The sequence below is a fragment of the Rhodococcus sp. BL-253-APC-6A1W genome (assembly GCF_012843405.1).
Classification (GTDB): domain Bacteria; phylum Actinomycetota; class Actinomycetes; order Mycobacteriales; family Mycobacteriaceae; genus Rhodococcus.
Genome location: NZ_JABAFB010000005.1, coordinates 287,041 through 343,978, shown reverse-complemented (window position 1 = coordinate 343,978; position 56,938 = coordinate 287,041). Strand labels below are relative to the sequence as shown.

59 protein-coding genes and 1 pseudogene (2 of these 60 running past the window's edge) are annotated in these 56,938 nt (G+C 66.3%); 25 read left to right on the top strand and 35 right to left on the bottom strand.

Features of this window, described 5'->3' with window-relative positions:
- Positions 1–1,199, top strand: partial view of a PucR family transcriptional regulator gene (locus HF877_RS10080; protein WP_346765104.1) — the 3' portion only. The gene continues 310 nt to the left of window position 1, outside the view; 1,199 of the gene's 1,509 nt are visible here — the last part of the coding sequence; the start codon falls outside the window, past its left edge; the stop codon is at positions 1,197–1,199.
- Here HF877_RS10080 and idi read toward each other — a convergent pair.
- From idi to HF877_RS10035, 9 genes are all read right to left on the bottom strand, one after another.
- The gene (gene idi / locus HF877_RS10075; RefSeq protein WP_169621009.1) at positions 1,196–1,804 is read right to left on the bottom strand and encodes an isopentenyl-diphosphate Delta-isomerase; all 609 of its coding nucleotides are present in this window, start codon (positions 1,802–1,804) and stop codon (positions 1,196–1,198) included. The two genes, HF877_RS10080 and idi, sit on opposite strands and share 4 nt — an antisense overlap.
- Complete coding sequence (locus HF877_RS10070) at positions 1,792–2,826, bottom strand: phytoene/squalene synthase family protein (protein ID WP_169621008.1); 1,035 nt, start codon at positions 2,824–2,826, stop codon at positions 1,792–1,794. The genes idi and HF877_RS10070 overlap by 13 nt, the downstream gene beginning before the upstream one ends.
- Positions 2,819–4,456, bottom strand: coding sequence for a phytoene desaturase family protein (crtI, locus tag HF877_RS10065; protein ID WP_169621007.1), 1,638 nt, complete (start codon positions 4,454–4,456; stop codon positions 2,819–2,821). The genes HF877_RS10070 and crtI overlap by 8 nt, the downstream gene beginning before the upstream one ends.
- A 97-nt stretch (positions 4,457–4,553) precedes the next feature.
- On the bottom strand, positions 4,554–5,372 hold the full coding sequence (locus HF877_RS10060) for a carotenoid biosynthesis protein (protein ID WP_169621006.1): 819 nt from the start codon (positions 5,370–5,372) through the stop codon (positions 4,554–4,556).
- 94 nt (positions 5,373–5,466) lie between these two features.
- Positions 5,467–5,637 (bottom strand): hypothetical protein, encoded by a 171-nt coding sequence (locus HF877_RS10055; RefSeq protein WP_169621005.1) that lies wholly within the window; start codon positions 5,635–5,637, stop codon positions 5,467–5,469.
- Between the two features lie 306 nt (positions 5,638–5,943).
- Complete coding sequence (pucL, locus tag HF877_RS10050; protein ID WP_169621004.1) at positions 5,944–6,864, bottom strand: factor-independent urate hydroxylase; 921 nt, start codon at positions 6,862–6,864, stop codon at positions 5,944–5,946.
- 3 nt (positions 6,865–6,867) lie between these two features.
- Entirely contained in the window at positions 6,868–7,188 is a 321-nt protein-coding gene (uraH, locus tag HF877_RS10045; RefSeq protein WP_169621003.1) for a hydroxyisourate hydrolase, read from the bottom strand.
- Positions 7,185–7,706, bottom strand: coding sequence for a 2-oxo-4-hydroxy-4-carboxy-5-ureidoimidazoline decarboxylase (gene uraD, locus HF877_RS10040; RefSeq protein ID WP_169621002.1), 522 nt, complete (start codon positions 7,704–7,706; stop codon positions 7,185–7,187). Before uraD ends, uraH begins: the two co-directional genes overlap by 4 nt.
- A 150-nt stretch (positions 7,707–7,856) precedes the next feature.
- A complete protein-coding gene (locus tag HF877_RS10035; protein ID WP_169621001.1) occupies positions 7,857–8,783 on the bottom strand; it encodes a LysR family transcriptional regulator in 927 nt (308 codons plus the stop codon).
- A 254-nt stretch (positions 8,784–9,037) separates the two neighbouring features.
- Here HF877_RS10035 and HF877_RS10030 point away from each other — a divergent pair, with 254 nt between their 5' ends.
- The 6 genes from HF877_RS10030 (at position 9,038) to HF877_RS10005 (ending at position 15,612) form a co-directional block, all read left to right on the top strand.
- Positions 9,038–11,515, top strand: a complete 2,478-nt coding sequence (locus tag HF877_RS10030; protein WP_240952205.1) for an ATP-binding protein — start codon at positions 9,038–9,040, stop codon at positions 11,513–11,515.
- Between the two features lie 196 nt (positions 11,516–11,711).
- Positions 11,712–12,623, top strand: a complete 912-nt coding sequence (locus HF877_RS10025) for an ABC transporter substrate-binding protein (protein ID WP_169621000.1) — start codon at positions 11,712–11,714, stop codon at positions 12,621–12,623.
- 14 nt (positions 12,624–12,637) lie between these two features.
- Positions 12,638–13,744, top strand: a complete 1,107-nt coding sequence (locus HF877_RS10020) for an ATP-binding cassette domain-containing protein (protein ID WP_169620999.1) — start codon at positions 12,638–12,640, stop codon at positions 13,742–13,744.
- On the top strand, positions 13,741–14,385 hold the full coding sequence (locus tag HF877_RS10015; RefSeq protein WP_169620998.1) for an ABC transporter permease: 645 nt from the start codon (positions 13,741–13,743) through the stop codon (positions 14,383–14,385). The genes HF877_RS10020 and HF877_RS10015 overlap by 4 nt, the downstream gene beginning before the upstream one ends.
- Positions 14,382–15,056 carry an ABC transporter permease gene (locus HF877_RS10010; protein WP_296550336.1) on the top strand — a complete coding sequence of 225 codons (675 nt, stop codon included), beginning with the start codon at positions 14,382–14,384 and terminating at the stop codon, positions 15,054–15,056. Before HF877_RS10015 ends, HF877_RS10010 begins: the two co-directional genes overlap by 4 nt.
- A 130-nt stretch (positions 15,057–15,186) precedes the next feature.
- Complete coding sequence (locus HF877_RS10005; RefSeq protein WP_169620996.1) at positions 15,187–15,612, top strand: hypothetical protein; 426 nt, start codon at positions 15,187–15,189, stop codon at positions 15,610–15,612.
- 517 nt (positions 15,613–16,129) lie between these two features.
- Here HF877_RS10005 and HF877_RS10000 read toward each other — a convergent pair.
- Together HF877_RS10000 and HF877_RS09995 are read right to left on the bottom strand one after the other, a co-directional pair.
- The gene (locus HF877_RS10000; protein ID WP_169620995.1) at positions 16,130–16,987 is read right to left on the bottom strand and encodes an alpha/beta hydrolase; all 858 of its coding nucleotides are present in this window, start codon (positions 16,985–16,987) and stop codon (positions 16,130–16,132) included.
- A 212-nt stretch (positions 16,988–17,199) separates the two neighbouring features.
- The gene (locus HF877_RS09995; protein ID WP_169620994.1) at positions 17,200–18,489 is read right to left on the bottom strand and encodes a glutaminase; all 1,290 of its coding nucleotides are present in this window, start codon (positions 18,487–18,489) and stop codon (positions 17,200–17,202) included.
- Positions 18,490–18,686: 197 nt separating this feature from the next.
- On the opposite strand from HF877_RS09995, the gene HF877_RS09990 reads away from it, so the two are divergent.
- Together HF877_RS09990 and HF877_RS09985 are read left to right on the top strand one after the other, a co-directional pair.
- Positions 18,687–19,118, top strand: a complete 432-nt coding sequence (locus HF877_RS09990; RefSeq protein ID WP_169620993.1) for a YciI family protein — start codon at positions 18,687–18,689, stop codon at positions 19,116–19,118.
- A 5-nt stretch (positions 19,119–19,123) separates the two neighbouring features.
- Positions 19,124–20,410, top strand: coding sequence for an RNA polymerase sigma factor (locus tag HF877_RS09985; protein ID WP_169621087.1), 1,287 nt, complete (start codon positions 19,124–19,126; stop codon positions 20,408–20,410).
- Positions 20,411–20,414: 4 nt separating this feature from the next.
- On the opposite strand, the gene HF877_RS09980 is transcribed toward HF877_RS09985, so the two are convergent.
- From HF877_RS09980 to kdpF, 7 genes are all read right to left on the bottom strand, one after another.
- Positions 20,415–21,269, bottom strand: a complete 855-nt coding sequence (locus HF877_RS09980; protein WP_169621086.1) for an LLM class F420-dependent oxidoreductase — start codon at positions 21,267–21,269, stop codon at positions 20,415–20,417.
- Positions 21,270–21,422: 153 nt separating this feature from the next.
- The gene (locus HF877_RS09975) at positions 21,423–22,103 is read right to left on the bottom strand and encodes a response regulator (protein ID WP_169620992.1); all 681 of its coding nucleotides are present in this window, start codon (positions 22,101–22,103) and stop codon (positions 21,423–21,425) included.
- Positions 22,100–24,643: a sensor histidine kinase KdpD gene (locus tag HF877_RS09970; RefSeq protein ID WP_169620991.1), complete on the bottom strand. Its 2,544-nt coding sequence runs from the start codon at positions 24,641–24,643 to the stop codon at positions 22,100–22,102. Before HF877_RS09970 ends, HF877_RS09975 begins: the two co-directional genes overlap by 4 nt.
- Before the next feature lie 7 nt (positions 24,644–24,650).
- The gene (locus tag HF877_RS09965) at positions 24,651–25,310 is read right to left on the bottom strand and encodes a potassium-transporting ATPase subunit C (RefSeq protein WP_169620990.1); all 660 of its coding nucleotides are present in this window, start codon (positions 25,308–25,310) and stop codon (positions 24,651–24,653) included.
- Between the two features lie 5 nt (positions 25,311–25,315).
- Positions 25,316–27,415: a potassium-transporting ATPase subunit KdpB gene (gene kdpB / locus HF877_RS09960; RefSeq protein ID WP_169620989.1), complete on the bottom strand. Its 2,100-nt coding sequence runs from the start codon at positions 27,413–27,415 to the stop codon at positions 25,316–25,318.
- Between the two features lie 55 nt (positions 27,416–27,470).
- Positions 27,471–29,171 (bottom strand): potassium-transporting ATPase subunit KdpA, encoded by a 1,701-nt coding sequence (kdpA, locus tag HF877_RS09955; RefSeq protein WP_169620988.1) that lies wholly within the window; start codon positions 29,169–29,171, stop codon positions 27,471–27,473.
- 7 nt (positions 29,172–29,178) lie between these two features.
- Complete coding sequence (kdpF, locus tag HF877_RS09950; protein ID WP_169620987.1) at positions 29,179–29,277, bottom strand: K(+)-transporting ATPase subunit F; 99 nt, start codon at positions 29,275–29,277, stop codon at positions 29,179–29,181.
- Between the two features lie 295 nt (positions 29,278–29,572).
- Here kdpF and HF877_RS09945 point away from each other — a divergent pair, with 295 nt between their 5' ends.
- On the top strand, positions 29,573–30,334 hold the full coding sequence (locus HF877_RS09945) for a class I SAM-dependent methyltransferase (RefSeq protein ID WP_169620986.1): 762 nt from the start codon (positions 29,573–29,575) through the stop codon (positions 30,332–30,334).
- Here HF877_RS09945 and HF877_RS09940 read toward each other — a convergent pair whose 3' ends face one another.
- Entirely contained in the window at positions 30,335–30,754 is a 420-nt protein-coding gene (locus HF877_RS09940; RefSeq protein WP_169620985.1) for a VOC family protein, read from the bottom strand. It abuts the gene before it with no gap.
- Complete coding sequence (locus HF877_RS09935) at positions 30,751–31,035, bottom strand: metalloregulator ArsR/SmtB family transcription factor (protein ID WP_169620984.1); 285 nt, start codon at positions 31,033–31,035, stop codon at positions 30,751–30,753. The genes HF877_RS09940 and HF877_RS09935 overlap by 4 nt, the downstream gene beginning before the upstream one ends.
- Before the next feature lie 94 nt (positions 31,036–31,129).
- On the opposite strand from HF877_RS09935, the gene HF877_RS09930 reads away from it, so the two are divergent.
- Entirely contained in the window at positions 31,130–31,582 is a 453-nt protein-coding gene (locus HF877_RS09930) for a PPOX class F420-dependent oxidoreductase (protein WP_169620983.1), read from the top strand.
- Between the two features lie 25 nt (positions 31,583–31,607).
- Here the strand turns inward: HF877_RS09930 and HF877_RS09925 are convergent, their stop codons facing one another.
- The 3 genes from HF877_RS09925 to HF877_RS09915 all read right to left on the bottom strand — a co-directional run bounded on the left by HF877_RS09925 (position 31,608) and on the right by HF877_RS09915 (position 34,540).
- Positions 31,608–32,945, bottom strand: a complete 1,338-nt coding sequence (locus HF877_RS09925; RefSeq protein WP_169620982.1) for a cyclopropane-fatty-acyl-phospholipid synthase family protein — start codon at positions 32,943–32,945, stop codon at positions 31,608–31,610.
- A 62-nt stretch (positions 32,946–33,007) separates the two neighbouring features.
- Positions 33,008–34,033, bottom strand: a complete 1,026-nt coding sequence (gene zapE / locus HF877_RS09920) for a cell division protein ZapE (RefSeq protein WP_346765103.1) — start codon at positions 34,031–34,033, stop codon at positions 33,008–33,010.
- A gap of 84 nt (positions 34,034–34,117) precedes the next feature.
- Positions 34,118–34,540: a low molecular weight phosphatase family protein gene (locus HF877_RS09915; RefSeq protein WP_169620981.1), complete on the bottom strand. Its 423-nt coding sequence runs from the start codon at positions 34,538–34,540 to the stop codon at positions 34,118–34,120.
- A 64-nt stretch (positions 34,541–34,604) separates the two neighbouring features.
- On the opposite strand from HF877_RS09915, the gene HF877_RS09910 reads away from it, so the two are divergent.
- On the top strand, positions 34,605–35,006 hold the full coding sequence (locus HF877_RS09910; protein WP_169620980.1) for a metalloregulator ArsR/SmtB family transcription factor: 402 nt from the start codon (positions 34,605–34,607) through the stop codon (positions 35,004–35,006).
- Between the two features lie 35 nt (positions 35,007–35,041).
- The gene (arsB, locus tag HF877_RS09905; RefSeq protein WP_169621084.1) at positions 35,042–36,082 is read left to right on the top strand and encodes an ACR3 family arsenite efflux transporter; all 1,041 of its coding nucleotides are present in this window, start codon (positions 35,042–35,044) and stop codon (positions 36,080–36,082) included.
- 69 nt (positions 36,083–36,151) lie between these two features.
- On the opposite strand, the gene HF877_RS09900 is transcribed toward arsB, so the two are convergent.
- Positions 36,152–36,658 (bottom strand): ArsI/CadI family heavy metal resistance metalloenzyme, encoded by a 507-nt coding sequence (locus tag HF877_RS09900; protein ID WP_169620979.1) that lies wholly within the window; start codon positions 36,656–36,658, stop codon positions 36,152–36,154.
- Between the two features lie 95 nt (positions 36,659–36,753).
- Here HF877_RS09900 and HF877_RS09895 point away from each other — a divergent pair, with 95 nt between their 5' ends.
- Positions 36,754–37,113 carry an Rv2640c family ArsR-like transcriptional regulator gene (locus HF877_RS09895; protein WP_169620978.1) on the top strand — a complete coding sequence of 120 codons (360 nt, stop codon included), beginning with the start codon at positions 36,754–36,756 and terminating at the stop codon, positions 37,111–37,113.
- Between the two features lie 20 nt (positions 37,114–37,133).
- On the opposite strand, the gene HF877_RS21515 is transcribed toward HF877_RS09895, so the two are convergent.
- Positions 37,134–37,268, bottom strand: a complete 135-nt coding sequence (locus tag HF877_RS21515) for a hypothetical protein (RefSeq protein WP_277350460.1) — start codon at positions 37,266–37,268, stop codon at positions 37,134–37,136.
- Between the two features lie 361 nt (positions 37,269–37,629).
- On the opposite strand from HF877_RS21515, the gene HF877_RS09890 reads away from it, so the two are divergent.
- The 4 genes and pseudogenes from HF877_RS09890 to HF877_RS09875 form a co-directional block, all read left to right on the top strand.
- Entirely contained in the window at positions 37,630–38,553 is a 924-nt protein-coding gene (locus HF877_RS09890) for a lactate dehydrogenase (RefSeq protein WP_169620977.1), read from the top strand.
- A gap of 200 nt (positions 38,554–38,753) precedes the next feature.
- Entirely contained in the window at positions 38,754–39,587 is an 834-nt protein-coding gene (locus HF877_RS09885) for a DUF3626 domain-containing protein (RefSeq protein WP_346765102.1), read from the top strand.
- 84 nt (positions 39,588–39,671) lie between these two features.
- The gene (locus HF877_RS09880; RefSeq protein WP_169620975.1) at positions 39,672–39,989 is read left to right on the top strand and encodes an NIPSNAP family protein; all 318 of its coding nucleotides are present in this window, start codon (positions 39,672–39,674) and stop codon (positions 39,987–39,989) included.
- 31 nt (positions 39,990–40,020) lie between these two features.
- A pseudogene (locus tag HF877_RS09875) lies at positions 40,021–40,380 on the top strand (acetamidase); the annotation flags it as partial.
- A gap of 97 nt (positions 40,381–40,477) precedes the next feature.
- On the opposite strand, the gene HF877_RS09870 reads toward HF877_RS09875, so the two are convergent.
- Positions 40,478–41,347: a LysR family transcriptional regulator gene (locus tag HF877_RS09870; RefSeq protein WP_169620974.1), complete on the bottom strand. Its 870-nt coding sequence runs from the start codon at positions 41,345–41,347 to the stop codon at positions 40,478–40,480.
- Between the two features lie 89 nt (positions 41,348–41,436).
- On the opposite strand from HF877_RS09870, the gene HF877_RS09865 reads away from it, so the two are divergent.
- Together HF877_RS09865 and HF877_RS09860 are read left to right on the top strand one after the other, a co-directional pair.
- A complete protein-coding gene (locus tag HF877_RS09865) occupies positions 41,437–42,153 on the top strand; it encodes an SDR family oxidoreductase (RefSeq protein WP_169620973.1) in 717 nt (238 codons plus the stop codon).
- A gap of 233 nt (positions 42,154–42,386) precedes the next feature.
- Positions 42,387–43,001, top strand: a complete 615-nt coding sequence (locus tag HF877_RS09860; RefSeq protein WP_169620972.1) for a hypothetical protein — start codon at positions 42,387–42,389, stop codon at positions 42,999–43,001.
- Between the two features lie 114 nt (positions 43,002–43,115).
- Here HF877_RS09860 and dnaB read toward each other — a convergent pair whose 3' ends face one another.
- The 5 genes from dnaB to rpsF all read right to left on the bottom strand — a co-directional run bounded on the left by dnaB (position 43,116) and on the right by rpsF (position 47,467).
- Positions 43,116–45,320, bottom strand: a complete 2,205-nt coding sequence (gene dnaB, locus HF877_RS09855; RefSeq protein WP_206036882.1) for a replicative DNA helicase — start codon at positions 45,318–45,320, stop codon at positions 43,116–43,118.
- Between the two features lie 515 nt (positions 45,321–45,835).
- Positions 45,836–46,291, bottom strand: a complete 456-nt coding sequence (gene rplI / locus HF877_RS09850; RefSeq protein WP_169620971.1) for a 50S ribosomal protein L9 — start codon at positions 46,289–46,291, stop codon at positions 45,836–45,838.
- A gap of 17 nt (positions 46,292–46,308) precedes the next feature.
- On the bottom strand, positions 46,309–46,551 hold the full coding sequence (rpsR, locus tag HF877_RS09845; protein ID WP_169620970.1) for a 30S ribosomal protein S18: 243 nt from the start codon (positions 46,549–46,551) through the stop codon (positions 46,309–46,311).
- Between the two features lie 42 nt (positions 46,552–46,593).
- Positions 46,594–47,115 carry a single-stranded DNA-binding protein gene (locus tag HF877_RS09840; protein ID WP_169620969.1) on the bottom strand — a complete coding sequence of 174 codons (522 nt, stop codon included), beginning with the start codon at positions 47,113–47,115 and terminating at the stop codon, positions 46,594–46,596.
- 64 nt (positions 47,116–47,179) lie between these two features.
- On the bottom strand, positions 47,180–47,467 hold the full coding sequence (gene rpsF, locus HF877_RS09835; protein ID WP_072700991.1) for a 30S ribosomal protein S6: 288 nt from the start codon (positions 47,465–47,467) through the stop codon (positions 47,180–47,182).
- Between the two features lie 154 nt (positions 47,468–47,621).
- Here rpsF and HF877_RS09830 point away from each other — a divergent pair, with 154 nt between their 5' ends.
- The 4 genes from HF877_RS09830 to HF877_RS09815 are packed head-to-tail and all read left to right on the top strand — an operon-like array spanning position 47,622 to position 50,593.
- A complete protein-coding gene (locus HF877_RS09830) occupies positions 47,622–48,962 on the top strand; it encodes a glycosyltransferase 87 family protein (protein WP_169620968.1) in 1,341 nt (446 codons plus the stop codon).
- On the top strand, positions 48,959–49,546 hold the full coding sequence (locus HF877_RS09825; protein ID WP_169620967.1) for a GNAT family protein: 588 nt from the start codon (positions 48,959–48,961) through the stop codon (positions 49,544–49,546). The genes HF877_RS09830 and HF877_RS09825 overlap by 4 nt, the downstream gene beginning before the upstream one ends.
- Positions 49,547–49,577: 31 nt before the next feature.
- Complete coding sequence (locus HF877_RS09820) at positions 49,578–50,168, top strand: dihydrofolate reductase family protein (protein WP_169620966.1); 591 nt, start codon at positions 49,578–49,580, stop codon at positions 50,166–50,168.
- Complete coding sequence (locus HF877_RS09815) at positions 50,165–50,593, top strand: DUF2752 domain-containing protein (protein ID WP_169620965.1); 429 nt, start codon at positions 50,165–50,167, stop codon at positions 50,591–50,593. The genes HF877_RS09820 and HF877_RS09815 overlap by 4 nt, the downstream gene beginning before the upstream one ends.
- A gap of 24 nt (positions 50,594–50,617) precedes the next feature.
- On the opposite strand, the gene HF877_RS09810 is transcribed toward HF877_RS09815, so the two are convergent.
- The 4 genes from HF877_RS09810 to HF877_RS09795 form a co-directional block, all read right to left on the bottom strand.
- Positions 50,618–51,100, bottom strand: coding sequence for an RNA polymerase subunit sigma-24 (locus tag HF877_RS09810; RefSeq protein WP_169620964.1), 483 nt, complete (start codon positions 51,098–51,100; stop codon positions 50,618–50,620).
- A 26-nt stretch (positions 51,101–51,126) separates the two neighbouring features.
- A complete protein-coding gene (locus HF877_RS09805; protein WP_169620963.1) occupies positions 51,127–52,719 on the bottom strand; it encodes a glycosyltransferase family 87 protein in 1,593 nt (530 codons plus the stop codon).
- A gap of 9 nt (positions 52,720–52,728) precedes the next feature.
- Positions 52,729–54,981: a transglycosylase domain-containing protein gene (locus HF877_RS09800; RefSeq protein WP_296550393.1), complete on the bottom strand. Its 2,253-nt coding sequence runs from the start codon at positions 54,979–54,981 to the stop codon at positions 52,729–52,731.
- Between the two features lie 801 nt (positions 54,982–55,782).
- Entirely contained in the window at positions 55,783–56,205 is a 423-nt protein-coding gene (locus tag HF877_RS09795) for a DUF5318 domain-containing protein (RefSeq protein ID WP_169620962.1), read from the bottom strand.
- A 242-nt stretch (positions 56,206–56,447) separates the two neighbouring features.
- On the opposite strand from HF877_RS09795, the gene HF877_RS09790 reads away from it, so the two are divergent.
- Positions 56,448–56,938, top strand: the 5' portion of a protein-coding gene (locus tag HF877_RS09790) for a PadR family transcriptional regulator (RefSeq protein ID WP_169620961.1). Its footprint extends 67 nt past the window's final position; only the first 491 of its 558 coding nucleotides appear in the window; its start codon is at positions 56,448–56,450; its stop codon lies beyond the right edge, outside the window.

Here is a 56,938-nt window from a genome sequence, read left to right as displayed (position 1 = left end):
CGGTCCCCGCGGACGTGCCGTTCAGCCGGATCATCGAGCGGATGACCGCACGCATGTCCGGCGCGCGCATGGACCGTCTGCAGAACGGACTCGCGCGGCAGCGGCGGTTGCTCGAAGCGGTCGCCGACGGTCGCAGCATCGGCGACCTGCTCGACCGCACCGCCCAGGAATTCGGGGCGCAGGCGTGGCTGCTCACCGCCACCGGAGTGCCTCTCGCCGGCGCGGCACCCCTCGACGACGACATCGTGGACCGGCTCGTCGCGGCGGCCTTGTCCGCCGAGCGGCTTCCCCACGCGACCGCCGACTACACGGTGCTCTCCGTGGGCGGTGGCCTTCGCGACCGCACATCCTGCTGGCTGCTGGTGGTACGGCACACGGGCGACGCGCGCGCGGACTGCCTCGAGGCGTTCCGGGAACTCGCCACGGTGGCGGCACTCGACCGGGTTCGCCGAGACGAACGCCGGCGCACCGCCTGGGACGCCGGAGACAGTTCCGGGCTGGTGTCCACTGCGGCAGCAACATTCGATTCGGGACGTCCACTTGTCGCGGTGGTCGCGCGCCGGGTGTCCCACGACGACCGGGCCGCTGCGGCCACCGCCGAACGGCTACGGGCGCTTCGCGACTCGCTCTGCGACGCACTGCCGGGGTGCGTGAGCGCGCTGGACGGGGACCGGGTCGTCCTGACCGTCGCCGGTGACGCCGACGAGGTTCACTCAGTGCTTCGTCGGCGGCTCGCCCGAGTCGTCCCGGCGCTCGAGCGCACGCGATTGCGGGTGGGCACGAGCGCCACGTGCACGCTCGGATCGCTGGCGGGTGCCGTCGCCACCGCCACCGCGCTCGCCACGGACGACGGTGACATTCGCGAACCGGTGTCCGTGCGCACGGCAGCAATGGACTCGGCGGCGGAGTTGTTCTCCGCGGTACCGGACAGGTTGCGTCACGATTTCGCTCAACGCATCCTCGGGCCGGTGCTCGATCACGACCTGTCGACCGATAGCGGGCTTCTCTCCACCCTCGAGGTGTTCCTCGCATGCAGTGGCTCGTGGCGACGCACCGCAGAACGAATCCACGTGCACCTCAACACGGTCCGGTACCGAATCGGCAAGGTGGAGAAGCTCACCGGGCGAGATCTGTCCCAGATCGATGACAGGCTCGACGTATACCTGGCGCTCCGGATGCTGCAGGTGCAGGAGGCTTAGGCGAGGCGCGGCAGATCCCCGCTCAGGCGGTCGGGGGCAGCGGGCGGTAGATCTGCGGCGGCCGCAACCGGCCACCGAAGGGGATCGGCGCCGAGCTGCCGGAGTTGCTGCACCTGCTCGTAGCACCACGGCGACACGTCGCGGGTCCCGTCCACCACCGCGTCCGCGAAGGCGGTCCACTCCACCCAGTCGACGCCGCACACCTCGGCCGGGTCGGGAGCCGGCTGCGATCCCCGGTACAGGGCCCGGTAGACGGGGCAGATTTCGTTCTCGACGATCCCGTTGTCCATCACCGCCCGGTATCGGAAGGACGGGAGCACAACGCCGACGTCGTCGAGTTCGATACCGAGTTCTTGGCCCAGCCGCCTGCGGACGGCCAGTTCGAGCGGCTCCTGCGGCGCCGGGTGACCGCAACCACTGTTCGTCCATACCCCGGGCCACGTCCGCTTCTCCAGGGCGCGCCGGGTGATGAGCAGACGGCCGTTCTCATCGAAGACGTACGCGGAGAAAGCGAGATGCAACGGCGTCGTCGCGGTGTGGACGGTTGCCTTCGGTTCGGTGCCGACGGCGCGCCCCGCCTCGTCGAGCAGCACTACTTGCTCCATGGTGTTCCTGTTCTGTCCGTTCCTCGTCGTGAGTGGGTCCGCTCTCCGCTCGACAGCTGACCCACGCTCTTCGCTGTCTTCGCGCGCGTACGGAAGGTGGTCCATCCGGCCTCCGCCAATCGTGGCGCGGCGACGGCGAGGCGCCTCCGCCGGGAGACGCGTGCCCGCTGATGAAGTACACGATATCCGCCGTCCTCGACCTCCCGGAGAATGTCGCGGTACAGCACGAACGCTGTGCGCATCCCCGGGCGTACCGATCGATCGAGCATGTCGATCCCCGGGTCTGCCTCGCGGTACACCGACCGGGTGTGCGCGATCAGGTGCGCGAGTGCCCGCTCGAGCCTGGCATCGTTCCGGCCGGTCGTCCGGCAGTATCGGAGAAGATCCTCGTCGACACCGAAAGCTTTCAACTCGTCGGTCGGCAGGTAGATCCGGTCGCGGTCGAGGTCTTCGCCCATATCCCGGATGAAGTTCGTGAGCTGGAAGGCTTCGCCGAGTGCGGCGGCCGGCCGCGCAGCCTTGTCCCGATCCGTCTCCGTACCCAGGATCGGAAGCATCTGCAGACCGATGACGGCCGCGGATCCGTACATGTATTCCGACAACTCGTCCATCGTGCGGTAGCGCGGGCGGAACATCACGGTCCCCGGTATGTCCATGCGCATCGAATGCAGGAAGGCATAGAAGTAGCTGTGCGGAATGTCGTACCGCGCGGTGGTATCCACCAGCGCTCCGAGCACGAGATCAGGCCGGCTCCGCCCCAGGGGTGCGCCACCGAAAGCGGCCCGGATCCGATCCTCGAAGGCATCGACCTTCGCGGCGGCCGCCCGATCGGAGTCGACCTCGACATCGACGACGTCGTCGACCATCCGCGCAAACCCGTAGAGAGCATGTACGCCCGCACGCTTGGATGCCGGAAGGAGCCTTGTCGCAAGGAAATAGGTCTTCCCGTGGCGCTCGTTCAGTTCGCGGCACACCCGGTACGCCTCGTGCAGTCCGGGATCGATTCCGGCGAGTTCACCCATGCTCGACTACCTCCTCGGAGCGCACCGACTGTGTGACGGCGGTCCGACGCGGCCGCTCGCTCGTCGCCGATCCGACGATCCGCTCGGCGGCAAGGCGCCCCGACACGAGCACGGTGGGTACTCCGACGCCGGGGGTGGTACCCGAGCCCGCCAGCACCACATTGTCCACGCCGCCGACCATGTTCTTGCGCCGGAAAGGTCCGGTCTGGCGGAACACATGGGCGGAGGAGAACGGGCTGCCTTCGAGCATGCCTTTGTCGCGCCACGTCTGCGGGGTATCGAGGTGGTCGACCACCATCGCAGCGGTCAGGCCGCGGTAACCCCGCTGCTCGAGGACGATCTGGATCTCTCGCATGTAGGGCACGGCGCGGCGGTTCCAGTCGATGGGCGCGGACGCGAGGTTCGGGCACGGCGCCAAGATCGACACCGGTTCGCTGAGGACACCGTTACGCACCATCCGCAAGGCGGGGTCGGTGACCGCCGGGCGGGTGATCAGCAACGACGGGTCCTCCATCAACTGTCCACGGCCAGGACCGGCGGTGATACGTGCGAAGGTCTCCGCCCACTGCTCGCCGAAATCGATGGTGTGGTGCGCGCTCGACGGCCACGACTGCGTGACCTCGGTGGGAACGGTGCCGTGGAAGACGACTGCGGACGGCGACACGACGGAATAACCCCGCTTCCTGCCGCTGCTCGTCACACCGGCCCGATCGAGCAAGCGGTCGACGATCGGGAGGTCCGGGGTGAGGACGAGTGCGTCGCACTCGACACGGCGACCGTCGGACGTCAGGACGGCCGTCACGCGATCGTTGCGGATCTCCAGTTCCGACACTTCGGCCGAGGTGTGGAGCGCTCCGCCGTGACGGGTGAGCGCATCGGCCATGGACTCTGCGACAGCCGACATTCCGCCCGCGGGGAAGTAGACCCCGAGCGAGGTGTCCATATGGGCGATAGCGCCGTACACACCGAGCGCTTTCGACGGGGCGACCCCGGCGTAGAGCGACTGGAAGGTGAAGATCCGGCGTAGCCGATCGTCCCGGACGAACGAGGCGATCCGGGAGCCCAGGCGGCCGAAACCGCCGATCAATGCCAGCCTGGCGGTGTCGCGCAGCGCTGCGCGCGAGCCGACGAGGTCGAGAGGCGAATCGAAGTTCGACGCGATGTACCGGTCGAACTCCGTATCGAAGATGCTGGCGAGCCAGCCTCGCAATCGGCGATACCCGTCGACTTCACCTGGACCGCAGACTTTTTCGACTTCGGCGGACATCTCCGTGGGATCGGCGTACACGTCGAGAGCACTGCCGTCGGCGTAACGAGCGTGGTAGCTGGGAGACAGTGCGCTCAGTTCGACTGTGGGAGTCGTGGAATCGAACGACTCGCCGACCGCGGCGAGCGCATCGGAGATCAGGTCCGGCATCGTGAGCACGCTGGCGCCGTTGTCGATGGTGTAGAGGGGGTTGCCGGAGTCGTCGTACACCGGATAGGTCCCGACCCGGCCACCCACAGTGTCGTCGCGCTCGAGCACGGTGACGCGTTTACCCGCGCCCGTAAGGTACAGCGCCGCAGCGAGACCGGAGAGTCCTGCCCCCACCACGACCACGGAATCGACGGGCCCGGGGATCGTCTTCATGATCGGCCACCCGTCGGCACGACGGTATCGACTCGGCTGGGTATCGCGCTGGTCATTCCTCGGCTCTTCTCTCCCGGAGCGGGCATAGTCGTTGCGATCATGTCTTCACCGTGGCCTTTCCGGCTCGTCGAATGCGCATGGCCACCACGGGGACACCCACGACCCCCATGACACAGAACCCGTAGAGCGCGGAATAGCGCAGTTCGTCGCCCTCGAGCAGGAACGCGTGCGCGAATGCCGATCCGAGCCAGGTCCAGAGGAACAGCACCAGCGGTGCCGCATCCGAGATTCGCCGGCCACTCGTCCTGGGCGACTCGGCGCGTCCTCCCGCCCTGTCGACGACGATCGCCATGATCAGAGCGGTAGCGAACCAGCCGAGGTAGTTGGTGTACGGGATGAACGGAATGCCGGGTAACCCGGCGTTGCCCGAGGTCCAGGTCCACTGACCGTCGGTCACCATCTGGGTGTCGAGGTACAGATCCCACCCCACCATCCCCACGGCAACCATGAGGACCCGCCCGAACGCTCGCCTGTCCGGCGGCACCGGGGAATGCCGGAGGACGTAGGACGCGGCACACCAGATCGGATAGAAGCCGGCGGTCCACGCCAAGGGGACCACCGCCGGAACGCCCACGATCTCGGGCCCGAGCCGTCCGGTCGCATAGAAGTAGCTTCCGAAAGGGAACCCGGTCGCAGTGCCGACGATCTCGGACACGAGACCGAGTCCCGCGGTCGAGGCGACCAGCACCACGGCCCACACGGGACCCCGTGTGACGGCGGCATGCACCACCGACGCGGCGGCGAGCAGGAGCACCACCGCCACGGTGACGGCATCCCTCGACGTGCCGGAGACGAGGGGATAGACGATCTGGGCGAGCAGCGCGCCCGCGACGATCCCCCACACGACGCGGTTCATCGACGCACGCCGGTCGACTCGTCCTCACGCACGTCCGTGCGGTTCACCCCGACGGCGATCCTCGTACCGCGGGGCCGATGCGGCGGGACCACACTCATTGCTGCCGCCGCTCGTCCGGGGCGTTCGTGTCCTTACCCGAGTCCTCGACGGAGTCGGCCGACACGGCGGGATCCACCCGTTGGGCGTCCATGAACATTTGCAGAAACCCGATACCCGAGGTGTACGGGCCGTGATGCCGGGGGGAACCGGAGGCAGAAGGGGACATGAGAGGCCTCATCTCACGCCGGCACGACGGTGAGCGACCACGTGTCGAACTCGACCAGCGGGGTGAACTGCCGGAAAACCGGCTTCTACCAGTGCGCGCATGTGGGCCACCTCGTCTCGCTGCCACCGTGCCGACGCGTTTCGGAACGGAGACGGTCCGGTACCGTCTGGCAGCGATTCGGAGCCGGGGTACGAACGGATGGGTACGCGTCCGAAAAAGTCTCCCGGCCACCCGGTGACAACGAAAAGTGGCGGTGCGTGCCGCGACTACCGGCACCCACCGCCACTCCGTGACGCCCTCACGTCGTCACATCCAGTCGACGAACCGCTCCCACGCGCTTCCGGCCTCGGGTGCGTCCTCCCGCTGAACCGTCGCCTGGATCAGGCCGTAGGGCCGGTCGTCGGCGTGGAATACCTCGTTCGAGTTCGTGACTCCGAATCTTTCGAGGTCGTAGACGAAATGATGCTTGTTGGGCGCCGACATGCGAATCTCCGCGATCACCGGATACTTCTCCAGCACTGCCCGGCCCATCTCGAAGAGAGTTTGTTGCAGTGCCTTCGATTGAAGGTTCGCAAAACGCTCGAGCATCGTGGCCTTGATACCTGCGTAGGTGACATCCCAGTCGACGTCGTCGGTCGTGAATCGCCACTGTGCGACCAGACTGGTTGCCATCACACGGTCGGCAGTCGGTTCCAGGACCGTGTACGGGTCGGTGAGAAAACCCGAGAATTCGGATCCGGTCGACTTGAGTACGACGAGATCCTTGACTCCGCCGATCACCCACTCCCGTCGCTCCCGCCCGGTTCCCTCGACCGTCACCGAAACCGTGCGGACCTCCGGTCCGGTGCGGGTCCACGTGTGATCGTGTTCGACACCGTCGATCGTCACCCGTTGCCACGCGTAGTCGTCGATCTCGACGCGGGCGGCGCGGACTGGTTCGACGTCGTCGACGAAGTGCCGCGCGAGTTCGAGCGCGTAGGTTTCGACGAACTCGACGCCCTTGCTCTTCGCGTACGCGTACACCGTCTGCTTCTGTGTGTCGGTCGGGAGCACCGCACCTTGGTCGCCTTCGAGGTGTGCCGCGTCGAAGTCTCCGCGGAGGCAGGTCGACACGTTGAGGTCGCGGATCTCGTGGCGGGCAGTGTCCCGATAGATCCGTACCACGCGGTTCTCCGCCTTGCCGTAGCGGTTGGCGCCCAGCACGATCTTTCCGGTCAGTTCACTCACGGGTCAGCTCCCTCGATAGGTGGAGTAGGAAAAAGGCGACAGCAGCAGTGGCACATGGACTTTGCCGGCACCGCCGACCCGGAAGGTGACGGTAACCTCCGGGTAGAAGGTCTCGGTGTGCCGCCGCGCAAAGTACTCGCCGGTGGCGAAGGTCAGCGTGTACGTACCGGGTTCCAGTGCGGGAACCTGGAATTCGGAAATTCGCCCGTCGTCGTCGGTGCGAGCACTCGCGAGTTCCGCTCCGGCGGACGAGAGCGTGACCTCGACTCCGGAGGCCGGCGCTCCACGGGTGGCGTCGAGAACGTGGGTGCTGACGGTGCTCACCTCACACCTTCCTTTCCTGATTCGACGGAATCGTCGGTGACGAGCAACTCGAGTCTCGATCGGTTGATCTCGGCAAGCGTCGCTCGCGTCTCGCGCCACTCGGTCTCGGAATCGTGAGTGAGGCGCCGCTGCAGAATCGACAGGAGTTCGTCCGCGGATCGTCCTGCGGCACGCACGAGGTACACGTGCCCGAAACGCTCCTCGTACTTGCGGTTACCTGCCACCAGTGCATCGCGGATATGTGCGTCCGCGCTCGCGACCGATGCCTGCTCGCGCTTCGACGATGCGTGGTCCGACCGTTCACCGATCCGTGGGTGCCCCGCGAGCGCTTCGGCGAGATCGTCCCGAGTCAGCGCCGCTGTCACCGCATCGGACGCGCGCAGCAGCGCGGCGCGACTCAGGTAGGGGCGGCCTTGCACGAGTCGCTCGGTCCACGTCCTGCTGGAACAGCACTCGGACAGGGCTGCGGCTGCGTCACGGGCACAGAGCGCATCGAAGTCGGCACAGGTGTACGGCACGGCACTCCTCTCTCTCGTCACCACGATCGCGGATGAAGGGAGCCGGCGGTGCCGTACGCGCTACAAACTTCCCGAGACGTGGTCTCCGGTCGTTTGGACGATCCGACAAACGCGGATCGGCGGAGAGAATTCGTGGCCGAGGCGCCTCGGTCAGGCCGGTTGCCCGGCGGGAACGCGTAGTCGCTGCGACGCATCGATTTGGGCACGGAGCCACACGTGGGCGGGATCCGATTCGGATTCCTCGTGCCAGACTGCATATTCGCTGAGCGGAGGCAATTCGAAGGCGGGCTCGAGGATCCGCAGGGACGCCACTCCCGCGATTCGTTCAGCCATTCTCTCGGGCAGGAGCGTGACGAACACGGTGTGTTCGAGCGCGAAGGGGAGCACCGCGATACTCGTCGTGGACGCCCCCGTCCGTGTCACGATCCCGGCGCGCAACAACGCTCGCGCCAGAGCCGTGTCGTCGTCGTACTGCAGATACGACAGGAACGGATAGTGGGAGAGCACGTCGCGATTCAGTTCCGTCCCGATGTACGGATGCCCGGACCAGACGGCGCCCACGTATCTGTCGGTCAGGACCTCGGTGCGCCGGCACCGCTCGAACTCGGGTGCGTCGAGAAGGTGTTCCGGCAGCACCGCGAGGTCGGTTTCGTGCCGGTGGAACGCTGCGAGGGACGCCTTGGTGAGGGGACGCAGATCGAATCGCACGTTGGCCGGGTGCCCCCGCCGCATGAGCATGCGGAGCAACGTGACCTCGGCGTAATCGCCTGTCATGAGCGTGAACACGCGTGAATCCACGGTCGGATCGAAGGTCGGTTCGGAGAGTATCGACCGTTCCAGCGTGTGCAATACGCTCCGCAGGGGCCCGATCAGGGCCTGTGCCCGCGGAGTGAGGCGCAACGTGCGGCCGTTCTTCACCAGCAGTGGGTCGTCGAACTGCTTCCGGAGACGAGCGAGCGCCGTGCTGGTCGCCGGCTGCGACATGTTCAGTCGTTCGGCCGCGCGGGTCACGTTGCACTCGGAAAGAAGCACGTCGAGGACGACAAGCAGGTTGAGATCCACCCGCCTCAAGTCCACCCCGCACCCCCCTTTCCGAAACCCGGCGTAACGGCAATATCCGGCGGGATAGTAACCCACCACCGTTTCCTATATCTAAAGATGTATAGCAGCTATCCGAGTTGCTTTTCGATCTTGTGAGCCGGTCGTACGACACTTACGCTGACCCACGTCCTGACGGCGGCGGACCCGTGTTTCGCCCTGGCCCATGTGATTTGTCATCCGCTTCGGCCGGCCGACCGGTGTACGTACAAGAGAGGTTCGGGCCGAACACGATGAGTCTCAAACCGCAGTTCCAGCAATATTCCCCCGAGAATTGGCGCCTATGGCGCAAGGTCACCGCCGTCGTGGCGGTCCCCATCATCGCCGCCGCGCTTTTCGGATCGCTCCGCGTCATCAGCCTGTTCGAGGATTCCCGCCACTTCAGCACTGCTGCCGAGCAGGTGTCGATTCTGCCGATGTTCGCCGAATACAGCACCGGCGTCGCGGGTGCCGCAGCCGCGACGATCATCGGGTTGCCCACCGACAACGGTGCGACGATCGCGCGGGAAGCAGAGACGGTCCTCACGGACCAGATCGCGAACATCAGCCTCGAGCCCGAGATCAAAGCAGCACTGAACAAGGTGCTCGCCGAGGGAAACAGCCTGCTCGACAGTGCTGTCGCCGGATCGATGGCACCCGTGGTCGCCAGCGAGCGCGCACAGGCGTTCATCAGCCGCGTGAGTTCGGTGTTCCGTGCCGCGTCCTCCACCGCGCCCGAACCCGATGTCCTCCAGGAAAGCGCCACCCTCCTCGACATGTGGACGACCCAGTGGGCGCTGCTGGACCAGGTCGTCGCGTACTCCGCACTGGGTGCCGGCACCGAAGGTGCTCTCCTGATGTGGACGAACGCACTCGGCGTCGACGCAGCGCAGATGTCGATCCTGCGGGAAACCGTCGAGTCCAACCCCAACATTGCCGACACGAGTTCGCTCGACGCGCTCGTCGCGGAACTGGACAATCGCCGCAACTTGACGGCGAATCTGGACAGCACCAGCGGCGACACCGGAGCGCTGCGCAACTCGATCTTCACCAGCCTCATGGTCTACATCGAGGAAGTCCGCGACTCCGCCACCCGCATCGTCGGCCTCCTCGACAACCATGCCAGCGAAGCTCGCACCGAAGCACTCAAGAACGCCATCGGAATTGCGATCGTGCTGGCCGTCGCGCTGGGCCTGGCCGTGATGGTCGCCTTCTCGATCGTGCGCCCGCTTCGCCGCCTCCGAAACGACACACTTCTTGCCGCAGAGCAAAGCCTGCCCGAGGCCATCGCCGCCATCAAGGACGGCGCAGAAATCGGTACGGTGTCACTCCCTCCGGTCAGCGTTCACTCGAAGGAAGAAATCGGCGAGGTCGCCCGCGCCGTCGACACCATGAACGAGGGTGCGCTGCGGCTCGCCGGTGAGCAGGCGCAGTTGCGCCGGCAGGTCAACGAGATGCTCGAAACGTTGGCGCGTCGCAACAAGACCCTCGTCGAGCAGCAGCTGTCGCTCATCGACTCGCTCGAGCACGAGGAGCGCGACCCCACGCGTCTGCAGAACCTGTTTGCGCTCGACCACCTCGCGGCCCGTATGCGTCGCACCGGCGACTCGTTGCTCGTCCTCGCCGGCACCCGGCAGCGAATGGGACGGATCCCGGACACCCCGCTCGGTGACGTGCTCCGTGCCGCAGTCTCACAGGTCGAGAACTACCAGCGCGTGAACGTCGGAAACGCACCGGAGGGTTCGCTCCTCGGTACCGCCGTAACCGACGTCGTCCACATGGTGGCCGAACTCCTCGACAACGCACTGCGAGCCTCCCCGCCGGAGAGCACCGTGGCGTTCGCGTTCTCGCGCGCCGTCGACGGCGGCTTGTTGCTCGAGATCGCCGACCGCGGAATCGGTATCCCCTCCGACGAACTCGCCGAGATCAACGAACGGCTGGCGACGGACAGCGAAGCCGGCTCCGGCGCAGCGCGTCGCATGGGTCTGTTCGTGGTCGCGCGACTGGCCCACCGTCACGGGATCACCGTGCGGCTGCGTCCGACGTTCGACTCGTCGACCAACTCCGGCGTCACCGCGAGCCTCTATCTGCCGCTCCGTCTGCTCAAGGGCGTCGGTACCCAGTCCGACCCGTTCCAGATCGACCGCCCGCGCCGACTTCCTCTTCCGCCCGGAGAGACGAACACCGAGTACACGGATCAGTACGACCAGCGCGCGTCGCACAACCACAACGGCGAGTCGTTCGCCGGTGCGACTCCGAACGGCAACGAAGCGTATGCGTCGGCGGGCCGGAACGGCAGCGAGGCGTACTCGGGTGCCGGCCAGAACGGCAACGAGGTGTCCCGGGCGGGCAACAACTCGTACGCCGGATACGAGGCGCCCGGCAACGACAACTACTCCGGGTACGAGCAGAACAACGACGACAATTACTCCGGGTACGAGCAAGGCAATAACGACACGTACTCCGGATACGAGCAGAACAACAACGACACGTACTCCGGATACGAGCAGAACAACAACGACAACTACACCGGATACGAGCAGAACAACAACGACAACTACACCGGATACGAGCAGAACAACAACGACACGTACTCCGGCGCACCGGTGGAGAATCCGTGGGAGCGCCCGCTACCGCCGAGCGGCAACTCCGGTTCCGCGCCCGGTACGAGTCCCGGAATCCGGCGCGGGCAACTGCACGAACGATGGGTCTCGCGAAACAACGGTGAGTGATCCCGCGCGATGGCTTCCATCGTGAGAGACGAACACTCCACCTGAACGGCAGAGACGGTACGGCGAGACGCCGGGCGACCATTCGGTCGCCCGGCGTTGTCTGTTCGGCAGCCACGCGGGTCCGATCGGTGACAAATCAGGCAGTGCTGCAGGAGAGCGCGTTAGAGTCGACACGCCGACCGCCGAGGAGACCCACGTGAAAGCTTTCGTTCGCACCGCCATAGTTGTCGCCACCGCTGCCCTGGCGGTGACCGGATGTTCCGGGAACAACGCCGACGATCCGCTCGCGTCCGAGTCCGGCGAGGGTGGCACCATCGTCGTCGGTTCGGCGAACTTCCCCGAAAATGTGCTGCTCGCGGAGATCTACGCGCAGGCGCTCGAGGGGAGTGGCGCCGAGGTGACGCGCCAGTTCAACATCGGCAGCCGGGAGATCTACTACGACCAGGTCGCCTCCGGAGCCATCACCGTGCTGCCCGAGTACAACGGGGCACTGCTCGCCCGCGTCGATCCCGAGAGCACTGCGGCTACCACGGAGGATGTCAATGCCGCTCTGGCGGAGTCGCTTCCGGAAGGTCTCTCCATTCTCGCGTCGGCGCCGGGGGAGAACAAGGACGCACTCGTCGTCACGGAGGAGACCGCGGATCGCTACAACCTGACGACCATCGCCGATCTCGCCCCGGTTGCAGGCGAACTCGCCCTCGGCGGACCTCCCGAGTTCGAGACACGGCGGCAGGGCGTCGTCGGTCTCCGAGACGTCTACGGCGTCGAGTTCCAGAAGTTCGTGCCCACCGACACGGGCGGGCCGATCACCATCCGGGCGCTCGGGGACAACACCATCCAGGTTGCGAACATCTTCACCACCGATCCGTCTCTCAGTACCGAACCGTTTGTGGCACTGGACGATCCGGAATCCGTATTCGGGGCACAGAACGTCACGCCGCTCGTCCACCGGGAAGATCTCACCGACGAGAACGTCGCGACGCTCGACGCTGTGTCCGAGAACCTCACCACCGACGTTCTCATCGAGTTGGTCGGCCAGGTCGTCACCGAGGGCCGCGACATCGATGTCGTCGCCGAAGAGTGGTTGCAGGACAACGGCATCAACTGAGGGCCGGGTGCTCCGTGATCACTTTCGACAATGTGCAAAAGCAGTATCCCGACGGGACCGTGGCAGTCGACGGACTGTCCCTCGAAGTGCCCACCGGCACTCTCACTGTGCTGGTGGGCCCCTCCGGATGCGGTAAGACCACCTCGCTGCGCATGATCAACCGGATGGTGGATCCGACCGCCGGACGCGTCCTGGTCAACGGCGAGGACGTGCGATCCCAGGATCCGCAGACCCTGCGGCGCGGGATCGGGTACGTCATCCAGCACGCCGGATTGTTTCCGCATCGGACCGTCGTCGACAACGTCGCGACGGTGCCGCGCCTGATGGGGGCGTCACGGAAGCAGGCCCGGGCGACCGCCATGGAGGTCCTGCACCGCGTCGGACTCGGAGACGAGTTGGCGCGCCGTTACCCGGCCCAACTGTCCGGGGGCCAGCAGCAACGGGTCGGCGTGGCCCGCGCACTCGCCGCCGATCCGCCGATTCTCCTGATGGACGAGCCGTTTTCGGCGGTGGACCCGGTCGTCCGCAAGGAGTTGCAGCAAGAGTTACTGCGCCTGCAATCGGTACTCGCCAAAACCATCGTCCTTGTCACCCACGACATCGACGAAGCCATCACCCTCGGCGACCGGGTGGCCGTGTTGCGACCGGGTGGGGTGCTCGCCCAATATGCGACTCCCGAAGAGCTTCTCGGCGACCCGGCGGACGACTTCGTTGCCGGGTTCCTGGGTGTCGACCGCGGGGTTCGGTTGCTGTCGTTCTTTTCCACGGCCGGTCTGCCGCTGCACACAGACAGGATCACGTCCACCGGAGACATGCCGATTCGGGATGGCGACGGCCGGTGGATGCTCGTCGTCGACGACGGGAAACGACCGGTCGGCTGGCGCGATCCGCATGCCTCCGATTCCTCCGGCACCCTCGTGCCGGCGGGACGGGGATTCGTGCCGGGGAAGGACACTCTGCGCGCCGCGCTGGACGCTGCGGTGTTGTCGCCCTGCGGTTTCGCAGTTGCGGTCGACGAGGACGGGCGGGCGCTGGGCGTCGTGAGCAGTGAAGAGGTGGCCGCTGTCGTGCGCCGGGAACACCGGGAGCGCACCGACTCGCCGGTGCGGAAGCAGCTGTGAGTCTCCGGATCCCGGGTTACCTCGGCACGTTCTGGGAACTGCTGTCGGATCACCTGGTGATGGCCCTCGGTGCATCCTTCCTGGGCCTGGTGGTCGCGCTGCCCCTCGGTCTGGTGTGCGTGCGCTGGCCGCGGTCGTACCCACCGGTTCTGGCGATTTCGAGCGTGCTGTACTCGATTCCGTCGCTCGCGTTCTTCGTCCTGCTCATCGCGTTCACCGGCATCAGCCGCACGACCGTGATCCTGCCGCTCGCCGTGTACGCCCTCGCGGGACTCATTCCGAATGTGGTCGACGGTCTACGCGGGATCCCCGACAGTGTGCGGCAATCCGCGATCGCGATGGGATTCTCGGGCCCCCGCAGGCTGCTCACTGTCGACCTGCCGATCGCGCTGCCGGCGGTCATCGCGGGCTTACGGGTCGCGGTCGTCGCCAACATCAGCATGGTGAGTGTCGGGGCACTGATCGGAATGGGAGCATTCGGGTCGCTCTTCACAGCCTCCGTGCAACTCGACCGGCTCGATCTCGCGCTGGTCGGGATCGCGGTGATCGTCGTGATGGCACTCGTCGCCGACGCGGTGCTGGTTCTCGTGCAATGGCTCGTCACCCCGTGGCTGCACCGCTCGGCAGGGGCGGCCCGGTGACGACGCTGTGGTACTACCTCGTCGACTATTTCGGTGACGGCGCGAACTGGTCGGGGCCGTCCGGGATTCCGGCCCGTCTCCTCGAACACTTCGGTTACACGTTCCTGGCGTTCGTCCTGACCGTCCTGCTCGCGCTGCCGCTGGGGTTGTGGACCGGCCACACCGGTCGCGGCGGAATCCTCATGACCCTCCTCGCCAATGCCGCCCGGGCACTTCCGACGTACGGGCTGCTCGTGCTGCTGGTCGTGCTCTACGGCATCGGGCTCGTCCCGATTCTGGTTCCGCTCGTCGCGCTCGCGGTGCCGCCCGTGCTGCTCAACTCCTACGAGGGGATTCGTGGCGTCGACCCCGCGCTCACGGATGCGGCGCGGGGAATGGGCATGACCCGGATGCAGGTGCTCCTCCGTGCGCAGTTACCGGTGGCGCTGCCGCTGATCCTCGTGGGCATGCGCACCGCAGCGGTCCAGATCGTCGCTACCGCGACCATCGCGGCATCGGTGAGTTTCGGTGGCGTCGGCAGGCCGATCGTGGACGGTCTTGCCCGGAGCGACTATGCACTCGTCGTGGGAGGCGCCGCCCTCGCGGCCGTGTGTTCTCTCGTCGTCCTCGGGGTTTTCGCGGTGTTGTACCGCGTGGTGGTCTCGGAGGGCGTGCGGGCTTCGACGGGGTGATTCGCGGGCCTTCGTCGCCGCTGCGGGGGCCGCCGGACGTGTCGGACGTCGGGTGCACACTTTCCGGACAGACACGAAAGACAGGAACGGGACATTCGCCCCGGCGCGTCGTCGAGGAGGCGCAGTTGCGATGTATACGAGCGGTGAAGCGCATTTCAGCTGGACGTCGCGGCGCGTGATGCTGCCGGAGGACGACAGGTACGGCCGTTCCGGTGTGGCGCCGGATACGTCGGGCGTGACACTGGACCGGGTGCTCATGGGGTCCCGCCTGATGGCCTGCCGCGATGTCGAACAGGAGAGGGAATATGTCGCGCTCGCCGTCGGTGCGGTGGACGGCGGCGACGACGTACCGGTCCGGGTTGTAGAAGAAGAGCGGCTACTGCTGCACGGACCCCGAAGCGGCTTCGGCCCGGAGATTCTGGTGGGCGCGGAGGACGACGACCTCGACGACCGAGAGGTGACGCGTCAACTGCTCGACGGTGGCCCTCTGCGCAGTTTGCTTGCCCGTACAGGTGCCCATTCGGTGGCTCTGACGTGTGCGAGCGCCCACTGCTGACCGGACCGGCACGGGCCGCGCCGGCGAGATCTCGTACCGCGCGGACCGATGTATCAGCTTTTCGCGTGACCTTTTCGTGATCTTCCATTACGGTTTATACAGCCCGCAGAGCGGGGACACTCACCTCGTGGTACGACGTGTCGTGTTGCTAGCTGCGGCGCCGGACTGAGGTACGCCCGTCGGGGGCGGTCCGGCGCCGCACTTTGCTACCGAACAGCCACCGTGACGATTCGGGCCGGCGCTAGGCGCGCCCTGCGATTCCACTTCCGTGATCTCCCTCGTCACCCCACGCGCGCAGCGCGGACACGGTGACGCGAAGCGAATCCTCGGAGGGTGCCGGGTTCACGGGCTCGGCCCCGCCCGAATCGGGCTTGACACGGCCCGCTACGGGAAACAGCGAAGAAAACAGCATGATCGACCTTCCGTCCGTGCCGTGGGTCCTCAAAGGGTGTACCACCGGCCCCCACAGTTTTGAACGCGACGTAGGTCACACTTCGCTGTTTTCCGCGTCCGACGCTCACGAACGCGGGGCAAAGACTCCTTCGGCGAGCCGAGCGGGCGCTTCGACCGCGAGGAGATGCCCGGCACCGGGAACCACCTGGAGGTCGACCGCCATATCGTCGGCGAGCTTTCGCAGGGACGACAGCTGGATCAGCGGATCCTGCTCGCCGACCACGATCTCGACCGCGCGGCCACGCCAACGCTGAAGTACCGACCGTCCTATCCGAGGCAGACCGGTCAGTGAGGTGCAGTACGCACCGACACGGCACGACCAGCGCAAAGTCGGATCGTCGGGCTGGTAGCCGCTCCCGGCCAGGGCCTGCAGGTAACGCTGGGTGTTCTCGAGATTCGGCTCGTTCCGCCACTGCAAGCCGGGAATGAGCGCGCGATGCCACCTGGCGCGCGGCACCAGCCCGAGCGGCGCAGCAAGGACCAGCTTCTCCACTCGGTCCACGTCGGCTGCGGCTGCCGCAACAGATGCCGACCAGCCCAGGCCGATAACCGGCGCGCTCGCTATTTCGAGTGCGTCGAAGACCTCCATCAGCCAGCGGCCGTACGACGCGTGAATCTCGGCCGCGGGCCGGGTACGGGCACTCCCGCCGGGCAGGCCGGGAAGATCGACGAGGATCGCCCGGCGCGAGTCGTCCAGCTGCTCCGCGAGGACACGCAGGCCGGCAGCCGGAAGGTCCCCGCCGGCCAGAACGACGATCGGCGGCGCGGTGGGGGCGCCGACACTCAGGACGAACGTCTCGCCCAGCGACGTGCGCGCGATATGTTCGTCGACCGGCCGCGACCAGTGCGACAGCATGCCTGCGCACGCGGAGTGGATGACGCTGTCGTCACCGGGGCAGCGGTACGGGGATCGGGTGAGCATCCGGGTCACCCGCCCAATCCGGCCGAGCCGGGCACGACGACATGTTCACAGGTGAACAGCATTGGCTGAATCTTCTCTCGTAGGCACGACATCTCTTCGCCGACCTTGCGGCACACCGGACGACACCGTAGCTCACTCCTCAGCGTCCACGCCACCATCGCCACCGACATTCTCTTCGGCGCGATCTCAGACGTCCCTCGAGTACCTCTGGTTCACTCCGAAGAGCCTGCGGATTCGTCGCGCAGCTCGTCGAGCGTGGTGAACACCCGAGGACGGTAGCCGTCGCCGGCGTCCGGATCGGACAACACTTCCTCGGGATCGACCAGCGCAACGTCGATTCCGTCGAGGTGCAGTCGCCGGATCACCTCGAGCAGCATCCTGCGGCCTACCGGGAGAACGGCGCGCACCAGCGTGAGATCGAACACGGCGCGCTGCGTCTCGACGGGTTCCTCGACAAGTGCCCGCACGACGCCTTCCGCGTTCGTGAAATGGATGTCGCCGTGGAGTTCGAGAAAGGTGAAAGCCTCACTGCCCTCACCTATGACGGCGCGGCGCCGCAGAACCGAGCGCGAGACGATCGGCGCCTCCATGAGGTGCAGATTCATATCGTGCGACAAACGTTCGAAGGCTTCGACGCCGCGAACGCTGGTGCCGTGCTCGTCCAGTCGCGGCGAGTACACCGCAATGCCCAACTGCCCCGGCAGGATTCCGATGATCCCGCCGGAGATACCGCTTTTCGCGGGGATACCGACGGTCGAAAGCCAGTCGCCGGCCGCGTCGTACATTCCGCAGGTCGCCATCACCGACAGCACCTGCCGGACGACGGACCGGGAAAAGATCCGCTCACCCGTCCGCGGCTGGACGCCTCCGCCCGCGAGCGTGGCGGCCATCATCGCGAGATCGGCTGTGGTGACCTTCACGGAGCATTGCCCGACGTATCCGGCGACGATGTCGTCCGGATCGTCCGGGAAGATCTCGTAGTTGCGCAAAAGGTTCGCGATTGCGACATTTCGGAAGGATGCACCCAGTTCGGACGCCGAGATGCCCTCGTCGACCTCGAGCTCGCGCCCCGCAAGGGACGACAGCAGATCCCGGATCGCGCGAATGCGGTATTCGGGTGTCTTGTTCTCGCCCACCAGTGCGTGAGCGGTGAGCGCCCCCGCGTTGATCATGGGGTTGAGCGGACGTCCGGTATCCCGCTGAAGCGAGATTTCGTTGAACGCCTCACCCGACGGTTCGACACCGATCGCGTCCAGTACCCGCTCGAAGCCACGCTCTTCGAGCGCGAGGCCGTACACGAAGGGCTTGGAGATCGACTGGATGCTGAACTCGGTGTCGTCGTCGCCTACCGAATACGTCACGCCCTCCGCGGTGACCAGAGAAATCGCGAAGCGGTCGGGGTCCGCGTTTTTCAGCTCGGGGATGTGATCGGACGTCGCGCCCTTTCCCTCGGAACATACGGAGAGAACTTCGGTCAGGTAGTCCGGCAGAGGTGAACGCATCCGTCCATCGTCGCGCATGCTCGCCGATTCGATCGTCCGCCCCCGCTCCCGTGTCACGAAGGTTGCCCGCGTGGCGACGGCCGCCCACGAACGCAGCCGGCCCGAAAAAAATCCACCGTGTTGTCGATCGATGACCAGCCTGTTCGACGTATAGGTTGAGAGATCGACACGCGGTCTCCGAGTCGAAGGAGAATCCCATGAAATACATGCTCGTGATGCGCGCCACCGACGCCGCCCTCGAAGCCTCGAAGAACATCGATTTCGAGGAGATCCTCAACGCCATGGGCCGGTACAACGAGTCTCTGATCAAGGCGGGCGTCCTCCTCGCAGGTGACGGACTGTCGGACCCGGAGGAAGGCTTCGTCGTCGATTTCGACTCCGATCCGCCCCTCGTCACCGACGGCCCCTACGGGGAGACCAAGGAACTGTTCAACGGGTTCTGGATCATCCAGACGTCGAGCAAGGAAGAGGCCGCCGAGTGGGCGAAACGGTGCCCGCTCGGACCCGGTTCCAAGCTCGAGGTTCGCCGGGTGACCGAATCCGACGAATTCGACCAGAACAACGAGTACGTCCAAAAGGAAGCCGGATGGCGAGAGCAGCTGGGCGCCGACAAGCCGGTGGTCGGCTGATCGCGATGACCGACACGGTGCCACACGGACCCGACAACGCACGTCGCGTTGTCGAGGCCGTGTGGCGCATGGACTCGGCCAAGATCGTTGCGGCGCTGACACGCACCGTCCGTGACCTCGACCTCGCGGAGGACCTCGCCGGGCAGGCACTGGTCGAGGCGCTCGAGCAGTGGCCGGACACCGGGGTACCCCGCAATCCGGCGGCATGGCTGACGGCCGTGGCCACCAGGCGCGCTATCGACGGGTGGCGGCGCCGCGACCGGCTCGACGAGCGTTATGCCACACTGGCACGCGAGTTGAGGGACGACGCGGCGGGGTTCGACACCGACGCCTGGGACCCCGACCGCATCGACGACGACGTGCTGCGGTTGATGTTCGTCGCATGCCATCCGGTCCTGAACCGGAATGCGCAAGTAGCGCTGACCCTGCGGGTGGTCGGCGGACTCACGTCCGACGAGATCGCGAAAGCGTTCCTCACTCGCACCACCGCTGTGCAGCAACGGATAGTCCGGGCCAAGAAGACCCTCACCGCCGCGCGGGTGCCGTTCGAAGTTCCGGCGCGAGAGGAGTTTCCGGAACGACTCGGTGCAGTTCTCGGAGTCGTCTACCTGATCTTCAACGAAGGCTACGCTGCCAGTTCGGGTGAGGAATGGATCCGGAAGGATCTGGGCGACGAGGCCTTGCGGCTGGGCCGCGTCCTCGCCGAGCTTCTTCCCGGCGAACCCGAGGTGCACGGACTCGTCGCACTGATGGAACTCACCGCGTCGAGGTTCGCCGCCCGCACGACACCATCCGGTGAGCCGGTGTTGCTCGCCGACCAGGACCGCACCCGCTGGGATCGCGCCCAGATCAACCGCGGTCTCGCCGCACTCGCGAGAGCCGATGCGATAGGGCGCGGCCGGGGACCGTACGGCCTTCAAGCGGCGATAGCCGAATGCCATTCCCGCGCACCTACCTTCGAGGACACGGACTGGGATCGCATCGTCCTGCTCTACGACATTCTCGCTCGGGTGGCTCCCTCACCGGTCGTCGATCTCAACCGTGCGGCAGCGTTGTCCATGGCGCGCGGTCCGGCCGCCGCGCTCGAAGATATCGACCGGCTCGTCGCATCCGGCGCGCTGGCCGGGTACCACCTGCTGCCCAGCGTGCGGGGTGAACTGCTACGCCGCCTCGGCCGCGCGGTGGAGGCTCGCGGCGAATTGCTCGAGGCAGCACGTCTCACAGGCAACGAACGGGAACGCTCCGTGCTCCTCGCCAAGGCGGAAGAAGTCCGCGAGTCGTTCGGCCTGTGAGAGTTCAGCCCTGCAGATCGAGCGCCGCGAGCGTTTCGAGTTGCTCGACGTAGTGCTCGGCCGAGGTCGCGGCGATCGTCACCCCTGCCACGGTGGCACCCGCCTCGCCGATCCGTCTCAGCCGGTCCCTGGTGCGGGACGGGTCGCCCAGCGGGTCGACGGGCCGGCCGGTCCCCAGCACGACGTCGAACTCGGCCGGAAGTTCTGCGCGCGACAGCATTTCGGAGAGGGTGTCGAGGTCGAGTCCGAAGGGAACCCAGCCGTCGCCGAGTTCGACCGCGCGTCGCAACGACCGGGGTGTGCGGCCTCCGACCCATACGGGCACCTCGGTACGGAGACCGTGTGGATCCACCACCATGCCGGAGAACTCGAAGTGCGGTCCGGCGTAGGAAGGCCGCTCGCGTCCCCAGGCTGCGCGCACGGCGCGGAGCGCGTCGTCGGCGATCTCCCCGCGACCCGCGAACTGCGCACCGAGGAGAGCGAATTCCTCTGCGAGGCTGCCGACTCCCACACCCAGGACCAGGCGTCCGCCGCTGACCCGGTCGAGGGTCCCGTAGCGCTTCGCGATCTCGAGGGGGTGGTGGTACCCGAGCACGAGTACCTGTGTGACCAGCCGGATGCTCCGCGTCCGCGCCGCGAGGAATCCCAAGGTGGCCAGCGGGTCCCAGTACGTGGCACCGCGTTGCGCAGCAACATCTACCGGTACGGCGACGTGTTCGCTGCACGTCAGGTGGTCGAATCCGAGGCGATCGGCGGCTTCGGCGATCGCGACGAGGTCCTCGACGCCCGCGTCGGCCTCCCAGTCCCCGGCGACTCCGGGCACCCGGGTCACGATCGGGCTCGTGATACCGAGACGCAGAGTCATCGGAGGCGTCCGGCGGCCGCCATCCGCGGTCCGCGTCCTTCGATGCGGTCAGGTGTCATACCGGCCACGCTAACCGAACGCCACGTCCCGGCAACAGCGTGTCCCGGTCAACGGTTGCACCGCCCCGAACTCGCACAGCGGGGCAGGTCAAGGCTCGAACCGGTAGCCCCGACCGGACTCGGTGATCAGATGCCGCGGACGAGTGGGGTCCCTTTCGAGCTTGCGCCGCAGTTGCGTCAGATAGACACGCAGATAATGGTTTTGGCCGACATAAGAGGGCCCCCACAGTTCGGTGAGAAGCTCACGCTGCCCCACGAGCTTTCCGCGATTGCGCACCAGCATTTCGAGCATGCCCCATTCGGTGGGGGTCAGATGGATGTCGGCACCGTCTCGGACGACCTTCTTCGCCGCGAGATCGACGGTGAACGCATCGGTCACGACCACCGGTTCGGGCAGGTCGGGCAACGTCGCGGCGCGCCGGACAGCGGCGCGGATGCGGGCGAGGAACTCCTCCATTCCGAACGGCTTGGTGACATAGTCGTCGGCACCGGTATCGAGAGCGGCCACCTTGTCGGCGGCATCTGTCCGCGCCGAAAGCACGATGACGGGTGCGGTATTCCAGCCGCGAAGGCCCGCCAGCACTTCGATGCCGTCCAGATCCGGCAATCCCAGATCGAGGACGATCACGTCCGGATGATGCCGGGACGCCGCGAGCAGGGCGGTGCGTCCGTCGGTGGCGGTGATCACGTCGTATCCCCGTGCCGTCAGATTGATGCGCAAGGCACGCAGCAGTTGGGGCTCGTCGTCGACCACGAGGATGCGGGTCATCGCTGGTCCTCGTGTGGCGCGGCGAGTTCGACCATCATCGTGGTGCCGCCTCCCGGAGTGTCGGCCGCGGTGACGGTCCCACCCATCGCCTCGACGAGACCGCGGGCGACCGTCAGCCCCAGTCCCGCGCCGCCGGCCGCCCGCTGGTCGCCGGACCGCGGAAACGTGGAGAAGACGTCGTCGTGTTCGCTGTCGGCGAGCCCCGGCCCGCTGTCGGCGATCGTCACCGTCACCCGGTCGTTCCCGCAGGTGGCGCCGACGCGGATGGGGCCGGTCGGTGCGTAGCGCAACGCGTTGTCGAGGAGGTTCGCCAGGGCCCGTTCGAGCAGCGCGGAGTCTGCCTGCACCTGCGCGTCGTCCACGTCCACTTCGACGCGCTCACGTATCGAGCGGGCGGTGTCGGGGCCACTGCTCGTGAGGGTGACCAGTGCTCGATGGACCACCTCGTCCAGGTACACCGGCTCGGACGCGGGCACCACCACCCCGGCGGCGAGCCGGGAGGAGTCCAGCAGGTTCGTGACCAGGCGCGTGAGCTGGTCGGCCGACTCCTCGATGGTCGCGAGCAGTTCCGCGGTGTCGTCGGGTGAGAATGCAACATCGGTGCTGCGCAGACTCGACACCGCTGCCTTGACCGCCGCGAGCGGAGTGCGCAGGTCGTGGCTGACCGCGGACAGCAGCAGTCGGCGCAAGCGGTCGGTTTCGGTGAGTGTCGCCGCCTGCGCAGCTTCCGCGGCGAGTTCTTCCTGCCGCACCAGGCCGGCGGCTTGCGCCGTCACAGCGGTGAGGATCCTGCGGTCGCGTGCGCGTAGCCGTGGGCCGGACAGCAGCAGTGCGTACGGCTTGTCGTCGATGCGGCAGACGGTGTCGGCCTCGTCGATCGACAGCGGGGGCGCTGCTCCCGCGGATCCGAGCACGTCCCAGTCGTCCTCGTCGCCGCGTACGAAGCCGACCCCGTGCTGCGCGTAGGTTTCCCGGACCTTCTCGAGCAGCGTCGGCACACCGGCGCCACGCAGGACGGCACCGGCGAAGGATGCGAGGAGTTCTGCCTCCTGGGACGCGAGGCGTGCTTCCCGGGTGCGCGCGGCGGCCGCATCCACGAGTGCCGCCACCGCGACGGCGACAACGAGCAACACGCCGGTGGTGACGAAGTTCCCCGGATCCGCGAGAAGAAGACTGTGACGCGGGTCGGTGAAGAAGAAATTCAGCAGGAGACCGGACAGCAGCGCCGCGACGATCGCCGGGCCGATGCCGCCGAACAGCGCGACTGCCAGGACCACGACGAAGAACAGGATGTTCTGGTCGGTGAATCCGGTGACCCGGTCGACGACCACCATCAGGCCTGCGGCGGCGAGGGGGATGGACAGCGCCGCCACCCACGAGAGGAGCCGACGGTCGTGCCGGCCGGCCAGTGCCAGTCCCGGTGCCGACGAAATGTGCTCGTGGGTGACCATGTGCACGTCGATCTTTCCGGAATCCCGGACCACTGCGGCGCCGATGCCTTCGTCGAGAATGCGCGCCCACCTCGGCCGGCGGGAGGTCCCGAGTACCAGCTGGGTCGCGTTCACCTCGCGGGCGAAGTCGAGCAGGGCGCTCGGGACGTCGTCGCCGACGATGCTGTGCAGGCTCGCGTCGAGGCTCGCGGCGAGTTCACGAACCTGTCCCATCCGCGGTGCGGACACACCGGTCAGGCCGTCGCCCCGCACGACGTGCACGACCATCAGTGCGGCACTGGATTTCGCTGCGATGCGGCTGGCGCGGCGCACGAGGGTTTCGGATTCCGGACCACCGGTGACGGCCACGACGACCCGCTCGCGCGCCTCCCACGTGGCGGTGATCGCGTGTTCACCCCGGTACTTCGCCAGGGCGAGGTCGACCTGGTCGGCGAGCCACAACAGTGCCAGCTCCCGCAACGCGGTGAGGTTGCCTTCGCGGAAGTAGTTGTGCAGCGCGGCATCGACTTTCTCCGGCGCGTAGACATTTCCGTGTGCGAGCCGGCGCTGCAGTGCCTGTGGCGTGATGTCGACGAGTTCGATCTGGTCGGCTCGGCGGACGATGTCGTCCGGGACGGTCTCGCGCTGCACCACGCCGGTGATCTGCTCGACGACGTCGTTGAGGGACTCGAGATGCTGGATGTTGACGGTGGAGAGCACGTCGATTCCCGCGTCGAGCAGTTCCTCGACGTCCTTCCAGCGCTTGGTGTGCCGGCTACCGGGCACGTTGGTGTGGGCGAGTTCGTCGACGAGCGCGACGGCGGGCCGGCGCGCGAGCACGGCGTCGAGAGCGAGTTCTTCGAACTCGGTGTCGCGGTAGGTGATCTGCCGAGGTGGAACGATCTCGAGGCCCGCCAGTTTCTCGGCGGTGCACGCACGTCCGTGCGTGTCGACGATCGCTACCACCACGTCGCCACCGCGCGCGAGACGCCGTTGCGCTTCACCGAGCATCGCGTAGGTCTTGCCGGCACCGGGAGCCGCGCCGAGGTAGATCCGCAGCATTCCCCGGCGCGATACGGCGGGGAATGCTGCGTGGTCCGAACCTGTCATCTCGCCATCATCCACCCGAGGTGTCACCGGCACAGTCCGGGGCGGTGGAGCCCAGCGCGACGTTGAGACCGGGAACATCGACGCGCTCGGCGCCGAGGAACCCGAGTTGACGCCCCTCCGTGTGCTCGGCGACAAGGCGCCGGACGTCACCGTCGGGAACGCCGAGCGCGGCGGCGACCCGCGGTACCTGGATCGCGGCGTACGCGGGTGAGATGTGCGGGTCGAGGCCCGAACCCGAACCCGTGACCGCGTCGACCGGGACGTCCTCGGGAGCAACACCCTCGCGGAGGGCGATCGCGGCGCGTCGTTCCTCCACGAACCGCGCCAGCACCTCGCTGCTGGGTCCCTGGTTCGACGGCAGAGCCGCGGCCGGATCACCGGGAGCGTACGGATCGTCGTCCGCGACCGACCCGACGACGCGCAGGTGGAAGTAGGGATCGGGTTCCCCGGCAGCCACCTGCGGATCGACCCCGACGAGTTCGCTGCCGACAATGCACCCGGCCGAATCCGCCAGTGGTGATCCTTCCGCGGCGTGGGTGTCGATCCGGCTCACCGCCCACACCGCTGCCGGGTATGCGAAGCCGACGATGGCGGTGAGTGCGACCAGCACGATGGCACCCGCCTTCAGTTGCCGCACGAAGCCGAGCACGAAATTTCCTTGACTCATGACATTCACCCGATTCCCGGAACGAGACGCACGACGAGGTCGATCAGCCAGATGCCCACGAAGGGTGTCACTACGCCGCCGACGCCGTAGACCAGCAAGTTTCGCCCCAAGAGCGACGATGCGGCGGCGGGGCGGTACCGCACACCTTTGAGTGCGAGCGGGATGAGCGCGACGATGACGAGCGCGTTGAAGATCACCGCCGAGAGGATCGCGGACTGTGGCGTCGCGAGTCCCATGATGTTCAGCGCAGCCAACTGCGGATAGATGCCGCTGAACAGCGCCGGCAGGATGGCGAAGTACTTCGCGAGGTCGTTGGCCAGCGAGAACGTCGTCAGAGCGCCACGCGTGATGAGCAGTTGCTTGCCGATCTCGACGATGTCGATCAGTTTGGTGGGATCGGAGTCGAGGTCGACCATGTTCCCCGCTTCCTTGGCGGCGGAGGTGCCGGTGTTCATCGCCACCCCCACGTCGGCCTGGGCAAGCGCGGGAGCATCGTTGGTGCCGTCACCCGTCATCGCGACGAGGCGGCCCCCCTCCTGTTCGGAGCGAATCAGCGCGAGCTTGTCCTCCGGCGTCGCTTCGGCGAGGAAGTCGTCGACGCCCGCTTCTGCCGCAATGGATTTCGCCGTCAGCGGATTGTCGCCGGTGACCATCACGGTGCGGATACCCATCGCGCGGAGCTGTGCGAACCGCTGCGCCATACCGGGTTTGACCACGTCGGAGAGTTCGACGACACCCAGCACCGACGCGCTGGTGCCCGACACGCGCGCAACGACGAGGGGAGTTCCGCCCCTGCGGGCGATGTCCGTCACGAGATCGGTGACTGCGACAGGCACTGTCGTCCCGAACTGTGCGGTCCAGCGGCCGACCGCGTCGGCGGCGCCCTTGCGGATACGCACCGCCGTGCCGTCCGCCTCGGTGAGGTCGAGTCCGCTCATCCTGGTGTGCGCGCTGAACGGCACGAATTCCGCGTCGGCGCCGGCCCCGGTGGGTCCGGGATCGAGACGGTACTGCTCGGCGCACAGTTCGACGATGCTGCGTCCCTCCGGTGTTGTATCGGCAAGACTCGACAGTCGCGCGGCGCCGGCCACCTCGGCCTCCGTCACTCCGGGTGCGGGGTGCAGTGCGGTCGCGCGGCGGTTGCCGAAGGTGATCGTCCCGGTCTTGTCCAGGAGCAGGGTGTCGATGTCTCCCGCGGCCTCGACGGCGCGCCCGGACATCGCCAGCACGTTGCGCTGCACGAGACGGTCCATTCCAGCGATACCGATAGCCGACAGCAGCGCACCGATGGTGGTGGGGATCAGGCAGACCAGCAATGCGATCAATTCGACCGGGCCCTGCTCGGCACCGGCGTAGGCACTCATGGGACCGATGGCCACGACGGCGAACAGGAACACGATCGTCAGTGCCGCAAGGAGGATGTTGAGCGCGATCTCGTTCGGGGTCTTCCGCCGAGATGCACCTTCCACGAGCGCGATCACGCGGTCCACGAACGTGTGGCCCGCAGGAGCGGTGATCCCCACGACGATACGGTCGGACAACACGGTAGTGCCTCCGGTGACCGCGCAGCGATCCCCACCCGACTCGCGGATGACCGGCGCGGACTCGCCGGTGATCGCGGACTCGTCGACTGTCGCGATTCCTTCGATGACGTCGCCGTCACCGGGGATCGTTTCACCGGCCTCCACGACGACGAGATCTCCGACCTTCAATTCGGTAGCCGGTACGGTCTCTTCCGAGCCAGACGGCAGCAGGCGACGAGAGACGGTGTTCTGCTTCGCCTTCCGGAGGCTCGCCGCTTGGGCTTTGCCCCGCCCCTCGGCAACCGATTCGGCCAGGTTCGCGAACAACACCGTGAACCACAACCACAGTGCGATCAGCCAGGAGAAGACGGTGGGCTCCACGATCGCCGCACCGGTCGCGATCGCCGAACCGACCAGGACGACGAACATCACCGGGTTGCGTGCCATGTGCCGGGGATCGAGTTTGCGCACTGCACCCGGCACGGATTCGATCAGTTGCCGGGGCGAGAACAGACCGCCGGCGATGCGGGGGGCGGGCGCGGTTACGTCGTCCTCCCGAGGGCGTCGAAGTTCGATGGTCACCGAGACATCTCCAGGGTGTAAGTGGTGATGGAGCAGAATGAACGGAACGTCGAAGTCATTGCAGGGCCTCGGCAATCGGCCCCAGCGCCAGCGCGGGGAAGAACGTGAGTGCCGCGACGAGGACCACCGTGCCGGTGAGCAGACCCGCGAATGCGACGCCGGTGGTGGGAAGCGTTCCGGCGCCCGCGGGGATCCGGCGTTGCGCCGCGAACGACCCGGCCAGAGCGAACACGAACAGGATGGGGAGGAATCGCCCGAAGAGCATGCACATCCCGAGCGAGGCCTGGAACCAGTCACTGGTCACGGTGAGACCGCCGAAGGCGCTGCCGTTGTTGTTCGCTGCCGATGCGTAGGCGTACAACACTTCTCCGAACCCATGAATAGCCCCGGGTGTACCGGGTTCGCCGGAGTTACCCAGGAATCCGGTGGTGGACGACAGGATCACGGCGACGGCCGTGCCGGTCAGCACCAGTGCGGGCATCACCAGCACCGTCAGAGCGGCGAGGGTGATTTCGCGCCTGCGAAGTTTCTTGCCCAGGAACTCCGGCGTGCGGCCCACGAGCAGACCACCTACGAATACGGCGATCACGGCAAGCACCAGAATCCCGTAGAGGCCACTGCCCACCCCGCCGGGAGCGATCTCACCGAACAGCATGTTCAGCAGCATGGTGCCGCCGCCGAGGGGCGACATGCTGTCGTGTGCCGAATTCACTGCGCCGGTGCTGGTACCGGTCGTCGACACGGCGAACAGCACGGATCCGGGGATGCCGAACCGGACCTCTTTGCCTTCCATCGTTGCGCCGGCGGCCGTGGCAGCAGCCCCGCGAGTACCGGACTCGGCAGCGGAAGCCAACGCGAGCATCGTCCCGAACAACAGCGCCATCACTCCCAGGACCGTCAATCCCTGACGCCTGTTCCCGACCAGGGTGCCGAACGTGCGGGTGAGCGCCACCGGAATCAGCAGGATCGCGATGATCTGGACGATATTGCTGACCGGAGTAGGGTTTTCGAACGGATGGGCCGAGTTTGCCGCCAGCACGCCGCCGCCGTTGGTGCCCAGGAGTTTGATCGCTTCCTGCGATGCGACGGGCGCGAGGGCAGTGGTGAATCCGTTGCCGTCCACACCGACCGCGTCGAACCCGGAGCGATAGGACTGGATGACGCCCTGGGTGAGCAGGATCAAAGCGATGACGAACGCGAGCGGCATCAGAATGCGGAGTGTGCCCCGGGTGAGATCGACCCAGAAGTTTCCGATTTCGCCACCCCGTGCGGCTCGCACGATGCCACGGATGAGAGCGATCGCGACGGCCATGCCTACCGCGGCCGACACGAAGTTCTGCACGGCGAGCCCGACCGACTGGGTCACGTGGCTCATCGTGGTTTCCGGAACGTAGGACTGCCAGTTGGTGTTGGTGACGAACGAGATCGCAGTGTTGAACGCGACCGCGGGGCTGACGCCGGACAGTCCGTGATCGAGCGGCAGAAGACCCTGGACGCGCTGCAGCAGGTACAAGCCCAGAACGCTCGCCAGCGAGAACCCGAGCACGCTGCCCGCGTACCCGTACCAGGTCTGCTCGGCGCGCGGATCGATCCGGCCCAGCCGGTAGATCAGCGACTCCACCCTTCCGTCTCCCGAACGGAGATCGGGATCGGTGGTGTAGACCCGCGCCATGTAGTCACCGAGCGGAACGTATGCCAGTGCAAGAACAGCCACGACGAGGGCGAGTTGCAGCGCCGCGGCAATAGCAGGATTCATCGGACGGTCAGAACCTCTCGGGGTCGAGCAGCGCGGCGAGCAGATAGATCACCAGTGCCGCGGCGATCAGGACGAGCACGACGCTCGTCGCTCCGGCCCAGGTCATCGGTTCTCACCGTCCGACCGCAGAGCGCGCAGCACCAGCGCGCACGTAACGAATCCCGCGAGGATCAGCACCACATACGCGGTGTCTGCCATGTCGTCTTCCCTTGTCGTCGGCGCAGTGAGCGCCGGTCGGCGCCCGAAATGCCACGCTGGCACTCCTCCGGGCCGGCGACGTGGATCCATGCGGAATCCTGACGCCCCGAGGTACCGTTCCTAACGTTTTCCTTACGGCGCACAGCCCCGACGGTCGACTACTGGCTGGTGGGCACGCCGGCCACCCACGGAAGGGGACGAGCGTGTCCGAGGTAGAGGGAGGGCCACCGAAGAACTGGTTCGATCGGGGCGGCGAGGCGTACGCACGGTTCCGTCCCGAGTACCCCGCCGGCCTCGCGAGGTTCTTGGCGTCCCTTGCTCCGTCGTATGGGCTCGCGGTCGATGCCGGTTGCGGAAACGGCCAGCTGACAACACAGCTCGCCCCGTACTTCGATACGGTCGTCGGGTCGGACCCCAGCGTCGATCAACTTCGCAATGCTCGTGCGGCCGAAGGGGTTCGGTATGTCGTCGCCGCCGCCGAGAACATGCCGATCCTCGACCGGAGCACCGCGTTGATCACGGCAGCGCAGGCGGCACACTGGTTCGATCGGCGTGCGTTCTATTCCGAGGTGCGCCGGATCGCGGCCGATCAGGCGGTGCTCGCGCTCGTCAGTTACGGCGTGACGCAGTTCGGGCCGGACCTCGACGCGAGATTCCAGGACTTCTACCGGTTCGAGATCGGACCGTACTGGCCTCCGGAACGGCGACTCGTCGACAACGGATACGCCGATATCGAATTTCCGTTCACGGAGGTCCCGGCACCGCCGATGGAGATCCACCAAGAGTGGACCGTGGACGACACACTCGGCTATATCTCGACGTGGTCTGCCGTACGTGCCGTCGAAGCCGCCCAGCAGACGCCGATGCTCCACTCCTTCGCGGCGGACCTGCGCAGCCTCTGGGGTGAGCCGACCCGGAGACGGCGGATCACCTGGCCGGTGACCGTGCGACTCGGGGTGCTGTGATCACTGCGGAAGTGGTGCTTCACCCACCGGATCCGGCTTCGGCGCGACGATCTGGATGAGATTGCCGCAGGTGTCGTCGAAGACCGCGACGATTACCATGCCGATATCGGTCGGCGGCTGCGTGAAGACAACCCCTTGTGCGGTCAGCCGCGCAAACTCGGCGTCGACATCGTCGACTGTGAACTGCGCCAAGGGAATTCCGTCCTCCACCAGTGCATCCCGGTAGGGCTTCACGGCGGGGTGATGCGACGGCTCGAGCAGCAGTTCGGGACCGTCCGGAGCATCGGGTGAGACGACGGTGAGCCACCAGTCGTCACCGAGAGGAATCTCGTGGCGTTTCGTGAATCCCAGCACTTCGGTATAGAACTCGAGGGCTGCCCTCTGGTCGTCGACGTACACGCTCGTCATGTCGAGTCTCATGGTTCTCTTCCTTCGCCGATGGGCCATCGCCTGGTGATCTCGGTGAGTGGCTCCGAATTGAAGTAGTGGAACTTGGACCTGCCCCGTCGCTCGGTGACGACCAGCCCGGCCGACTCCAGAACGCCGAGGTGCTGCGAAATCGCCTGGCGTGTAAGGCCGAGCCCGTGCTCCATCGTGAGACGGGAACAGATTTCGAACAGTGTCTTGCCGTCGCTCGCCGCCAATTCGTCGAGAATGATGCGCCTCGTCTCGTCGTCGAGCGCACGATAGACGGTGACCACCTCCCCACTATAGGCAAGTCAGCGCTTGCCTATCAATACTTTCCGGCGCAGAATCCACGGTGGGACGACGACGCCCCCGAGCGAAAGGTCCGACATGCCTCGCACAGCCACTGCCGACAAGGTCGAGCGCGACGAACTTCTCGAGTTTCTCCGTCCACGCCACCGAGGGGTCCTCACGACGTTCCGTGCGGACGGGAGTCCCCAGATGTCGCCCGTCACCTGCGGCCTCGATGCCGAGGGGAACATCGTCGTCTCCACCTATCCGCAACGAGCCAAGTCCCACAATGTCCGGCGCGACCCCCGCGTGTCGGTGTGTGTGCTGTCGGACGACTGGGACGGACCGTATGTGCAGGTCGATGGACATGCCGAAGTCCTGGACATGCCCGACGCACTGGACGGACTGGTCGAGTACTACCGGGGTATCGCGGGGGAACACCCGGACTGGAACGAATACCGCGAGGCCATGGCCCGCCAGAACAAGTCGCTGATCCGCATCCGCATCGAGCGCTGGGGACCGGTAGCCACCGGAGGGTTTCCGCCGTCGTGACCTCTTCGAACCGTCCCGGACGCGGTCAGGGGGCTTCGGCAGCGTCCGGCTCACGCGTCGTCGACGCGGGGGCGAGCCACTGTGATCGCGTCCGGGGAACACCGCTCGCTCCGTCGTCTGCGGGACGCACGGCGAGCACCTGGTGGATGGTGAGCCTGCCGGGTTCCTCGAATCCGAGCGCGCTGGCCACGAGATACAGCAGCCATGTGCGCGCTCGTTCGGCACCGACGGAGGCGGCAGCATCGTCCCACGATTCCTGCAGGTGGCGCACCCATTCCCGGAGCGTGAGCGCATAGTGCTCGCGCAATGCCTCGCTGTCGCGCACTTCGAGACCGACCTGCTCGAACGCGTCCACGGTGCGGCTCAGCGGCAGGATCTCGCCATCGGGAAAGATGTAGTTCTGGATCAGGCCCGGCTTGTCGTTACCGCCGGGATCTCGGGTGCTGACCGCGGCGATGGCGTGGTTCAGCAGCCGACCCTGTGGCCGCAACAGTCCGTGCAGTGTGGCGGCGTAGGTGGGCAGCGCGGCATCCCCGACGTGCTCCGACATCCCGATACTCGAGATCGCGTCGAACGGCCCGTCGTCGACATCGCGGTAATCCTGGACACGGAACTCGAGCCGATCCGACAGGCCCGCCTCCGCTGCGGCTTTCCGTGCCCACGCCGCCTGTTCGCGGCTCAGCGTCACGCCGACCACGTCGACGCCGTAGTGGCGCGCAGCGTGGATCGCCATCGACCCCCACCCACAGCCCACATCGAGCAGTCGCATCCCCGGCCGTAAGCCGAGTTTGCGGCACACCAGGTCGAGCTTGGCGCGCTGCGCGGCGTCCAGACCGTCGGCCGTCTCGTCCCAGTACGCGCACGAATACACCATGCTCGGACCGAGAAAAATCCGGTAGAACGCGTTGCCGACGTCGTAATGGTGCGACACCGACGACGCGTCGCGGGCGCGACTGTGCTTGATGCCGCGCCGGCGAGGTACCTCGACCGCGGGCGGTCGCGGCCGCAGCCCGACGCCGCCGAGACGGGCCAACTCCCAGACACCGCCGAGTGCCCGGCGGGCGTCCCGGATATCGAACGCCCCGACCCGGTTCACAAGACCGGGCAGTGACAACAGCGCGTACACGTCGCCGTCGATCTCGAGGTCGCCGGCGATATACGCGCGCACCAGTCCCAGTTCGCCCGGCGACCACAACACTCTGCGGATCGCGCGGCGGTTGCGGAACACCACCGTCGCGGGCGAGTCCGGCCCACTTACGGAACCGTCCCAGCATCGAACCCGCACGGGCACTCGGATACCCAGGATCTTTTCGAATGCGTCTCGTACCCGGACGGCTGCGGACCGCGTGGTGTCGGCGTTCATCGCTCGACGGTAAACGACACGAGGTCGGGCGTCTCCCGATCCGGAAAGTCGGCGGAACGTGCTTACGGTTCGTGTGCCGCAGTTCCCAGTTGTCCTAGCCTGCTCACGATCCGTGCGATATCGACGGGAAGCCGAGCACCGCCGACGAGGCTGTCCACCGACGTGTCCGCGAGGAAAATCGGAGTCACGTCTCGGTCATAAAGCACGTCGACGACGTTGGCGAAACGCTGGGCAGGTTCCCTCCCGACGGTGCGAAGATCCGGCACACCGTCGATCACCCAATCGGAGTGGTGCGCCGCGAGCGCGAGATAGTCGACCGGGGCGGTGGTGGTTCCGCAGAGTTCGCCGAAATCGAACCAGAGAGAATGCCCCGTGGCCCGGCGGACATGCACAGGGTGGCCCGCCGGGGTGAGGATTCGCCGCTCGTCTGGGTGTGGTGAGCGGAGCCCGAGACGAGCACGTTGTTCGGCCGTTCCCGGCGAGACCCACCATCCGGCGGCGAACCCCGCCTCGTGCCGGGATGTGGTGCGGTAGTCGAGGGCACCGTCGATCTCGACTACCGCCAGGGAACTCTCGATCAATTCGATCGTGGGGAGGAAGTCGTCGTGGAACAGCGGGTTGGGAAGCAAGGACCGGGGCGCGTAATTCGAGGTCAGCACTACCCGGATGCGCCGGTCGAGAAGCGCGGGCATCAACCGGGCGATGAACTTTCCGTCCGCCGGGTCGTGAACGTGGAATTCGTCGAAGCACAGTAGGTCCACGTCGTGCAGCAGTTCGTCCAAGGCGGCCGAAAGGTTGCTGCGGTGTCGCCGGATGGCGAGGTGCAGATCGCGGAAGAACTCGTGGAAGTGGATGCGCTTCTTCCGGTCGGTCGGTACTGCGGCGAAATAGGTTGCCATCAGCCAACTCTTGCCCCTGCCCACGGGACCCCAGAGATACACGTTCCGGTCGGAGTCCGCGAGGACGTCGGCCGCACGCTGTTGTGCGGCGTCGAGAGCGAAGCCCAATTCTTGTGCAGTCGTGTCGAACACCGACATGGTCACCCCGAGCGCACGACGAGGCGGCGGTGTTCCGAATCTCCTGCGCACGGTCGAACCCTAACGCCCGCGGGCGACGGCGAGACCGAGATTTCACTCACGCTCGCCCCGGGTGGCCCACGGGAACGAGTCGGGTTATCGTCCGTCCGCGGCCGTGAGCAACCGGGCGGTGAGTTCGTCGACGCGCGCGGCGATGTCGTCGCGGACCAGACGCATACGCTCGATCCCGTCGATACCGCGCTCCGACGGTTCGTCGGTGTTCCAGTTCTCCACGACGACGGTGGCGGGCGCATCGACGCGGGCTTCACTGCCCAGAGTGACGACCAGGTCCACCTCGCTCAGGAGATGCGGATCGATCGGCTTGGGATATTCGCCGTCGGTCGGTGCGCCGACCTCGTCGAGTACCTGCACCGACAAGGCGTTGAGGGACGATCCGGGCGCTGTGCCGGCCGAATGGACGGTCACGCGGTCGCCGGCGAACTTGCGCATGAGCGCTGCGGCCATCTGGGACTTTCCGCCGTTCTTGACACACACGAACAGCACCGAAGCAGTGGACAAGATGGTAGGTCCTTTCGGGCGATGCCCATTTGCGCGTTGTATCGATGAACGTCAATATAGACATATGTCGAATCAGTTGTCGAGCGTGGTCGCGCCTTGCTGCCCGCCGATCGGACGTGAGCCGTTGTCCTCCGAGCGAGCCGCCGACCTGGGCCGGATGTTCAGAGCGCTCGGTGATCCGGTGCGCTTGCGAATGCTCAGCATGGTCGCGAGCCACGAGGGTGGCGAGGCATGCGTGTGCGACATCAGTCCCGCTTTCGACCTGGCGCAGCCCACCATTTCCCACCACCTCAAGGTGTTGCGCGAAGCCGGGTTGCTGGACTGTGAGCGTCGCGGCACCTGGGTGTACTACCGAGTGGTCCCCGCCGCTCTCGAAGAACTGTCCGCAGTGCTGGCGATCGAATCCGGAGCGCTGCCCGCCTCGTCCTGCTCGCCGAACGACCCACTCCAGGAGACACTCTCGTGACCGCCACCACCGGACGTCCGCCGGTCGTCGGCAAGATGTCGACCCTCGACCGGTTCCTGCCCGTCTGGATCGGCATCGCCATGGTCGCCGGTCTCCTGCTGGGCCGCATGATCCCCGGACTCGGGGACGCATTGAGCGTCATCGAGATCGACGGCATCTCCTTGCCGATCGCACTGGGTCTGCTGATCATGATGTATCCGGTGCTGGCGAAGGTCCGCTACGACCGCCTCGACACGGTCATCGGCGACCGCACCTTGCTGATCTCGTCGCTGGTGCTCAACTGGGTGCTCGGCCCCGCCCTGATGTTCGCGCTTGCGTGGTTGCTGCTCCCGGACCTGCCGGAGTACCGCACGGGCTTGATCATCGTCGGACTGGCACGGTGCATCGCGATGGTGATCATCTGGAACGACCTCGCGTGTGGTGATCGCGAGGCTGCTGCCGTGCTGGTCGCGATCAATTCCGTCTTCCAGGTCGTCATGTTCGCCGTGCTCGGCTGGTTCTACCTCTCGGTGCTGCCCGGCTGGCTCGGGCTCGAGCAGACCACGCTCGATGTGTCGCCGTGGCAGATTGCCGGATCGGTATTGATCTTCCTCGGCATCCCCCTGGTCGCCGGTTTCCTGACGCGGCACTTCGGCGAGAAGGCCAAGGGCCGGGAGTGGTACGAGACCCGATTCATTCCGAAGATCGGCCCGTGGGCGCTGTACGGTTTGCTGTTCACGATCGTCATTCTCTTTGCGCTCCAAGGCGACCGGATCACGTCGCAGCCCTGGGATGTCGCGCGGATCGCATTGCCGTTGCTGGCGTACTTCGCTCTCATGTGGGGCGGTGGTTACCTGTTCGGTGCCGCCGTGGGCCTCGGGTACGAGCGGACGACGACGCTCGCATTCACCGCCGCCGGTAACAACTTCGAGCTGGCGATTGCTGTGGCGATCGCGACGTTCGGCGTCACGTCGGGACAGGCACTGGCCGGAGTGGTTGGCCCGTTGATCGAGGTGCCGGTACTCGTTGCGCTCGTGTACGTCTCGCTCGCGCTGCGAAAGCGATTCGTCCGAGTCCCCGCCTCCACCGCATCCTGAATCACGCCGGACACCGGCAGCCCCCGTCCTCCCGGACACACACCCGGGAGGACGACCGGGGTTCGGGCGTCAGCAGCACGAAGTCGGCTGCTCCGCGGCGGCGCCGATGCCGGCGACGGGTTCGGTAGCGGCAGACGAGGCGGCCGAGCCACAACACGCTGCCGCACCGGAGTTTTCGTCCGCGAGCAGCGTGGGGCTGGTACCGAAGGTCTCGCTGTCGGCGAGCACGGTGTAGACCTCCCACTTCTCGCCGTCCGGGGCGGTGGCCCACACCTTGTCCTGCGTCGCGAAGCAGCACGTGGTGCCGATCTCCTCTTCGGTGAACAGTCCGGCATCGGTGAGCCGGGCGATCTCCTCGTGCACCTTCTCGCTGGATTCGACCTCGACGCCCAGGTGATTGAGCGAACCGCCCTTGCCGGGATTCTCGAGGAGCACCAACTTGAGCGGCGGTTCCGACAGGGCGAAGTTCGCATACCCGGGTCGGAGCTTGTTCGGCTCGGCACCGAACAACTTCGAGTAGAAAGCAACGGCCTCGGACAGGTCGTCGACGTTGAGTGCGAGCTGAGCGCGGGACATGGGAACCTCCACGTGTGAGACATACATCGAATTAGCGGCTTCCAGTGTGGTCCACCTTTTTGACATATGTCAAGGAGGTCGGCAGAATAGTTCCCATGCCCAAGGCACTGCCCGTCGTCGACATCACCACACCGATTTGCTGCGAACCGGTGTCCGCTGCCCCGATGAGCGGCAACGCTGCACTCGAAGTGGCGCTCCGCCTCAAAGCGCTGGCGGATCCGACCCGCATCCAGCTGATGTCGATCCTGCTCACCGACCCCGCCGGCGAAGTGTGCACATGCGACCTCGCCACGGCCGTCGACCTGGCGGAATCCACCGTCAGTCACCATCTCGGGCAGCTGCGGAAAGCCGGAATGGTGGAATCCACCCGCAACGGAATGAACGTCTACCACCGTGTACGAACGGACGCACTCGAAGCGCTGCGCGTCGTACTGGACCCGAACTGCTGCACCTGACACGGTGAACAGTGCCGGGCTCAGATGATGGCACCCTCGAAGAGGACGCTGTACAGGCCCAGTGCGATAAAGGTGATGACGTAGAGCGGCCCCCGGATGGGGTCTCCCTGGCTCGCACCCTCCTGAAGCCACGTGATGATCTCGACCGATCCCATGTTCCGCTCCTGACGTGGTAGTGACAGCCTTCACCGAACGAATCGGGGCCGAACGCGGCGTTGTTACAAGCGCATTCGCTTCCTTTCGTATACCGGCCAGCTGTCGGGATGCACGCGCAGGGTGCCGGCACGCCGGAAGACCGGCGTCGACGTCGATCTGGTCGTGCGGGATTCACTGCGGAAGCCGTGACCACGGTGTGTACTGGACTCGACGGAATGCCGAGCAAGCGGACCACCTCCGCACACGCTGAAGGCGCAGACCTACGGCAAGGATCCACAACGTGACAAGTATCCCCGGGCTTCGCGAAACACACTGCTGCACATCGGTTCCGATCCATCCGCCTCGTCCTCGGCGGCGGCCGTGAAGATCGGCGTGGTGGGGGTCGGCGCGGTCGGATCGGCTACCACCCTTGCACTGCTGGGCAGGGGGACCGCCAGGAAAATCGTGCTGGTGGACAAGAACGTGAAGCGGGCACAGGCAGTGGCGCTCGACATGCGCTACGGAACGCCGCTGGTTCCGCCGGTGGACGTGCGCGCCGGGGAGCGAGACGACCTCGACGGCGCGGATCTGTTGATCGTCACAGCGGGCGAGAACGAAGCCGCAGGCGGCGCGACCGACCGGAGCGACCCGGCGGGCCGACTGCGGTTGCTCGAACACAATGCCGGGGTATATCGGGAGTTGATCCCCGGACTCGTCGCGGCAGCACCGGACGCCACGATCATGGTGGTCACCGACCCGCCGGACCCCTTGGCGGACCTGACCCGTGTGCTGGCCGGGCACGACCGGGTGTTCTCCACCGGCACCGTGCTCGACAGTCTGCGCTTCCGGGTCCACCTCGGCGATCATCTCGGAGTCAGTCCCAGCGATATCCAGGCTTTCGTGATCGGCGAACACGGCACCAGCGAGGTGCTGCTCTGGTCGTCGGCCACCGCTGCGGGCGTGCCGGTACTCGACCTGCTGGCCGAGCAGGGTCAGCAGATCCGCGACCGGGTGGAGGCAGAAATCCGCTATGCCAACATCAACATCATCGAAGGGATCGGCGCGAGCCAGTACGGTATCGGCGCGGTGAGCGCACGACTGGCCGAAGCGGTTCTGCGCGACGAGCGGGCCGTCTTCACCGTCGCCGGATACCACCCGGAGTACCGAGTCACGATGTCGTTGCTTTCGGTGCTCGGCCGCGCCGGAGTAAGCCAGATGCATCAGCCCCCGATGACGGAACAGGAACGTGCCGCACTCGAAGCCAGCGCACACACCCTGCAACGCGCGGTCGAGACGATCCTCTGATTGTCGTCGGGTCGCGCACCGTGCGCGAGATCGTGCCGGCCCTCGATATTCGTGTCGGATCGACGGCTACTCCCGGAGTGGCGTGCAGCGCAATCGTGTTCAATCGGAGTGCGGGCGGCAGCTCGAGTCAGAATGCACTGTGCAACGGCGTGGTTGGAGTTGTAGCGTCGCACGGCGGGAGAGTGGGGATGGAGGGATCGGTGGATTCGGCCGAGGCCGCAGTTGCCCACGTACGTGCGTCGGCTGCGGGGGAGAGCATCGGCGGGTCGATGCGGGTGACGATGCATTTTCATCCGGATGCTCCGTACCGTGGGCTGTCGACGCTGTCCGCAATTGCCCGTCGTGGCGCCTATCTCTCGCAGTTCGAGACGAATACGGGCAATGGTGGACTCACGGCATTCGAAGGCGGTGATCGGTGGCGGTGGGAAAGCCGGATGTTCGGCGGTGTCTACGACTTCCGCCCGGCGTCGGATCGTCCCAAGTACGGCTCCCTCGACCGTCATTGCGATGGTTACGGTGGTTCGCCGCGGTTCGGGTCGTCGTACTTCGTGCTGGCTGAGCACACTCTCGAGCGCACCACGTTCTGCTTTCCCGACAGCGTGCACGAACCACAGTTGTTCGGGACCGCGGAGACATCGAGTCATCTGCTGCAGGCCGCGGCGGTTGCCGAGTTCGACGATCCGCTCGACCACTACATCGAGGCCCATGTGCACGGACCCATCAACATCGAATGTGACGTCGAGGCACTCGTTCTGGACCCGAGCTACCGAGGCACTCGGTTCGAGGACATCGCAAGGACGGTGCCCTGTGCTGTTGTGTGGCACGACGGTTACAGACTCGCGATAGAACAAGCCGAGGCTCATCCGGAGTACCGAGGGAATGCGGTGGTCCAGGTGGCTCGCTCGGTCGCCCGGCACGGGTGGATCACACCGTATTCACTCGGACCAGCTCGGGTGGGGAACGTCGACCCACAGGATCTGAAGAAAGTGTGGCACTACGTCGCCCGGTACGGCCGGAGAGCATCTGCGTGGTGACGGGCCGGTGCGCCTATGTGGAAGTCGCTGACCGGATTGTGATTCGTCCGCCCGAGTACACCCCTGCGGCATTACCCTCGCGTCATGATCACGTGCGTTGTGGAGTACACGATCGACCCGGTGAAAATCGACGACTTCGAGAGGTTCGCTCGCGCATGGATCGCGCTCGTCGACAAACACGGCGGTACCCACCACGGATACTTCCTTCCCGGTGAGGGTGCCAGCGACCGTGCGCTGGCTCTCTTCTCGTTCGAGTCCCTCGCCGCGTACGAGCGGTACCGCGCGTTGTTCGATTCCGACGACGAGTTCCGCGCGGCCAACGCGATTCGGGACCGGAGCGGCTGCGTGCTCCGCTACGAGCGCACCTTCATGCGGCCGATCTTCGACGGCAGGCTCCCCTGAACCTCTGTGCGTACGGCGTGCCGGAGCGTGTCTGTCCCGATCGGCGATGGAAGGTTCACTGCGCGCGATCTTCCGATTGACCGTCTGCAAACACGGATCGGGAGACGCACCGAGCGTCGCCTACCGCTGTCCGTTCGCGGAAACTGCCGAGTCTTGGATCCCCATCGGGCTGTCCGATCCCGACGGCGCGATCGACGGTCAGGGCAGTGACCTCGATGTTGCGATGCGCCGGGCTGTGGTCAACGCTCTGGATTTCCTCGAACACCATCAGGGTTTGGACCGCCCGACCGCGTATGCATATCTCTCGGCAGCGGCCGACTTCACGGTGTCGCGGGTGGTCGACCGGACCGTTGCCGTTCACGGGCAGATCTACAAGGAGCATTTCAGCTGATCGTGTACCCGCGTCGGCGACACTGCCCGGCGTGCAGAACTCACGGCAACAGCGGTCATTCGACGCTTTCGGGCCTGACGAAGGAAATGCAGCCAGGCTACGGTCGTTCCTCTGACCTACCGACCTCGGCCGCCAATCGCCCAAACGCCCCGATCCCCGCGGAACGACTCCCTGCCGGCCACGCCAGCACCGTGGTGATCGAGACAGCGTCGGTGACAGGGATCGCCACATGCTGCGGCCACTGCCACGCACGACTGGAGGCGGGAATCACCAGGAGTGCCTTGCCCAATGCCACGAGTTGGGCGATGGCCGATTGAGTACGCACCTCCGGACCAGGACCATCCGGGTAGCTGCCATCAAGTTTCGGCCACCGGGCCAACGGCAGACCGGGGATGTCTCGAATCTCGGCAAGCGTGACCTGCGTCCGCGCCGCGAGAAAGTGACCCGCGGGAACAATGGCCACCTGCCCCTCGACAAGCAGTTCTTCGGTGTCGAAGCCGTCGAGATCATCGACCGGCCGGTGCATGATCGCCACATCGGCCCGGCCCCCGCGCAGCAGCGCCGCCTGCTCCCCGACCTCACACAGCAGTACCTCGACATCCGGAACGTCACTGCGCTGGGCGGCCTCCCCGAGCAACCGTTGCAGTACCTCGAGGGACGCACCGGCTTTCGTTGCAAGCACCAGTGGTCCCCGAGGGCTTCCGGCTCGCCGGGTCCGATGAGCCGCAGCCTCAACCGCGTCGATCACCGTGTGCGCCTCGCTCACCAGGACCCGTCCGGCGTCGGTGAGCTCGACGCCACGACGGTTGCGCTCGAACAACTTCACGCCGAGCCTCGACTCGAGCTGCTGGATCGCACGGGACAGCGGCGGTTGCGTGATGCCGAGCAGGTCTGCCGCCCTACCGAAGTGCAACTCGTCGGCAACGGCGAGGAAATAGCGGAAGTCACGCGTCTCCAGATCGGACACATCCACCACGCTACCTCGATACTCACCGGGTATCACAGAAGAGGTGATCGGTCTTGGACGCCGCGAGTCCACGCGGCGAAGATCGAAGAGTGAACACCACCAAGACAGCGCTGGTCACCGGCGCGAACAAGGGAATCGGCTATGCGATCGCTTGCGGACTCGGCGGACGAGGGTTCCGCGTCGCACTCGGGGCCCGTGACGACGCCCGCCGCACCGAGGCCGTGGCTCGCCTCCGCAGCGAGGGAATCGACGTCTTCGGCGTCGCTCTCGACGTGACGTCGGACGACAGCGTGGCGGCAGCGGCGGCCACCGTCGCGCGCGAGGCAGGCAGGCTCGATGTGCTGATCAACAACGCCGGCGTCGGAGGCCGAACCGATGACGGCGCGCAGGACCCGACAACGATGGACCTCGATGTCCTGCAGCAGGTCCTGGACACCAATGTGTTCGGCGTCATCCGGATCACCAATGCTGTTCTCCCACTGCTGCGGCAATCCGACTCACCGCGCATCGTCAACGTGTCCAGCAACATGGGGTCCCTCGCGCTGCAAACGGGACCTCAGATGGCCGCCTATGCGCCGTCGAAAACCATGCTCAACAGCATCACCGCCCAGTACGCCCGAGCACTGTCGAACACGAGCATCCTCGTCAACGCGTGCTGTCCCGGCTACGTCGCCACCGACTTCACCGGCCACAACTCGGCCCGATCTCCAGAGCAAGGTGCCGCCATCGCCGTCGCACTCGCCACCCTCCCCGACGACGGACCCCGCGGCGGATTCTTCGACGACGCCGGCACCATTCCCTGGTGAGCGCGCGGTTCCCGGTGTCACGAAGCACCGCGATCGACGGGCTGAACAGTGGCCCGACGGTGTACCAGGTGATCGCCGACAGCTCGAATCAATGTAACCGTAGCGCCGCTCCCGCCTGCACTGACGGATTGACAGATGACAGAGTTGGTGACGATGCTCGTCACTGTCGGTGCACTCTTCAGCTGACCTTTACAACCGGTCGCACCCACGAAAGCCAGGGAGGTGCTCCGCGAATGCCCACTGTTACCTCTCCGCTGTCGATGCTGTCCGGCGTCATGGGAATTCGAGCGGTGGCCACCGCACTGGTCCTTGCTGTTGCCCTGGCCGGCTGCTCGAGCACGGACACCGGAGCCGGCCCGGGTCAACTCGACCCGACCACCAGCCCACCTGCACCAAGCGAACAGTCACAGATCTACTCTGCCGCCCTGCACCACTTGATCCTCGTGGACAATCCGTTCGCGACAGCACCGACCCCGGTCGGGTATGTCTACCTCGTCGACGGTCCCGCATCACGCAGCTCGGAAATGTTGATCGTCGCTGACGGACTGCAGTTCGATGCCGATCTGAAAAACGAAATCACAGCCCAGGCCGTCGATCTGCCACCCGTCGAGTTCGTCGCAGAACCTCAGCTTCGGGCCAGGTCCGCACGACTGGGCCTGACCGGGGTCGACAACGACGGCGTCATTGTCGGACTGGCGCCCGTCGAGCGACAGGACGACGGAACGGTCCACGTCGGTGCCGGACTGTGGTGCGGCATCGACTGCGGACTGGGCCTCACCTACGTCCTCGATCACGCAGACGGACAATGGGCAGTGACAGGAACGACTGGACCAGTCTCAATTTCGTGACGGGATGAGTCTGCAGAAGCGGCATCTGGGACCGGTGAAGGTGCTTGGTCCGGCGAAGCGTTGTCAATCCAGGGAAATCGAGTTGTCAGTCTTCGCCGTATCTCAACAGCGAAATCAGCCGCGCGCCATATCCACGAACCGCGACAGGTGCAGCTGGTGAGCCACGGTGATCGTCGCCGTCGGACCGTTACGGTGTTTACCGACGATCAGGTCGGCTTCACCACCGCGCGGGTCGTCGCGCTCGAATGCGTCGGGGCGATGCAACAGGATCACCATGTCGGCGTCCTGCTCGAGCGATCCCGACTCGCGGAGGTCGGAGACCATCGGCTTCTTGTCGGTGCGCTGTTCGGGACCACGGTTGAGCTGACAGATCGCGATGACCGGAACTTCGAGTTCCTTCGCGAGAAGCTTGAGGCTACGCGAGAATTCGGAGACTTCCTGCTGGCGCGACTCGACCTTCTTACCGGAGGTCATCAGCTGCAGATAGTCGACGACGATGAGACGGATGTCGTGTTTCTGCTTGAGCCGCCGTGCTTTCGCGCGGATCTCCATCATCGTCAGGTTCGGTGAATCGTCGATGTAGAGCGGCGCTTCGCTGATCTCGCTCATGCGCCGCGCGAGGCGGGTCCAGTCGTCGTCGGTCATGCGACCCGAACGCATGTCGCCGAGCTTGATCTTCGCCTCCGCGGAGAGCAAGCGCATGACGATCTCCGTCTTTCCCATCTCCAGGGAGAAGATGACGGACGCCATACCGTGCTTGATCGAGCACGACCGCATGAAGTCCATGCCGAGAGTCGAATTGTGCGTGGGCACCATCGCACGACCCGCGAGGTACATGTGGTCACCGTCGACCTCCACGCAGCGGACGGGCACCGACGCGACCGGGCGAACGGCCACGATGTGCCGTTCGCGAGCCACGGCGGTGCGGCATTCCTTGTGGCGCACTGCCTTGCTCGGAAGGACGAAGACGTCGTCGTCGGCGGTGAACGACACCACTCCGTCGTCGACGGTGCACGCGTAGCCCAAGCCCGCAACGAGTTCGGCGAGGTCGTGGGCGAGGTGCTCGCGCCCGGTGGAGAAGCGGATGGTGCCGTCGTCGTCGATGCGACCGCCGGCGTCGAGAAGACCGGCGAGCAGGTCGCGGCGCTGCACGATCGAGCCGCGCTGGTATTCGACGGGAATGTGCGCCCCGAGCGACATCAATTCTTCGGTGAACCCGCCTTCACCTTCCACCCGCATGTGTACCTCTGCGTCGGAGGGCGGCCCGCCGAGCCACGCACCGAGGGTGAACGGTGCGACCGGTAGGTCTGCCGCGGGGAGGGCCAAGGGATCGGTGTGGGGGACCGCGTGACCGGCGTCGACGGTGGCGGCGAGTTCGCCGGTGGTGCGCACCACCCCGTCGGCGGTGCGCCACTGGTGCTGTTCGTCGGCGACGAGCACCGTGCCGTCGGAGAACACGACATCGAAACAGGGCCGGTCGCGCATGATCTCGGTGGCCGCGAGCACGCGGGTGGGCTTTCCGTCGGGAGCGAGCAGTTCGTCGCCGACGCGGACCTCACCCATGGTGGTCCATCCGGTGGGTGTGGGGAGCGGGGTGTCGAGGGCGAGAGCCTTGCCGACGCCGGGACGGGCGGCGACGATGATCATCTGTCCCGGATGCAGTCCGTTGGTGAGTTCGTCGAGTTCGGCGAACCCCGTAGGCACGCCGACCGAGATGCCGCCGCGGCTGGCGATGGAGTCGATCTCGTCCATCGTCGGCTGCAGCAGTTCTTCGAGGGCCACGAAGTCTTCGGTGGTGCGCCGCTCGGACACATCGAAGATCTCGGCCTGCGCACGGTCGACGACTTCTGCGACGTCCTGACCGTCCGAGCCGGCATATCCGTATTGGACGATGCGCGTGCCCGCTTCGACGAGCCGTCGCAGGATGGCCTTCTCCGCAACGATCTCGGCGTAGAAGCCGGCGTTCGCGGCAGTAGGCACCGTCTGGGTCAGGGTGACGAGGTACGCGGGGCCGCCGATGCGCTTGAGCTCGCCTCGGCGGTCGAGTTCGGCCGACACGGTGACGGGGTCGGCGGGTTCGCCGCGGCTGTAGAGGTCGAGGATCGAGTCGTAGATGGCTTGGTGAGCGGGGCGATAGAAATCGCCGGGGCGCAGCACTTCGAGAACGTCGGCAATGGCGTCCTTGCTCAGCAGCATGCCGCCGATGACGGACTGCTCGGCAACCATGTCCTGCGGGGGCTGGCGACCGAAGTCACCACCTGAGTCTTCGTCAGGGGGCCCCGGATAGTCGGAATGGCCACGATCGTCCACAACAGCCAACGTGATGCCGCCTTCCGTCCAAATACCGTCGCCCGGTGGTTCGCCGGCCGTTGACCCGTACCGACTCCCGGTGGGCGCCACCGGGAAACACTCCACGTTCTACTCGTCCCCACCGACACCGCAGTGGGTTGCAGCTCCCCACGAGGGAGAGTTGCGCGCTCGACGTTAGGGACGATTTCGAGGGCGACCAAATCGGGTTGTGCACACAGTTGGGGATAGATTGTGGAATCAGGTGGACAGGGTTGTGCACCTGATGTGGATAACCTGGGGAGAACGCATCTCACATTTGATAACGATGCAGGTTAACTAGGGAAAATGGCTGTTCAGCCCTGTGGAAGAAGGAATTTTCGGCGTGTCGCGATAACAATGCCGCCCGGGCGTGTTCATCTGTTCGTTCCCGAAACGATATGACCCGAGTCACACCGGTGCGTTTACCCACACCCGCCATCCACAGGTTGTGCACAGATGCCGAGGAGCCCCGCGCAACCATCGCGCGGGGCTCCTCGAACCGGAAATCAGGCGCTCACGACGTCCAGCGTGAACTTCGCGACGACGTCCGGGTGCAGCTTCACGACGACCTGGTGCTTGCCGGTCGCCTTGATGTGAGCCTTGGGCAGCTCGACGAGGCGCTTGTCGACAACCGGGCCACCGGCAGCCTTGATGGCACCGGCAACGTCGGCCGCGGTAACCGAGCCGAACAGCTTGCCCGAGTCACCGGCGGTCTTGACGTTGAGCGAGACGCTCTCGAGACCCTCGATAGCGGTCTTGAGCTCCTTGGCGTGCTCCAGGCCGCGCACAGCGCGCGCTTCCTGTGCACGGCGGATGCCCTCGACCTGCTTCTCGGCGCCACGGGTGGCGACGATCGCCAGGCCGCGGGGCAGCAGGTAGTTGCGGCCGTAGCCGTCCTTGACCTCAACGGTGTCGCCAGGCGCACCGAGGTTGTCCACGTCAGCGGTGAGGATGAGCTTCATCGTGTTCCCTCCCTTTCCTAGCGAGCCGTCGAGACGTAAGGCAGCAAAGCGACCTCACGGGAGTTCTTGACAGCAACAGCGATATCGCGCTGGTGCTGCACGCAGTTGCCGGTGACGCGGCGAGCGCGGATCTTTCCGCGATCGCTGACGTACTTACGCAGCAGCGTTGTGTCCTTGTAATCGATCTGCGTGTTCTTTTCCTTGCAGAAAGCGCAGACCTTCTTCTTCAAAACCTTCTCGCGCGCGGGCGACTTAGGCATGGTCTTTCTCCGTACTTCTGGATGTTCCGATCGAAGGTCGGATCAGAACGGGGGCTCGTCGTCCCCGGAACCGCCGAACGAGCCGGCCTGCGGGGCATTGCCCCACGGGTCGTCGCCGCCGACGTTCGCGTTGGAACTAGGGCGTCCACCGCCCGATCCGCCGGAAGAACCACCGAAGCCGCCTCCGCCGCCGCCACCACGACCGGCCTTGCTGACCTTGGCGGTGGCATAGCGGAGCGAAGGGCCGATCTCGTCGACCTCGAGCTCCACGACAGTGCGCTTTTCGCCTTCACGCGTTTCGTAGCTGCGCTGCTTGAGCCGGCCCTGCACGATGACGCGCGAGCCCCGGGTCAAGCTTTCGGCTACGTTCTCCGCTGCCTCGCGCCAGATATTGCAGCGCATGAACAGAGCGTCGCCGTCTTTCCATTCGTTGGACTGACGGTCGAAGATGCGGGGAGTGGACGCGACCGTGAAGTTCGCGACCGCGGCACCCGCCGGGGTGAAACGCAGTTCGGGATCGGCGGTCAGATTGCCGACCACGGTGATGACGGTATCGCCTGCCATGTGGTTCCTCCTGCTGTGTGTGGAGACCTGATGCGCCAGAGCCTACGGCCAGGCGCCGACAGGCTCACTTGCCGTGGCGCAGAACCTTGGTGCGAAGCACCGACTCGTTCAGACCGAGCTGGCGATCCAGCTCTGCAACCGTGGCGGGCGTCGCGCTGATGTCGATAACCGCGTAGATGCCTTCGCTCTGCTTCGCGATCTCGAATGCGAGACGACGCTTACCCCACACGTCGACCTTGTCGACCTTGCCGCCTTCTTGGCGAACAACATTGAGGAACGTATCCAGCGAGGGAGCAACAGTGCGCTCATCCAGGCTGGGGTCCAGGATGATCATCAATTCGTAATGACGCATAAGACCTCATCACCTCCTATGGACTGTGAACGGTCACGGACGATCCGTGACAGGAGGGTCGTTGCGTCAGCAACCCAAGAAGGGTACATGAGCCATCCCTGACCAGGGAAATCGACCTCCGTCCCGGGCAGCGGATTTGACCTAGGGTGAGGACATGCGCACGAGTCCCAGGACGATCTCGCTCGTCGCCGTCCTGACCTGCGCGATCGCGCTCTGGCTCGGATACCTCAACAAAGCCCGCTGCGCGGGTGCACCGTTCGACGAACTCGGTCGCACGATCCGCTTCGAGGACATCAAGGACGCGCACGTCTGTTATTCCGACATCCAGCAGTTGTGGCTCGGACGTGGCATCAATCTCCACCGGTTCCCCTTCGTCGACGGCAGCATCGACGCGGCCGGGAATCTCGTCGGAAGCACCGTCGAATATCCCGTGCTCAGCGGTCTGCTGATGTGGCTGGGCGCGATCGGCGTCCATACCGACGCCGACTTCCTGCTGCGGTCCGCACTGCTCCTCGCGCCGTTCGGACTCCTCACGGCGTGGCTGCTCGCGCGCCTCGCCGGATGGGCAGCGCTGGCGTGGTCGGCGACACCTCCACTGGTGCTCTACGCGTTCCTCAACTGGGATCTCCCGGTCGTCGCGATCACCGTCCTGGCGATCGCGGTGGTCGGCGTCGAACGCTGGTCGTTGCGCACGCGCGGCGTTCTTGCGGCCGCGCTTCTCGCGGTCGGGTTCTGCCTGAAGATCTATCCGGGCATCTTCGTCCTGCCGCTGATGATCTACGTGTTCACGGGCGGTCGTGCGGCCGGCACGGTGCGTGACGTGCGGGGCGCGCTTGCGGTCGCCGGCGCCGCGGTGGCGACGACTGTCGCGATCAACCTTCCGTTCGCCGTCCTCGGGTACGAAGGCTGGCGTGCGTCGTTCACGTTCCAGCAGAACCGCGCCGCCGACGGGACGAGCAACTCGGTCTGGTTCTGGGGTCTGCGGCCTTTGCTGGGTGGTTACGAGGGCACGGGCGTGACACCGGAATTCAACGAGGTCGTCGCCGTCGCGTCTCCGCTGCTCATCGCCGCGTCGTTCCTCCTCGCCCTGTGGCTCGGCCGCCGGCGGTATCTCCGTGGGGGCCCGTATCCGTGGCTGCCGGTTGCGGCCGCGATGTTGTGCGGCTTCATGCTCTTCCACAAAGTCCACTCACCCCAGTACACGCTGTGGTTGTTGCCGCTGCTGGTCCTGCTGCAGGTTCCGTGGCGGCTTGTCGCGGCATACCTCCTCGTCGACCTCGCGATCGGTATCGGTGTCTTCCGCTGGTTCTACGCGACCGGAGGTGCGATCGACATCGAACTACCTCTCGTTCTCACCACGATCGGTGTGTGGGGACGCGCGATACTGTTGGTCGTACTGTTCTTCGTCTTCCTGCGCGCACCGCGGCGTCCGCCGCCCGGTACTCCACCCGCGGAGCGAGGTCGGGAAGCCCTCGGCACGGAAAGCGTTCGATGAGCGACATCTGGTCCGACCACCCGTCTCTCGAGGGTGCGCGCGTGCGGCTCGATCCGCTCACAGTCGCGCACGCGCCGCGACTGCTCGAGGCGGCCGACGATCCCGACGAGATCTTCCGCTGGTCCGCTGCCGTGATCCGCACTCCCGCGGACGCGGAATCGTTCGTCCGCAGCGCGGTGGACGATCCGGATCGGCAGCCCTACGCGGTGATCGACAAGGACACGGGCGCGGTCGTCGGGTCCACGTCGTACTACCTGCTCGAACCGGAACACCGCAAACTCACGATCGGCCATACCTGGCTGGCGACGTCGGCCCAGCGCACGCACGTCAACACGGAAGCGAAACTGCTGTTGTTGCGGCATGCCTTCGACGACCTTCGTGCGGTGCGTGTGGAGTGGCACACCGACGAATTCAACAATCGCTCGCGCGAGGCGCTCGCGCGCCTCGGTGCCCGGCACGAAGGATTGCTGCGCAAACACCGCCGGCGCCGAGACGGCTCGTGGCGTACGACCGCACTGTTCTCGATGACGGACGACGAATGGCCCGTCGCACGGGCAAGGCTGGAAGCGCGGGCGAACCGGTGACCTCCGGACCGTCGACCGGCAAGGAGTAGAGATGGGCAAGGTGGCTTGGGGATTCACGTGCTCGATCGACGGCTTCATCGCCGGTCCCGGGCACGACATGAGTTGGTTGTCCGCGGCCGAACCGATGGCCGAGGGCACCACGGAACGCATGGCGGGGGATGTTGCGGTGATCATCTCCGGCCGCGCAGGCTACGACGCGGCGAAGGAGCAGCAGGACGAACGCGACGAAGTGACCTCCCAGGCTTACGGGGGCGCCTGGTCGGGAACCGAATTCATCCTCACCCACCGGCCGGAAGAACTCGCCGACGATCCGACCGTCGTCGCGATGAACTGCGACATCGTGGAAGCGATTCGTCGCGCTCAGGAGATCGCGGGCGATCGGGACGTGCAGATCATCAGCGCGGATATCGCCCGGCAGGCGCTCGAGCACGATCTGATCGACGAGTTGCAGGTTTTCGTCGCCCCGGTGTTTCTCGGCGACGGCACCCGCATCTTCGACGTGCCGGGCGGTCGACGACTCGACTGGGAGTTGATCGACATCTACGAGGACAGTCCGCGCAGTTTCGGGCGGACCTACCGCCCGAAAGTGCGGTCCGATCGACCCCCCGTGGACTCGGCATGAGCGACACCGTGCGACCCGCGCTCGCGCGCCTGACCGCCCCGACACTCGTCGCGGCGGGTGCGGCGTGTGCGTGCGCGGCTGTCGTCTGGGCCGACCCGACCACTCCGGGCGGAGTGATCCCACCGTGCCCCACCTTCACGATCTTCGGCGTCTACTGTCCGGGGTGCGGGATGTCGCGAATGCTGTATTCGCTGGTGCACCTGGATATCCCGGCGGCGCTGCACTACAACGCGTTGGGCGTCGTCGCGGTGGCGGGCCTGCTGGCGGCGTTCGCGGTGTGGACCGTCGGCCGGATTCGCGGGACCGCAGCGGGACCGCGCTGGAGCAGGTTCCGCTGGGCTCCGCACTTCGCGCTCGCGGTGATCGCACTGTGGTTCGTGGTGCGCAACATTCCGGTCGCGCCGTTCACTGCCCTGCGTATCTGACCCGTCCGAAGCGCGGGAGTTACGTCATGCCGCGCGTAGCGACGACAGCGCAGCGTGTTGCTCGACGCGGACGCGGCGGGGGGTGAGAGCCATGGCTACCGCTGTTTGTTCGGGATCGAGGCCGACGATCGTGCGGAGGATCAGAATGTCCTGCTGGAGGCGCGTGAGGGGCGCGTCGCGCCGGACCGCGAAGCGGGTGTCGGCAGTTTCGGCCGCCAGGGAGTACGCGAGGCGCAGGAACGGCCGGTCGGCACCGGACGGCGCGGACAGTGCGGTGAGAATCGAACGGCACGCCTCGAGGGCGAGCCGATCCGCGTCCGAGAAGGAATAGCCCACGTGCTTCGCCCGTGCCCTGCTGTACGCCGACACGGCCGGGTGCAACTCCCGGAGCAGCACGGGAAGCGCCGCCGCGTCACCTGCGGCGACCGACCAGGCCAGATCGCACGCCGTGAAGTTCGAAGATGGACGACCAGCTCCCACAACCGGTGCTCGTCCGCCCGCCGTCACAGAACCTCCTCACTTCCCCTCCGACCCTAGGACCCGGAGACGACCGGTGACGTAGTCCATTTGGATGATTTCCGCTTTCCCACACGCTGGTGGGACGGCCGCAATCGATCGGGGAGCCAGGAGGGCGGATGGTCGGGCGCCTGGTCGAGGACGCCTCCCACCGGGTCGTCGATGAACCCGTATCGCACCGGATCCTTGACGGGCCGCCGAATCTGCCACAGCACCGCGGCGCACAGCGCCACCACGGCGACATCGCGGAGGAACACCGTGGCGGTGAACCACTGTTCCGGAAGCCCCTTCTCTGCGGGACCGAGGTAGTAGTACATGCGCGGTACCCACACCAGCGCGTCGACAGTCATCCAGGCCAGGAGCGCACGACGATGCGGGATGGCGAGTACCGCAAGAGGGACGAGCCAGAGCGAGTACTGCGGACTCCACACCTTGTTGGTGAGCAGGAACGCGGCAACGACCAGAAAGCACAGTTGAGCGAGCCGCGGGCGGCGCGGGGCGGTGAGCGCCACCAGTCCGATACCGGCGCATGCTGCGGCGAACAGCACCAGCGAGACGAGGTTGAGGGTGGACGGTGCCCAGTTCGGCCAGCCGACGAACGAGCGCAGCACGTTGTAGATCGAATCGGGATCGGCGCCCCGATCGGAGTTCAAACGGAAGAACTCGGCCCAGCCCGCCGGATACAGCAGCATGATCGGCAGGTTCACCACCAGCCACGTGGCCGCCGTCGCCCCCGCGGTTTTCGCGAACGGCCGGAGCTTCCCGGTACGCAGACACAGCACGAACAACGGGCCGAGCAGCAGCAGAGGATACAACTTCGTCGCGGCCCCGAGGCCGAGCAGCACACCGGCGAGGACGGGCCGGCGCCGCGCCCAGGCGAGCAACCCGCCGGCGGCGAACGCGGTGGTGAGCGCGTCGAAGTTGGTGAAGGCGTGCACGATGACGAGAGGCGAGGCTGCTACCAGCGCGGCGTCCCACACGCGTCGCCCCGCAGACATGGCGGTCGCCCAGACGGTCGCCAGCCACGCCAGCGCCAGGCCCCACGCGACGACGTTGAAGTAGATCGCGACCTGGAGACCACCGGGGAGCCACGGCGTCGCATCCCACGCCTTCGCGATGCGCATGGACGCGTACTGGTACATGCCCGCGACCACCGGGTACTCCATGTACCGGGTCTGCATCTGCCCGTCGGGGCCCGGTTCCTCCCACGACGTCTTGTACGGGAAGGCGCCTTCGCTGAGACGCTCCGCGCCGTACAGGGGAACGATGTCCGAGTAGCACATCGCCACGTACTGGCGGTTGTTGCTCCAGTCGAGACCCGGCGCGCCGTCCGGGCCCATCGGCGCTTGCTGGATGCACGCGGCTTTCGTGAACCAGCCGAACGCGAGGAACACCACGGCGAGGAGCAGCATCGCGCGCACGGGGGTGAAGAAGCGGGTCCGGCCGATCATGGCGTGCCGGCCCACCGGACCGCCGATCACCGTGGTCAGGCGCGACACCATCGGGTCTGTACGACCCGGGGTGTCGCGCCAATCCACCGATCGGCGGTCCTCGGCGAGTGGGCCCGGTGACACCGGTTCCCGGTTCTTGCGCTCCCCTTCGACCGTCACGCGACTTTTTTACCGTGCCGGTGCGAGTTCGGGCTGTTGTGCCTGCGCGCCGGGAACCGCTTGCCCGTTCTGTCCCGCCCCGTTCTGTCCCGGTACCCGGTTCTGCGTCGTCTGCTCGGAAGGAGCGTTGTCCTCGACGTTTCCGCCGGAGTCCTCCTCGTCCTGTTCGACGCCGGAGTCCGGACGCGAGGGCACGGTCGGGCGTGTGGTCTGCGGCGCGACTCCCGGTACCGGAATCGTGACGCCCGGGAAGATCTCCACGTTCTGGGTGGTGATCTCCGGGATCTCCGGGATGGTCGGAATGGTGCGGGAGGTTTCGGGCGCCGTCGTGGTGGGCTTCGCCGTTTCCGACGCCGTCCACGAAGGCACACCTGCCACACCCGAGATCGCTCCGGGCTTCGGGAACGATTCGACCTCGGTGCCCTGGAGAGCGCCGTCCATCGAGTCCTTCCAGATATCCGACGGCAGACCCGAGCCGTAGATCATCCCGCCCCAGCTGTTCTCGAGCGGGAGGCCTTCCTCGGTTCCCATCCACACGGCGGTGGACAGCGACGGCGTGTAACCGACCATCCATGCGTCCTTGTTCGACCCGGTATCGCCGAGCTGTGCGGTACCGGTCTTGGATGCGGACGGGCGGCTCCCGGCGAGCGCGTGCCCGTTGGAGTAGGCCGCGATCGGCATCATCGCGGCGGTGGTGTTGTCGGCGACGACCTCGTCGACGACCTGCTCGCCGACCGGGCTGCCGCGGTCCAGCAGGACCTCGCCCTCGGACGTGACGACCTTCTGCACGAAGTACGGCTCGTGGTACCGGCCGGAGGCTGCGAGCGTCGCGTAGGCGGATGCCATGTCGAGCACGCGGGACTGGTACTGGCCCAGCACGATTCCGTAGTTGGGGCCGGCTCCGTTCGGCTCGGTGAGCGTCTCACCGATACCCGGAACCTCCTTGGGGATGCCCAGCTTGTGTGCCATGTCGGCGATCGCCTGCGGGCCGTCGTCCATCTCGAGCATCATCCGGTAGAAACTCGTGTTCAGCGACCGCTTGAGCGCCTCCGCGATGGTGCATTCGCCACACGACTGGCCTTCGACGTTGCCGATCTTGATGCCGTTGACTGTCAGCGGACCGCTGTCGTAGGTCTTGGACAGCGGCACACCCTGATCGAGGTTCGCGGCGAGACCGAACACCTTGAACGACGAACCCGTCTGCAGGCCCGCGCTGGCGAAGTCGTAACCGATACCGCTTTCACCGCCGTAATAGGCACGCACCGCACCGGATCGCGGATCGACCGAGACGACGGCCGTGCGCAATTCCTCCGGTTCGCCTTCGAGGTTGGACCGCACGGCGTCGAGTGTCGAGGCCTGTGCCTGCGCATCGATCGTCGTGGTGATGTCGAGTCCCGCGGTGTTGAGCAGGGTCTCGTCGATTCCCTCGGATGCCAGTTCCCGCAGGACCTGGTTCTTGATCAGGCCCTCGGGACCGGAGGACTGGTCGCCGTTGTCGAGTTCCGCGAGCGGGACGTACGCGGGGTACTCCATGCCTGCGCGGTCGGCGGAGTTGAGGGTGCCGGCGGCCACCATGCCGTCGAGCACGTAGGTCCAGCGCGACTTGGCGCCCTCGGGGTTCTGCTCGGGGTCGAGCAGCGACGGCAGCTGAATGGACGACGCGAGGACCGCGCCTTCTTCGACGGTCAGTTCGTTGACCGGCTTGCCGAAGTACGCGTTCGACGCGGCGGAAATCCCGTACGCGCCGCGGCCGTAGTAGATGGTGTTGAGGTAGGCGGCGAGGATGTCGTCCTTCGACCACTGATTCGCCATCTTCACCGAAAGAACGAGTTCCTTCATCTTGCGGGTCAGGCTGCGCTCGTTGCCGACCAGAGCGGTCTTGACGTACTGCTGTGTGATGGTCGAACCACCACCGGCGCTCTCGCGGCCGAGGATGTTGTCGCGCGCGGCCCGCGCGAAACCGGACGCCGAGAAGCCCGGGTTGGAATAGAAGTCGCGATCTTCCGCGGCGAGCACGGCGTTTCGCACGTGCAACGGGATCTGGTCGAGTTCGACCTCGTGGCGGTTGCCTTCCGGCGGAATCACCTTGGTGATGACACCGGTCCCGTCGGAGTTGTAGATCGTCGCAGCCTGGTTGGTGACGAGCTCACCCGGACGCGGCACGTCCTGTGCCACGTACGCGAGCATGAAGGCGAGCAACGGGATGAGGATGCCCGCGGCCACGACGCCGTAACCGACACGACGGATGGTGCGCCAGGGGATCTTTCTGCCGCCGCCGCTTCCGTCACCACCACGACCGCCGCCGCCCTTGCCGCGACGGGTGGGCGGCGGCGTACCGGGCGGACTGCCCGCGACAGCGGTCGTCGGCCGGGAGTCCTGCGGGGAGCGAGACGGCGGACCGGCAGGGGACGCCACGCGGCGGGTGGCCGCACCGGGGTCGGACGGACCGCCCTGGGGACCGCGTGCCGCGTCGGGACCCTGCGGCGGGCGCTGCGGCCCACGTCCCTGGGGAGTGTTGTGGCCGGGAGCAGGCGGGAACTGCTGGGTGCGCTGCGGAGGGTTCGCTCCCGGCGGCACCGGACCTGCGCCCGGTCCGCGAGGCGGCAGGGCGTTCGGGTTCTGGGCGTTCGGGTTGGACGGCGCGGGACCCCGGCGCGGGGGATACGGCTGTCCCTGGGGAGGCTGCTGCGGCCGCCCCTGCGGGAACGGCTGGGGAGGGTACGGCGGACGGCCGCCGGACTGCGGCGGCTGAGGCTGGCCGGGCCGGCCCTGGGGGCGCGGCTGAGGCGGCAACGGTCGTCCCTGGGCGGGTCCCCCTTGCGGCGCCGGTCGCTGCTGCGGCGGCGGCCCTGCCGGGTTGTCCCGGTGAGGCGGATCGGACCTGTTGCCCTCGGGTTCGTTGTCGGGGGAACTCACGTACTCATCTCCAACTGTTTGCGCGACGCGTGACGCCGCATCTTCGAATGCCCGTCCGAAGACGGGCACGCGAGGATTGGTTCGTGCGGGCGGTATGCGGGAAGGAACTTCATCGGGCAGCGTTCGCTCACGTCGTCCGGCGCCCGTTCACTCGCTCGCGGTGCGACGGTCCTGCCCCGTCGTCCGGCGACGTGGGCGTTTCGGGGCCGGTTGCGACCCCAGGACGTACGACTGCACCAGGTGATTCCAACTACACGTGCGACATACCTCGACCACATGGACCGAGAATTCCTCCTGGCTGGCGGCCAGGCGGGTCAGCTCTTCGGGCGTTCGGGCCGACCCGGACACCGGGCCGAGCTTTTCGCCGAAGACCCACGAGACGAGGGTCACCTGCTCCTTGCGGCAGATCGGGCAGGTGACGTCGCTGCCCTTGCCGTGGAACTTTGCTGCCCGGAGCAGGTAGGGGCCGGCGTCGCAGACTTCGGCCACACCGCGCCGCCCCGAGTAGACCTCGGCAAGCAGCGACCGACGCTGCAACGCGTAGTCCACCACCTGCCGCTGAATTCGCACGGACCCCAGAGTACGTGCGCCGGGGCGACAGGTGGGTGCGGAGTGGTAACAGCAACCCTGTGACGCGCGGCAATCTCGGCCCCGCCGGAGGTGCCCGCAACAACCGAGGGCCGTCCGGGAACCGCTTTCCACCTGGACGGATGTTCCGGATGATTTCACCAAGGCGTATCGTCGTTTATATCGGCGCGATATAGTTTTGTGTCGTATCCATCGGTTGGTTCACTCGGACAAGGAGGTGACTCGTGCTGGAACTGGCTATCCTCGGTCTCCTCCTCGAGTCGCCTATGCACGGGTACGAGCTGCGTAAACGCCTCACCGGGCTCCTCGGGCCGTTCCGTGCCTTCTCCTACGGGTCTCTCTATCCGACTCTGCGACGCATGCAGGCGGACGGGCTCATCGAAGAGGATTCGGGAGTTCCCGGGACCGTCAAGCGACGCGCCCGGCGCGTGTATCGGCTCACTCCGGCAGGGCGGGAACGCTTCACCGAACTGGTCGCCGACACGGGACCCCAGAATTACACCGATGACGGATTCGGTGTGCACCTCGCTTTCTTCAGTCGCACCCCCGCCGAGGCGCGGATGCGAATTCTCGAGGGCAGGCGCCGCCAGGTCGAGGAGCGCAGGGAAGCGCTCCGCGACGCGATCGGACGGGCCGGCGGCACCTTGGACCGCTACACCCGTCAACTCCATCAGCTCGGCCTCGAATCGAGCGAACGCGAAGTGCGGTGGCTCAA

Coding starts and splice junctions, on each gene's coding strand:
- crtI (WP_169621007.1), bottom strand. CDS start 4,456: ATGAAGACGATCCCCGGGCCCGTCGATTCCGTGGTCGTGGTGGGGGCA.
- HF877_RS21515 (WP_277350460.1), bottom strand. CDS start 37,268: ATGGGATCGGTCGAGATCATCACGTGGCTTCAGGAGGGTGCGAGCCAG.
- HF877_RS09820 (WP_169620966.1), top strand. CDS start 49,578: ATGGGCAAGGTGGCTTGGGGATTCACGTGCTCGATCGACGGCTTCATC.
- kdpA (WP_169620988.1), bottom strand. CDS start 29,171: ATGAATCCTGCTATTGCCGCGGCGCTGCAACTCGCCCTCGTCGTGGCT.
- arsB (WP_169621084.1), top strand. CDS start 35,042: ATGTCGACCCTCGACCGGTTCCTGCCCGTCTGGATCGGCATCGCCATG.
- HF877_RS09965 (WP_169620990.1), bottom strand. CDS start 25,310: ATGAGTCAAGGAAATTTCGTGCTCGGCTTCGTGCGGCAACTGAAGGCG.
- HF877_RS10000 (WP_169620995.1), bottom strand. CDS start 16,987: ATGCTCACCCGATCCCCGTACCGCTGCCCCGGTGACGACAGCGTCATC.
- HF877_RS09900 (WP_169620979.1), bottom strand. CDS start 36,658: ATGTCCCGCGCTCAGCTCGCACTCAACGTCGACGACCTGTCCGAGGCC.
- HF877_RS09895 (WP_169620978.1), top strand. CDS start 36,754: ATGCCCAAGGCACTGCCCGTCGTCGACATCACCACACCGATTTGCTGC.
- HF877_RS09975 (WP_169620992.1), bottom strand. CDS start 22,103: ATGACCCGCATCCTCGTGGTCGACGACGAGCCCCAACTGCTGCGTGCC.
- HF877_RS10005 (WP_169620996.1), top strand. CDS start 15,187: ATGTATACGAGCGGTGAAGCGCATTTCAGCTGGACGTCGCGGCGCGTG.
- HF877_RS09815 (WP_169620965.1), top strand. CDS start 50,165: ATGAGCGACACCGTGCGACCCGCGCTCGCGCGCCTGACCGCCCCGACA.
- HF877_RS09830 (WP_169620968.1), top strand. CDS start 47,622: ATGCGCACGAGTCCCAGGACGATCTCGCTCGTCGCCGTCCTGACCTGC.
- rplI (WP_169620971.1), bottom strand. CDS start 46,291: ATGAAGCTCATCCTCACCGCTGACGTGGACAACCTCGGTGCGCCTGGC.
- HF877_RS09840 (WP_169620969.1), bottom strand. CDS start 47,115: ATGGCAGGCGATACCGTCATCACCGTGGTCGGCAATCTGACCGCCGAT.
- HF877_RS09970 (WP_169620991.1), bottom strand. CDS start 24,643: ATGACAGGTTCGGACCACGCAGCATTCCCCGCCGTATCGCGCCGGGGA.
- HF877_RS10055 (WP_169621005.1), bottom strand. CDS start 5,637: ATGTCCCCTTCTGCCTCCGGTTCCCCCCGGCATCACGGCCCGTACACC.
- kdpF (WP_169620987.1), bottom strand. CDS start 29,277: ATGACCTGGGCCGGAGCGACGAGCGTCGTGCTCGTCCTGATCGCCGCG.
- HF877_RS09860 (WP_169620972.1), top strand. CDS start 42,387: ATGCCCACTGTTACCTCTCCGCTGTCGATGCTGTCCGGCGTCATGGGA.
- HF877_RS10060 (WP_169621006.1), bottom strand. CDS start 5,372: ATGAACCGCGTCGTGTGGGGGATCGTCGCGGGCGCGCTGCTCGCCCAG.
- idi (WP_169621009.1), bottom strand. CDS start 1,804: ATGGAGCAAGTAGTGCTGCTCGACGAGGCGGGGCGCGCCGTCGGCACC.
- HF877_RS10070 (WP_169621008.1), bottom strand. CDS start 2,826: ATGGGTGAACTCGCCGGAATCGATCCCGGACTGCACGAGGCGTACCGG.
- HF877_RS09985 (WP_169621087.1), top strand. CDS start 19,124: ATGACCGACACGGTGCCACACGGACCCGACAACGCACGTCGCGTTGTC.
- rpsF (WP_072700991.1), bottom strand. CDS start 47,467: ATGCGTCATTACGAATTGATGATCATCCTGGACCCCAGCCTGGATGAG.
- HF877_RS09825 (WP_169620967.1), top strand. CDS start 48,959: ATGAGCGACATCTGGTCCGACCACCCGTCTCTCGAGGGTGCGCGCGTG.
- HF877_RS09910 (WP_169620980.1), top strand. CDS start 34,605: ATGTCGAATCAGTTGTCGAGCGTGGTCGCGCCTTGCTGCCCGCCGATC.
- HF877_RS09995 (WP_169620994.1), bottom strand. CDS start 18,489: ATGCGTTCACCTCTGCCGGACTACCTGACCGAAGTTCTCTCCGTATGT.
- HF877_RS09925 (WP_169620982.1), bottom strand. CDS start 32,945: ATGAACGCCGACACCACGCGGTCCGCAGCCGTCCGGGTACGAGACGCA.
- HF877_RS10030 (WP_240952205.1), top strand. CDS start 9,038: ATGAGTCTCAAACCGCAGTTCCAGCAATATTCCCCCGAGAATTGGCGC.
- HF877_RS09880 (WP_169620975.1), top strand. CDS start 39,672: ATGATCACGTGCGTTGTGGAGTACACGATCGACCCGGTGAAAATCGAC.
- HF877_RS09930 (WP_169620983.1), top strand. CDS start 31,130: ATGCCTCGCACAGCCACTGCCGACAAGGTCGAGCGCGACGAACTTCTC.
- HF877_RS09940 (WP_169620985.1), bottom strand. CDS start 30,754: ATGAGACTCGACATGACGAGCGTGTACGTCGACGACCAGAGGGCAGCC.
- rpsR (WP_169620970.1), bottom strand. CDS start 46,551: ATGCCTAAGTCGCCCGCGCGCGAGAAGGTTTTGAAGAAGAAGGTCTGC.
- HF877_RS09990 (WP_169620993.1), top strand. CDS start 18,687: ATGAAATACATGCTCGTGATGCGCGCCACCGACGCCGCCCTCGAAGCC.